The organism is Candidatus Binataceae bacterium, assembly GCA_036495685.1.
Classification (GTDB): Bacteria; Desulfobacterota; Binatia; order Binatales; family Binataceae; genus JAFAHS01.
The window spans coordinates 1-46720 of the sequence record DASXMJ010000214.1 but is presented as its reverse complement, the minus strand read 5'-3'; the positions used below and the strand labels follow the sequence as shown (position 1 = coordinate 46720).

At 59.3% G+C, this 46720-nt stretch carries 38 protein-coding genes; 20 read left to right on the top strand and 18 right to left on the bottom strand.

Annotated elements, in window-relative coordinates; all coding sequences use genetic code 11:
- From VGI36_19970 to VGI36_19940, 7 genes are all read right to left on the bottom strand, one after another.
- On the bottom strand, positions 1 to 980 hold a 980-nt coding region (locus VGI36_19970), incomplete at its 3' end, for a CoA transferase (GenBank protein ID HEY2487428.1).
- A 55-nt stretch (positions 981 to 1035) separates the two neighbouring features.
- The gene (locus VGI36_19965; GenBank protein ID HEY2487427.1) at positions 1036 to 2175 is read right to left on the bottom strand and encodes an amidohydrolase family protein; all 1140 of its coding nucleotides are present in this window, start codon (positions 2173 to 2175) and stop codon (positions 1036 to 1038) included.
- Positions 2176 to 2285: 110 nt separating this feature from the next.
- A complete protein-coding gene (locus VGI36_19960; GenBank protein ID HEY2487426.1) occupies positions 2286 to 3011 on the bottom strand; it encodes a cytochrome P450 in 726 nt (241 codons plus the stop codon).
- Complete coding sequence (locus VGI36_19955; protein ID HEY2487425.1) at positions 3012 to 3494, bottom strand: hypothetical protein; 483 nt, start codon at positions 3492 to 3494, stop codon at positions 3012 to 3014. It abuts the gene before it with no gap.
- A 389-nt stretch (positions 3495 to 3883) separates the two neighbouring features.
- Entirely contained in the window at positions 3884 to 5527 is a 1644-nt protein-coding gene (locus VGI36_19950) for a tannase/feruloyl esterase family alpha/beta hydrolase (GenBank protein ID HEY2487424.1), read from the bottom strand.
- A 216-nt stretch (positions 5528 to 5743) separates the two neighbouring features.
- Complete coding sequence (locus VGI36_19945) at positions 5744 to 6271, bottom strand: VOC family protein (protein HEY2487423.1); 528 nt, start codon at positions 6269 to 6271, stop codon at positions 5744 to 5746.
- A 336-nt stretch (positions 6272 to 6607) separates the two neighbouring features.
- Positions 6608 to 7924 carry a CoA transferase gene (locus VGI36_19940; GenBank protein HEY2487422.1) on the bottom strand — a complete coding sequence of 439 codons (1317 nt, stop codon included), beginning with the start codon at positions 7922 to 7924 and terminating at the stop codon, positions 6608 to 6610.
- Positions 7925 to 8095: 171 nt separating this feature from the next.
- Here VGI36_19940 and VGI36_19935 point away from each other — a divergent pair, with 171 nt between their 5' ends.
- From VGI36_19935 to VGI36_19920, 4 genes are all read left to right on the top strand, one after another.
- Positions 8096 to 9274 (top strand): CoA transferase, encoded by a 1179-nt coding sequence (locus VGI36_19935; GenBank protein ID HEY2487421.1) that lies wholly within the window; start codon positions 8096 to 8098, stop codon positions 9272 to 9274.
- The gene (locus tag VGI36_19930; GenBank protein HEY2487420.1) at positions 9271 to 10440 is read left to right on the top strand and encodes a CoA transferase; all 1170 of its coding nucleotides are present in this window, start codon (positions 9271 to 9273) and stop codon (positions 10438 to 10440) included. Before VGI36_19935 ends, VGI36_19930 begins: the two co-directional genes overlap by 4 nt.
- Positions 10441 to 10528: 88 nt before the next feature.
- Positions 10529 to 12322, top strand: coding sequence for a CocE/NonD family hydrolase (locus tag VGI36_19925; protein ID HEY2487419.1), 1794 nt, complete (start codon positions 10529 to 10531; stop codon positions 12320 to 12322).
- 251 nt (positions 12323 to 12573) lie between these two features.
- Complete coding sequence (locus VGI36_19920; GenBank protein ID HEY2487418.1) at positions 12574 to 13029, top strand: VOC family protein; 456 nt, start codon at positions 12574 to 12576, stop codon at positions 13027 to 13029.
- A gap of 211 nt (positions 13030 to 13240) precedes the next feature.
- Here the strand turns inward: VGI36_19920 and VGI36_19915 are convergent, their stop codons facing one another.
- Positions 13241 to 14038, bottom strand: coding sequence for an enoyl-CoA hydratase-related protein (locus tag VGI36_19915; GenBank protein HEY2487417.1), 798 nt, complete (start codon positions 14036 to 14038; stop codon positions 13241 to 13243).
- A 321-nt stretch (positions 14039 to 14359) separates the two neighbouring features.
- Positions 14360 to 15172, bottom strand: coding sequence for an enoyl-CoA hydratase/isomerase family protein (locus tag VGI36_19910; GenBank protein ID HEY2487416.1), 813 nt, complete (start codon positions 15170 to 15172; stop codon positions 14360 to 14362).
- A 268-nt stretch (positions 15173 to 15440) separates the two neighbouring features.
- Between VGI36_19910 and VGI36_19905 the strand changes: the two genes are divergently transcribed.
- Positions 15441 to 16565 (top strand): hypothetical protein, encoded by a 1125-nt coding sequence (locus VGI36_19905; protein HEY2487415.1) that lies wholly within the window; start codon positions 15441 to 15443, stop codon positions 16563 to 16565.
- Between the two features lie 175 nt (positions 16566 to 16740).
- Here the strand turns inward: VGI36_19905 and VGI36_19900 are convergent, their stop codons facing one another.
- A complete protein-coding gene (locus tag VGI36_19900; GenBank protein ID HEY2487414.1) occupies positions 16741 to 17856 on the bottom strand; it encodes an amidohydrolase family protein in 1116 nt (371 codons plus the stop codon).
- Positions 17857 to 18246: 390 nt separating this feature from the next.
- On the opposite strand from VGI36_19900, the gene VGI36_19895 reads away from it, so the two are divergent.
- Genes VGI36_19895 through VGI36_19885 form a run of 3 tightly spaced genes read left to right on the top strand, consistent with a single transcriptional unit; the run spans position 18247 to position 21714 of the window.
- The gene (locus tag VGI36_19895) at positions 18247 to 18591 is read left to right on the top strand and encodes an STAS domain-containing protein (protein HEY2487413.1); all 345 of its coding nucleotides are present in this window, start codon (positions 18247 to 18249) and stop codon (positions 18589 to 18591) included.
- 15 nt (positions 18592 to 18606) lie between these two features.
- A complete protein-coding gene (locus VGI36_19890) occupies positions 18607 to 19566 on the top strand; it encodes an MBL fold metallo-hydrolase (GenBank protein ID HEY2487412.1) in 960 nt (319 codons plus the stop codon).
- 48 nt (positions 19567 to 19614) lie between these two features.
- Positions 19615 to 21714 carry a CHASE2 domain-containing protein gene (locus VGI36_19885; GenBank protein HEY2487411.1) on the top strand — a complete coding sequence of 700 codons (2100 nt, stop codon included), beginning with the start codon at positions 19615 to 19617 and terminating at the stop codon, positions 21712 to 21714.
- Here VGI36_19885 and VGI36_19880 read toward each other — a convergent pair.
- Together VGI36_19880 and VGI36_19875 are read right to left on the bottom strand one after the other, a co-directional pair.
- On the bottom strand, positions 21701 to 22300 hold the full coding sequence (locus VGI36_19880) for an OmpA family protein (protein HEY2487410.1): 600 nt from the start codon (positions 22298 to 22300) through the stop codon (positions 21701 to 21703). The genes VGI36_19885 and VGI36_19880 overlap by 14 nt on opposite strands.
- Positions 22297 to 22713 carry a FecR domain-containing protein gene (locus tag VGI36_19875; protein HEY2487409.1) on the bottom strand — a complete coding sequence of 139 codons (417 nt, stop codon included), beginning with the start codon at positions 22711 to 22713 and terminating at the stop codon, positions 22297 to 22299. Before VGI36_19875 ends, VGI36_19880 begins: the two co-directional genes overlap by 4 nt.
- Positions 22714 to 22869: 156 nt before the next feature.
- Between VGI36_19875 and VGI36_19870 the strand changes: the two genes are divergently transcribed.
- Together VGI36_19870 and VGI36_19865 are read left to right on the top strand one after the other, a co-directional pair.
- Complete coding sequence (locus VGI36_19870) at positions 22870 to 23301, top strand: ATP-binding protein (protein ID HEY2487408.1); 432 nt, start codon at positions 22870 to 22872, stop codon at positions 23299 to 23301.
- A 228-nt stretch (positions 23302 to 23529) separates the two neighbouring features.
- Positions 23530 to 25353 (top strand): NAD(P)/FAD-dependent oxidoreductase, encoded by a 1824-nt coding sequence (locus VGI36_19865; GenBank protein ID HEY2487407.1) that lies wholly within the window; start codon positions 23530 to 23532, stop codon positions 25351 to 25353.
- Positions 25354 to 25463: 110 nt separating this feature from the next.
- Here the strand turns inward: VGI36_19865 and VGI36_19860 are convergent, their stop codons facing one another.
- Positions 25464 to 27197 carry an amidohydrolase family protein gene (locus VGI36_19860; protein ID HEY2487406.1) on the bottom strand — a complete coding sequence of 578 codons (1734 nt, stop codon included), beginning with the start codon at positions 27195 to 27197 and terminating at the stop codon, positions 25464 to 25466.
- A gap of 1243 nt (positions 27198 to 28440) precedes the next feature.
- Between VGI36_19860 and VGI36_19855 the strand changes: the two genes are divergently transcribed.
- From VGI36_19855 to VGI36_19840, 4 genes are all read left to right on the top strand, one after another.
- Positions 28441 to 29433 (top strand): hypothetical protein, encoded by a 993-nt coding sequence (locus VGI36_19855; protein HEY2487405.1) that lies wholly within the window; start codon positions 28441 to 28443, stop codon positions 29431 to 29433.
- Between the two features lie 25 nt (positions 29434 to 29458).
- Positions 29459 to 29845: a RidA family protein gene (locus tag VGI36_19850; protein ID HEY2487404.1), complete on the top strand. Its 387-nt coding sequence runs from the start codon at positions 29459 to 29461 to the stop codon at positions 29843 to 29845.
- Between the two features lie 72 nt (positions 29846 to 29917).
- Positions 29918 to 31270 carry a Rieske 2Fe-2S domain-containing protein gene (locus tag VGI36_19845; protein HEY2487403.1) on the top strand — a complete coding sequence of 451 codons (1353 nt, stop codon included), beginning with the start codon at positions 29918 to 29920 and terminating at the stop codon, positions 31268 to 31270.
- A 6-nt stretch (positions 31271 to 31276) separates the two neighbouring features.
- Positions 31277 to 32755, top strand: a complete 1479-nt coding sequence (locus VGI36_19840) for a carboxylesterase family protein (GenBank protein ID HEY2487402.1) — start codon at positions 31277 to 31279, stop codon at positions 32753 to 32755.
- A gap of 13 nt (positions 32756 to 32768) precedes the next feature.
- Here VGI36_19840 and VGI36_19835 read toward each other — a convergent pair whose 3' ends face one another.
- From VGI36_19835 to VGI36_19825, 3 genes are all read right to left on the bottom strand, one after another.
- Positions 32769 to 33713: a DUF1932 domain-containing protein gene (locus VGI36_19835; GenBank protein HEY2487401.1), complete on the bottom strand. Its 945-nt coding sequence runs from the start codon at positions 33711 to 33713 to the stop codon at positions 32769 to 32771.
- Between the two features lie 14 nt (positions 33714 to 33727).
- Positions 33728 to 34309 carry a VOC family protein gene (locus VGI36_19830; protein ID HEY2487400.1) on the bottom strand — a complete coding sequence of 194 codons (582 nt, stop codon included), beginning with the start codon at positions 34307 to 34309 and terminating at the stop codon, positions 33728 to 33730.
- 65 nt (positions 34310 to 34374) lie between these two features.
- Complete coding sequence (locus VGI36_19825; GenBank protein HEY2487399.1) at positions 34375 to 35238, bottom strand: aldolase/citrate lyase family protein; 864 nt, start codon at positions 35236 to 35238, stop codon at positions 34375 to 34377.
- Positions 35239 to 35389: 151 nt separating this feature from the next.
- On the opposite strand from VGI36_19825, the gene VGI36_19820 reads away from it, so the two are divergent.
- Complete coding sequence (locus tag VGI36_19820; GenBank protein HEY2487398.1) at positions 35390 to 36379, top strand: amidohydrolase family protein; 990 nt, start codon at positions 35390 to 35392, stop codon at positions 36377 to 36379.
- A 161-nt stretch (positions 36380 to 36540) separates the two neighbouring features.
- On the opposite strand, the gene VGI36_19815 is transcribed toward VGI36_19820, so the two are convergent.
- The gene (locus tag VGI36_19815) at positions 36541 to 37530 is read right to left on the bottom strand and encodes a hypothetical protein (GenBank protein HEY2487397.1); all 990 of its coding nucleotides are present in this window, start codon (positions 37528 to 37530) and stop codon (positions 36541 to 36543) included.
- Positions 37531 to 38394: 864 nt separating this feature from the next.
- Entirely contained in the window at positions 38395 to 39480 is a 1086-nt protein-coding gene (locus tag VGI36_19810) for a hypothetical protein (GenBank protein ID HEY2487396.1), read from the bottom strand.
- 468 nt (positions 39481 to 39948) lie between these two features.
- On the opposite strand from VGI36_19810, the gene VGI36_19805 reads away from it, so the two are divergent.
- The 5 genes from VGI36_19805 to VGI36_19785 all read left to right on the top strand — a co-directional run bounded on the left by VGI36_19805 (position 39949) and on the right by VGI36_19785 (position 46113).
- Entirely contained in the window at positions 39949 to 40728 is a 780-nt protein-coding gene (locus tag VGI36_19805; GenBank protein HEY2487395.1) for an EthD domain-containing protein, read from the top strand.
- Positions 40729 to 40832: 104 nt separating this feature from the next.
- A complete protein-coding gene (locus tag VGI36_19800; protein ID HEY2487394.1) occupies positions 40833 to 42188 on the top strand; it encodes an aromatic ring-hydroxylating dioxygenase subunit alpha in 1356 nt (451 codons plus the stop codon).
- Positions 42189 to 42195: 7 nt separating this feature from the next.
- Positions 42196 to 42669 (top strand): aromatic-ring-hydroxylating dioxygenase subunit beta, encoded by a 474-nt coding sequence (locus VGI36_19795; GenBank protein HEY2487393.1) that lies wholly within the window; start codon positions 42196 to 42198, stop codon positions 42667 to 42669.
- Positions 42670 to 42722: 53 nt separating this feature from the next.
- Complete coding sequence (locus VGI36_19790) at positions 42723 to 43979, top strand: dienelactone hydrolase family protein (GenBank protein ID HEY2487392.1); 1257 nt, start codon at positions 42723 to 42725, stop codon at positions 43977 to 43979.
- 196 nt (positions 43980 to 44175) lie between these two features.
- The gene (locus VGI36_19785) at positions 44176 to 46113 is read left to right on the top strand and encodes a primary-amine oxidase (GenBank protein ID HEY2487391.1); all 1938 of its coding nucleotides are present in this window, start codon (positions 44176 to 44178) and stop codon (positions 46111 to 46113) included.
- Positions 46114 to 46720: the final 607 nt, after the last annotated feature.

Sequence of the window (46720 nt, the reverse complement as noted above, 5' to 3'; positions counted from 1 at the left end):
AACCCGCGCTCAAGCGCGACGCTGAAAAGATCGGCTTTGGTTCGGCTGGCGAAAAAACCCGCAATCAGACCAACGACTCGCTCATATTCCTGCATCGGCTCTTGCCCGCTCGCGAGCAATGCCCCGTACGCGATCCAGTCTTTGTCGCGGGTTGCGATATCACACAGTCCTTGTTCGTACAGATAGTTCATGAGTCTTTGGGTGAACACGCCGAGCTGGCGCCCGAACAGGAACGTGTGCGTGACGAAGCCATCTTTTGCCTGCCACACCAGCCGAACCCGCATTGCTCCCACTTTCACCCCTCCCGCCATGCGGCGCGCCTCGTCGGCCTCCAGGCGGTATGCCAGGTTGTTGGCTTGGGTCGCGAGCGTAACCGACTGCTGCGCGGACACGTCGACGTGCTGTCCCGTGCCGGAGCGGTTGCACTCATGATTGGCCACCAGGGCGCCGACCGCCGCGTCGCCGCAGGCATGAAGATAAGCCTGAGGCACGCTCAACCGAACCGGCGCCCGGTCTTCATCGCCGTAGAGTAGCAGCGGTCCGCCCATGGCAAGAATTACCAGGTCGCTGTCCGCGTACGCGGCCTTGGGACCATCCTGGCCGAACGGGGTTATCGAAACATGAATCAGCTCGCGGTTGTGGGCTGTCAGATCCGCGTGGCCAAGCCGACGCTCTGTGAGGTAGCCAGGATCGTACGATTCGATTAGAAATCGCGCTCCCGCGGCTAGCTGAAAAAGGAGTTCTCTACCTTCGTCCTTTTCGAGGTTGAGAGTGATGCTTCTTTTATTGCGGTTGTATGCCCACCAGTAAATCGAACGATTGGGATCCGCTCGATCTTGAAAAAAGGGTGCCAGCCGCCGAGCCGGCGAACCGCCCGGTGGCTCAATCTTGATGACGTCCGCGCCCAGATCGCCAAGGATCTGGCCGCACAGGGAACCGCGCTCGGTAGTCAGATCGAGGACTCGGTATGGACTTAGCATGGGGTTGCGATCTTACTCGACTCGGCTTTCGGCTTCGATTGAGAAGGTCTGCGTCCTAGATTTTGTAAAAGTCGCGCGCGTTTTTAGACAGAATTTTCTCCACTGACGCAGCAGGCAAATCCTTCAAATGTTCGCGCAGGCTGGCGACCGGATGAACGAACCCCTCGGCATGGGGGTAATCAGAGCCGATGAAGAACTTATCATCGCCCGCAAATTGGACTACATATTTAAACATCTTTTCTTCGGGGTCCCCGCTTATCCATATATTGCGTGCGAAGTACTCTGATACCGGGCGCTTCATCGCCGAGGTATGGCCCATATACTTGTAGCGGTAGTCAATCCGCTCCAGCCACTCGCCGACCCATCCCGCCATCGCTTCGATAGTACCCACCCGCAAGCGTGGAAAGCGCTCGAAGACTCCGTCTATCACCATGGTCGTGAGCACCTGACGAGGGTCTTGCAACAAATTCATCGTGAAGTACATCAAGCCGGGCTTGGGATCGCGATAAAAGTCGCTGCCCATATAATGATGGTGCGAAACCACGTGCAGCCCTACCGTCAGGTCAAGGTCCTGCGCGGTCGCCCATACTGGATCGAAATCCGAGTGGCCGAAGCTCTTGCCTTTTATCGGCATGGCCGCGACGAATACGCTTCGACACCCCAGTTTTGCCACCCGCTGCAGCTCCTTGACCGCGAGCGCGGGTTCACGGATGGAAACATGCGCCGCGGGAAAAAGACGCTGCCGATGGCTCGCGACCAAATCGAAAGCCCAGCGATTGTAGGCGCGACATAGAGCGTCGGCCAGTTCCGCATCGGCGACCTCACCTTCCCAGATGATTCCAAGGCTCGGATAGATGACCTGACTTGCAATTCCTTCGGCGTCGAGAAAGCGCGTACGCGCAGTCATGTCCTGCCAATCCGAGCTGTAGGCGGAGTAACGGTCGAAGGTGCTGATCGTTCCACCCTCTTCCTTCTGCCCATAACCGCTGAGGATGCCGAGAACTTCCTCGACATCTCGCAGCCTCATTGGCTTGCCGTCCACCACCATCGCGCGCTTGTGGGTCACCGGGTCGGTTGCGATCCTGACGGCGCGCTCACGAAAGTGCGGTTCGACGTGCTCCTCGAACAGATCGAGGGGCTCCATGAAGTGGCTGTCCCCATCAACGACGCCGACCATATTGGGTTCTTCCACCATGCTTATACCTTGTCTCTGTACTCCTGCTGCGGGATCGACGGCAACCGAAGCACCTGTCACCACCCGACTGACGTTCTCTTTCTTTGTTGGAATTCTGTGAGAGGCTTTATTCAGCAGCGCGCGACCCGAAGCGGCAGTTGGGTAAATCCAAATACTAGATTGGTCGCATTCTGACGCGTTCCCGGTCGCGAACCGGGTGCGATCGTCTCGTAGCGATCGAGCATCACGTTGAGCGCGACCGCTGCTTCTACTCTCGCTAGAGGCGCACCCAGGCAATAGTGAATTCCGCCGCCGAAGGCGACGTGGTTGCTCCAGTCGCGTTCGATATTGAATTGCTCCGCTTCAGCAAACACCTCCGGGTCGCGGTTGGCCGCTCCGAAGCCGAGTGCAACTGTGGTGTGTTGAAAGATTTCGCGCCCGCCTATCTCGGTATTGCGCCGCACAAAGCGAAACAATGTTTGTACGGGGCTTTCGTAACGCAGCACCTCCTCGATCGTGGGCTCGACCAAGGAGCGATCTTCCCCCAGGCGCCGCCATAGCTCGGGCCGAGTGGCAAGAAGATTAAGCATATTGCCAACCAGGTTAGTGGTGGTCTCGTTGCCGGCGATTAACAGGAGGACGCAAAAGCCCAGTAGCTCAACCTGCGGCAACCGTTCGCCATCGAGCTCGGCTTCGACCAGTCCAGTTATGAGATCCTCGGCGCCCTGCACTCGTCTCTCCGCTACCACACGCCCGAAATAAGCGGCCATCTCCATAGCATTGCGAGCCCGGCTGCCGGGCTCGAGGTCGCGGGTGTTCATCGACAGAAACGTATCGCTCCAGCGCTTGAAAACCACCTAGTCTTCCCCGGGAATTCCCAGGAGACGGGCAATCACCCTGACCGGCAACGGAACAGCGAGACCGTCCATAACCTCGGCTTCTCCGTCACCCATCGAGTCGAGCAACTCTTCAGCATTCTGGCGAATCCAAGGCTCGAGCTGCGCGATTCTCCGCGCGGTGAATGCCTTGCTAATCAGGCGCCGTAGTACCGAGTGGCGCGGCGGGTCATCCTGGACGAGCGGTAGGCGGGGCACGGACAAGCCGGGGATTTGCGGCGGTTCCGAGGAAAAGGTCTCGTGATCGCGCAATACACTAGAGACCTCCCGGTGCCGCAGCAGCAGCCAGTGGAATGTCTCGATCTCAGACCCGTCGGGCAGAACAAATGGCATTCGCGCGAGCACTGGCGACTGCTCTCGCCATCTAGAATAAACCGGATACGGATCTGCCCAGGTGGCGGACCTTAAGAAATCTTCGAGCAATGCGGGTTCGCCGATGCTCATTTCGCCTCCGAAATTGGCTCGACTCGCAAAGCATTCCTATAATAGCTGCGCTCCACCCCAGCAATACAGGGAGCACATAGAGCATTGCGTTTCCACGGATTGGAGACATGGGAGGACGTTCAACCTGGGGTTACATTCCAGTGCGCCTCCAGGTCGCAAGTCGCCCCCCTGTTGAAAGTCAACGGCCACCAACACCCGGCTCGCGATCTCTCGACGTCCTTCCGTCAGGTAAAAGTAGTTTTAAACACGCGATGCTCGGCATCGCAGTGGTCACAGCGCGAAAGATCGAGCGGAAGTAATCGAGCCTTGGCAGGGCTCAGCGAAAGCACCGTCGCCGTGCCGTCTTTGCCGCCTGGTTACGCGGATGGGGGATGTTGGTCGCGGCCACGCTATGGGGCGGTGCGCTTACATACCCAATTTGCCGCATCATCCACCCTGCCCCCTTGGTAGACTGCCAGGCTGGGGAACGGGCAGAGGGGGAAAGTGCGCCCGGCCTGAGGGCCCGCAGGCACCTCGCCGATTATGCGTTCCGGTGCGGCCCCGGTCTCAACCCATCCGATGAGTGGAGTCAGCGGATCGAAATTGTAGGGTCCTGGACCTCCCGAGCAATGATGCATTCCGGGCACCATGAAGAGCCGTGCGTTATTTTGGAGCTGCGGGAAGCCACCGCCTAGTGTCTTTGCCACGCCACTATAGTAGTCAACGCTCACAAAAGGCGTGAGCGCCGGGTCGCTCCAGCCGTGGTACATAATCAACTTCCCACCGTTGGCGAAAAACGGTGACAAATCGGTATTCTCGCCATTGCCGCCATATTTCGTTACGACCGCCTGCAGTGCGGCCGCATCGCCGCTCTTGAAATTGAAACCCAGTGAATCATAGCTCGGGTCGTTGAAGACAAAGTATTTCAAAAACTGATCCTGAAACGACCATTGAAGCGGCGCGGTGACGAGCGAAGCAGGCGGCTCGCCCCAAGGTTCGCCGTCGATCGGTGGAATTGTCGGGTTTTCGAAACCGGTGATCCAGAGATCCCAGCCGTCTGAGCCACCCGGGTTGCTCAGACTGTAGCCGGGGTAAAGCTGGGTGCCATTCCCGGCGCGAGCGCCGGCCTGAATCGCCTTCACCGTTGCAACCTGCGCGGCGGTCAGACAATTCGAGGTAGCGCCATGCTTGCATTCGATACTGGCTGGATCGAAGTTGCACAACCTCGGATCCTCAATCAAGCCGTCGACCACGCCGTCAGAGCCGTCACATGCGGCGGTCACTGCCGCGTCAAGAGTCGCTACCGCGCTATTGGTTAAATAAGCATCGGAACTCGAAACCAATGCCTCATCGTTCCAGGTAAAACCTGCGATAGGATCGCTAATCGCAGGATCGCCGGCCACGATGCCCTGGTAGTCGCCAGGGAATTTTTGCGCTTCGACCAGGGCTTCGCGTCCGCCGGTCGAACATCCCTCGAAGTACGAGGTCGGCGAACTGCCGTAGTAGCCTGCAGTTAGCGCTTGCGCGACTACGGTGCTTGCATGCACGCCTAGGTAGGAGAAATCCACCTGCGCGGCGGTGTTCGCTCGACCGTCCGGGAGCAGCCCCCAGCTGCCGTCGAGAGCGGAAAGGCCCTCTTCGCCGGCAATGCTGGCGAAAGATGATTCGTGGCCGCTATCGGTATAGGCCGTCGCAAACTGTGCGCCGACACCGCCGTCCACCACGCCTGCGGGAATGTAGCCGTTGAAACCCCCGCCGCCAAGGAACAAAAGGCGCCCGTTGTAAGTCGCTGGTAAACCCAGTTCGAATTCGACCGTATTCGGCGTCGGCACCTCGGTCGTGATGTCCCCTTTCACATCGCAGAAGGTGACGGGGGTGGAGGTCGGGGTCGCCGAGGTAATCGTGACTGCGAAAGAACTAATCTGATCGGCGAGCGTTTGCAGGTTCGTCGAGTTGCAGACCGCCGAGGTGGCAAACACCCGAGGCGAGGTCAGCCCCGCGAGGATAGTTATCCCAAAGGTGATGGCCGTTACCCGCTTCCAATGGCTTTTCATCGCTTTCCCCCAGTGCACGCGCGCTCTATGTGCAGCCCGGCGACCGTCTTTTCGACCGGTTCGCCCCGCCGAGCATCGGCGCCCAAGCGCAGACTCCGTGAGTTGTTCGCCCCCCTCATGTGACCTTCGGAACGCCCAGCAGTCTAGCAAATTGTATGGGAGTGCAATACAGGGAAAACACGCCCATCGAGCTGATCGATTCCAGCCCTAGGCTGGTTATTTTTTCGGCGCGATATCGATCCGGTCGTCGAGGCCCATTCCTTTTATCGACGCCTCGAAGCGATCCTGCATGCGCGCGTCATCCTGGTTGAGCTCCCGCGTATAGCAGCAATACTCGAGCTGCATTCCGTTGGGATCCTTGAAGTAAATGGATTTCGCCCAGTCATGATCGACGATTTCGCTGACCTTGACGCCTTTGGCGAGCAACTCGGCCCGTTTCTGTTCCAGTCCCGGTATGCTCCCGGTTTCGAACGCGAAATGATAGAAGGCGCTCGGCACGCCTAGACCGCGATTGATGCCGGCGTCGTATTCGGCCGGAACGCCTGGAACTTCGCGTGCTTCCATGAAGGCGAGCAACTGATCGCGACCGGTATCGAAGAAGATGTGGCGAATCTTGCCACCCTCCTTCACCGTGATCGTGTCGCAGCGTACTGGTTTGAAGCCGAGCACCCCCTCGTAAAACTCGCGCGTCTTGTCGAGGTCCAGGGTCGAGAGCCCGATGTGAGAAAATCCCTTATGCGACATTAGCTCAGCCTCCTCACCGGATTGTTTCGCTTGTAACATTTGCGCACCGCTTTGGTCGAGATCCAGCGGGACTGGTGGAATTGCCGGAGCCCACACGGCGGTTCATCCCCGAAGCGACCATGGGGGAAGGACTTATTCTCCCGAGAAACCCGGAGCTTCTTGGGCGGAGGGCGACTGGTCAGCGCACGGCACACCAACGTCCCAGGCGAGCACGCATGAGTTTGGACCGTCCCTTCGAGATCCCCAAGGAGCGTCGGCAGGCTCACAGAGCGCGCCTCTACAATCGCGCGTAGGCGCCCTGTGACACGAAACCGGGCTTCGCCGGAGGCGTCGAGCTTATTGACAGAGTACCTTCTGCTCGCGAAGTGACTGGATTTGCAACGGGCTATACCCCAGCCAGGAAAGTATTTCCTCACCGCGAGCACCCACCGGCTCCGCTGGATGCTTAATCCTCATCGGCGTCTTCTCGAACCGTATCGGATGGCCCAGTAGTGTGGTCTTACCGGCGCTTGGATGCTCGTACTCGACGAGATAGCGGTTTTCCAAAAGATGCTGACTATCAAATGTCTCGAGCACGTTGAGAACCGGCGCGCACGCGATGTCCTGACCGTCCAGAAGCTCCAGCATTTCGGCGCTCGAGTGCGCGGCGAATCGCTCCTCGGCCTTTCCTTTCAATTGTCCGAGCCTCAGCCTCGCCTCTTCCGTCTTGATCGACTCACTGGTCGCACCAGAGTCGAACCGCGGGTCGCCAAGCTTAAGTGCTGCGTTCATCCGTCGCTGTTGACGCAGGTTGAGACACCCGACAGTCACATACCCGTCTCTGGTTCTAAAAACGCGATAGTAGACGTCGGTCACGATGTTGCCGCCCGAGAAGGTCGGCGAAAGCTGGCCACCCAATCCGGACACGGTCGCGTTTAATACCTCACTATACGGCGCCTTCGCAGCCACCAGCGTCCGGGCGTGCTCAAGTGCAGCATGTCGATCTTCGCGATCGACCTTGTCAATGGTTATCAGCCTGAGGATATTTTGAAGCAGCGACCCCGCAAGCATCGAGGTGCTGAGCGCCTGACCTTCGCCGGTGAGCTTTCGATGATAGAGCGCCGCGACGATGCCGAGGGCCTCCAAACAAAATGCCGTGACGTCGCCGAGCGGGACGGCGGTGGGACTCGGCATGGAACCATCGGGGCCCGGGACCATCGAGCCACCTCCCGATTGCGCAACAATGTCGAATCCAGGTCGAAACTTCTCGGGGCCGTGATCGCCGTAGGCTGAAACGCAGCTATAAATTAAGTCGGGTTTGATCTTGCGGAACGATTCGCGATCCATCCCCAGTTTTTCTGCTACTCCCGGACGATAGTTCTGGCACACCACGTCAGCGCGGCGCGCGATCGCGTAGACGATTTCCCGCGCTTGCGGTTTGGTGAGATCGAGGGCAATGCTTCGCTTGCTGCGCCCGATGTTGAGATCGACTCGTCGCAAGTACTTTTCCCCGGGCACCATGCCCGAGGGTGCGACGTCCGCAACCACCTGGGCCGGCGGCGGATCTACCCGGATGACCGTGGCACCCATGTCGCCCAACAACATGGTACCGCCGGGACCGGCAAGCTGCTGAGTGAGATCGAGGATAACTACACCTTCGAGTGGTCCCGCCATTGGTCTTGTCCCTTCCATTGGCTTCGTCCGTTACGGACAAACAATCCGCCGAGCAGACAATCGATCGGTTTTCAATCGGGAGCAAGCCCCGTTTTCAATCGCAGGCGAGTCGATCTAACGTTGGCAAAGCCGAGTCGGACACGCGGTCCGAATCACGGGGGAGGAATCGCGGTGGGAAAAATTCTCGACGGCATCCGCGTTTTTGATCTGACCATCGCAGCCGTAGGACCGTGGGCGACCAAGCTCCTTGGAGCACTTGGAGCCGACGTAATCAAGGTGGAAGCTCCCGGCGGCGATCGGCTTTCACACGCGGTGCCACCGTTCATCAAGGGAGAATCGGTCCTCTACATTTCCGCCAATCACAACAAGCGCATGATCGAGCTTGACCTGAAGCGCGAAGCTGATCGTGCAATTGCGTTAAAGATCATCGAGAAGAGCGATGTGCTCGTCCAGAACATGCGTCCGGGCGCGGTCGAGCGTCTCGGGCTCGGCCACCACGTCGTCACCAAGGTTAATCCCCGCCTGATTTATGTGGCTGCCTCAGCATTTGGACGCGTCGGCCCGATGGCGGGTGAGGCCGGAATCGATCCCACCGTGCAAGCGTTCTGTGGCTGGTGCAGCATAACCGGCCCGGAACACGGACGCGGCGAGATGTTCCGTCACTTGGCGCATCTGGATCTCACCACCGCGACCATAATCACGCGGGCGGTACTCCAGGCGCTGATCGCTCGAGAGCGGACCGGGCGCGGCCAACTGATCGAAATCGAAATGTTAACCGCGGCAATGGCACTACAGACCACGCGGCTGGCCGAGTACTTCGCGACCGGCCGACAACCTGACCCGCTCGGCAGCGCCGCTGCCACCACCGCACCGCATGAGGCGTTTGAGTGCGCGGATCGCAGATACCTGGCGATCGGTGTCGAGCGCGACGAGCAATGGCCCGGCTTCTGCCGCGCTCTCGACCTCTCCGAGCTGATTTCGGACCCGCGTTTCGCAACCAATCCGCTCAGGGTCGAGCATCGCGCTGAGCTGATCACGATTCTGGCGGAACGGTTTAAGACCAAACCGGCAGCCTGGTGGACCATCCGCTTGAACAAGGAGAGAGTACCCAACGGACCATTCCTGCGGTTTGACGAGTTGCGCCATCATCCGCAGGTCCTCACCAACGGCCACCTCGTCGAACTCGACACCCCCTACTGGGGCCGCATGCACGTCGATGGTCTGCCCTGGCGCTTCGAGCGCACCCCGGCGGGGCCGATTCAGGCGGGTGGCAGGTCGGGCGAGCACACCGTTGAGTTGCTCAGAGAGCTTGGAATCACCGACGATCGGGGCACTGGAGTAGGGAAATGACCACCGGTGGGAGCTTGGACGGCTTTCGAGTAATCGACTTTACGCAGGGACTATGTGGCCCCTTTTCTAGCATGCAACTCGGCGATGGCGGAGCCGAGGTCATCAAGATTGAACCCCCGGCAGGCGACTTTGCACGTCGTATGGGTCCCCCTTTCGTCGGTGAAGAAAGTGCGGTTTTCCTAAGTCTCAATCGGAACAAAAAGAGCGTCGTGCTCGACCTCGAAACTGCATACGGCCGCCAAGCAGCGGTGCAACTTGCAACGAGTGCCGATGTGCTGGTTCAGGATTTCGGGCCTGACGGCGCGGAGAGAATCGGGCTTGGTTACGCTCAACTGCGTGAAGCAAATCCAAAGTTGATCTATTGCTCGATAACTCCGTTTGGCGAGGACGGTCCCCTTCGTCATGCCACCGCCTCGGAACTGGTCGTGCAGGCGATGGCCGAATACACGGCGTCGTTGGGACGTATCGGGGAGAAGCCCGTGCGGGTTGGGGCAGACGTCGCGAGTCTCAACACCGGGATCTTTGCCGCGCAGGCGATTCTAGCGGCGTTATTTCATCGGCTGAGAACCGGAGATGGGCAGCGGGTGGCGGTCAGCGAGTTCGGATCGCTCCTGCATCTGCGCGGGATCATGTGGCACTCGCTGAGCGATCCCGACGACTGGTATGGATTCCACCTCGACCACTACACCGCCCCACCCAACTACGGTTATCAAGCGAAAGATGGTTCCCTGTACTTTATTCTTCGGCGCGCCAGCAGTGAGGATTGGGATCGGTTGATCCTGGAACTCGGCATGGAACACGTGCTAGCCGATCCACGTTTCGATGATTACGGACGCGCGGCGACCAGTATTGGAAGGTATGCCGCCGAAGTAAAACCGATCTGGGAAAAAGCGTTTCAGAACCGACCCCGCGACGAGATCATGAGCCTGGTTCACAGTATCGGCGGAGACGCAGTACCATTTATGGACTATCCGGTTCTGCTCGCTCATCCGCAAGTGAGCGCACTTGGCGCAATCACGGAGATCGACCATTCCACCGCCGGAAAGTTCACGACGGTGCGTCCGGTCGCCCGCTTTTCCGAGACTCCGGAGTCGATTCGATTGCCGCCCCCCAAGCTTGGACAACACACCACAGAGGTGCTGCACGCGGCCGGCATAGTTGATTGAAATGCTTTACCCAAATCAGAGTGACGGTCGTGCATCACTTACCAAGGCAACAGACATCCGATGACACGGACCTTCCAAGGAGGCTTCTGTGATTGTACCCGCACGCAAGACCTACAAAGTCACTACCGAAAAAAGCATTCCTATGAAGACCCGCGACGGAGTCACCCTCTTCGCCGACGTGATCCGTCCGGAGAGTTCAGGACGTTTTCCGGTTCTGCTCAGCCGCACCCCTTACAACAAAAAAGGGTCCGATGACCCCAACGGTGCCAGCTATCTCTATGCTCGTTACGGTTATGTCACGGTCATGCAAGATTGTCGCGGCCGGTTCGAATCGGAAGGTGAGTACAACACGATTTTCCAGGAGATCGCCGACGGCTACGACGCGGTTGAGTGGGCCGCGCGGCTTCCCTGGTCGAACGGCCGCGTAGGCACGACCGGGCAATCCTATCTCGGACTGACGCAGTACATGATTGCCTGTAACGACCCCATGCCGCCTTCGCTACAGGCGATGGCGCCGGTCTCCGCGTCTTCGGACTATCACGCGAGCTGGATCTACCATACCGGCGGCGTTTCGTTGTGGGGGTGGATGCTTCCCTATGCGATCTTCAAGGGACTCCACACGCTGAGAAGGGTAAAGCGCAATGACCTCTTCGAGAAGGCCAAGGAGTACGTGGAGGGAGGAGAGTTTCCGCTCATTCGGCAAACTCGTTTCGGACAGAACGCTTTCACTCCCCTTACCGAACACTGGTATCGGCACCTTCCAATCAAGGATTGGGTGGAGCTCCTCAAGGAGACTGCGCCGTACCTTGCCGATCATATCGCGCACGCCGACGATGGAGAGTACTGGTATCGGGCCAACGTAAACCGCCATGCGGCGAGCATCAGGGTCCCGATGCTGCACGTTAGCTCGTGGTATGACATTTTCGGCGAAGGAGCCCCGAGTGCATTTTGCAGCATCAAGGCTAACAGTAGCTTCGAAAAGGCGCGCCGCGGCCAGCGCCTGATCATCGGGCCCTGGGGTCACCTGCTCCCTTATAATGTGCCGAGCTCGCGCGGTGCCGGAGATATCGATTTCGGGCCCGCGGCGCTGATCGATCTAAACGAAACTCTTCTGCGCTGGTTCGACTACTGGCTCAAGGATGTAGACAACGGAGTTATGGAGGAGCCGCCGGTCACCATCTTCACGCTGGGCGAAAATCGCTGGCAAAAGTTGTCCGACTGGCCGCCACCCAATATGCAACAGGTGCGTTATTTCCTGCACAGCCAGAAGGGCGCCAACACCCTCGCCGGTGACGGAGCACTTTCGACCGTGCCACCGGATGCCGAACCACCCGATACCTACGTTTACGATCCAGACAATCCGGTCCCATCGTTGGGCGGTAACAACCTGGCTATTGATATCGGCGTTCAGGACCAACGACCGGTTGAACAGCGAGCGGACGTTTTGCTCTATACTTCGGATCCGCTCGAACAGCCGGTCGAGATCACCGGACCGGTCAGCGTAGTCTTGTGGGCAGCCTCTTCGGCGGTCGACACCGACTTTACCGCGAAACTCATCGATGTTCACCCGGACGGCTACGCCCAGAACCTTCTCGATGGGATCATTCGTGCCCGATACCGGGAATCCGCCAGCGAGCCCAAGCTGATGGAGGCCGGAAAACCGTATCTGTTCACCATCGATCTGTGGGCAACAAGTAACGTCTTCCGGCGGGGGCACCGCATCCGGCTCGAGGTCAGCTCGAGCAACTTTCCACGCTTCGACCGCAACCTCAATAGCGGCGAGCCGTTCGGAGCGGGTACAAAGAGCACGCCCGCACGTCAAACGGTATTTCACCAGGATAGTATGCCCTCTTATCTTTTGCTTCCCTTGATTCCGAGATAGGCGCGAAATTGTGCCCGTGAATCTCAAAGGGATACAGACTGATAAGGGGCTTCGGGAGATAGCTCTATAGAAGGTCCATAGGGCCCAAGCCCGGAAACGTCACCAACAACCTGAGGAAGTCGGCCAGGTCGGTGCTTGCCGGCTTTGAAGGCGGCTGATTCAGCCCCTACGATGCCCAGCAACCTAAACTACCTCGTAAAACAGCGTCGCGCTGTTTAAGACCGGCGCCACATTCCACCGGGAGGATTTCAATGATCAAATCTGTGTTCCATGTGAATATCAATGTCACGAATTTCGAGCGATCTCTCGCGTTTTACAAAATGGTCGGGTTCAAACTGGTCACGGACCTGGGCGAGGGACTCAACCGAGGAAATGATAAAGGCCTGAACGTTCCCAACAGTCGCGCAAGAGCGGCGCTGCTCGCGCTAAGCGACGATCCCCGGGCTACGCGAATCGATCTGATCGAGTGGAAGCAGCCGCTCACCGAGACTCCGCCCTACCCCAATCTTTACCATGCGGGGATAGCTCGCATCGCCCTCTTTACCAAGAACATCGAAGCGGAGTACGCGCGCCTGAGCGCAGAGGGTGTTGAGATGGTTTCCGAACCGGTGACCATCCGATTCGCCGGCGGAGCGGGAGCAAAATTCTTCTGCTTCAAGGACCCGGACGGAACTTTTCTTGAGCTGATCGAGCCGTTTAACGGGTAAGGCAAGTCGCTTGCCCGATGAGCGCGGGGCACACCCGAGGCTTCGATCGACGGCCCTGCACCGCGTGGTGCCGTGTGCACGAGTGAAGCAGTCACCGTGAAAAAGCGAGGTGTTGATGTCGTCCACCGTTTGAGCATCGCCAAAGGACTGTGCCCGCGGGCGTTGCGAGTGAAACCACCATCCAAGAGATTGCTCAAGCCCTCTGCGCGCCTCAACGTCCCTTGAAGGGACCTGGCTCTCGCTTCTCCACGAAAGCGCGCGCCGCTTCGGTGAAATCCTGGCTCAGGTAGAGCTTCCAAGGTTGCATCTGCATCGCGATCTCACGGCCCAGCACCTCAAGCTGCCATCGTCGCGTGCGAACGGTGGCCCGAACACTGAGAGGCGGATTTTTGAGAATTTCGCGAGCCAGTTCCCTGGCGACCGAAACGTGTTGACCAGCGGCCGCCACGCGATTGATGATCCCAGCCGCTAGTGCTTCTTCGGCGCTGAAAAAGCGCCCGGTCAGCGCCACTTCGTTGGCGAGTGCGCCACCCCCGCGTAACTGCATCAGACCCCACTGCCTTGCCCCTCCCAGCCCGCGGGACACCTCGGTTATCTGAAAGCGTGTGCCTTCCTCGGCGACGATCAGGTCGCATTCCAGCACTAACCCCAATGCCAGGCCCAAAGCATAGCCATGAACCGCAGCTATCACGGGCTTCCAGTTGACCGCGTGGGTCAGCAGGTCACCCGCATTGGCGCCGGGGGCCTGCGGCCCACCGTAGCGTTCCAACTCTTCACGCTTGCGAAGTTGACGCTGATGCACGTCGGCACCGCTCGAGAATGCGCGACCCGCGCCGGTGATTAATGCAACGTGGGCTGCCTCATCCGCATCCACGCGGCGCAGCGCATCGCGGAGCCGTACCACCTGCTCATCATCGAATGCATTGAGTTTGTCTGGGCGGTTGAGCGTGAGGGTGGCGATGCGGTCCTCGCAGCTGTAGAGGATTCGGTCCGGTGCGGCCTCGGCCATGGTCTTCTAACCTCCGAAGAAAACTAAGTCCGTCGTCACGCTTTCAAACACATCGTACGCCCGACCAAGACCAAATCGAATCGATCGGCGTTGCGGGCACCGCGATCGCAGTACGATGGCGCTCCACACCGTCGCTGGCCAGTCTCATGCGGTGCCGCGAGGTCGAAGAATTGTCTTGCTGCAGGGACAGGACAAGCTCACTCTCGCAAGCCCCTCAGAATCACTAAGAGCTTCGAACTAGAGAAAACAGCGGTGGCCAGCCGAACGCGACGCGCGATCCAAAGGATGATCCACGTGAGCAAGAAGTCAGTCCGCGAATCATCAGCTCCTGCTGCGTGCTCCGGGCCACGATTGCACTGCACCCAGGCCCTCGAGCGCGAGTCCGTACCCGAGGTTTTCGAGCATCAGCTTCTTAAGCTGTTGAGTCAGTGCGACACGTGCGTAGCGCACCGCAAGCGACGGTCTCAATGTTATTTGGCGCGCGAGTTCCCAGGCCCGCGCCAACAACTGCTCCGGTGGCAAAACCTCGCTCACCACGCCCAAATCGAGCGCCTCCCGCGCCGAGAGTTTCTGACCAGTCAGAAGAAAATACCGCCCCCGATTGGGGCCGAGCACCAGAGGCCAAACTATATGGACGCCATCGCCAGGTACTATACCGTTTGGAAAATGTGGCGCGTCCTGAAACGCGGCATTCTCGGATGCCAACACGATGTCGCACAGGACCGCGATCTCCGCGTGGATCAGGGCTGGACCGTTGACCGCGGCGATCATCGGCACCTCGATGTTGAGATGATTCATGAGCAGGTACTTCGCGTCGCTGTAAATGTGGTCCCAGGTCGTGGAGCGGACCCCTGCCGGCTGGGGCGACCCGTCGCCTCGGATCGGAGCGCCGCGTCCAGCACCGGCGTCAATTTCCGAACAAAAGGCATTGCCGGTACCGGTTATGATCACACAGCGGTTATCACGGTCTCGAGCAATATCATTGAACGCGTAAGACAACTCCTCATGCGGGCCCATGCCCCACTTGAGTTCGGTGCCGTTAGTGTGCAGCGTCAGCTGGAGAATACCGTCGCGTCGCTCCATGTTAATATGGTGATACTTGTTGGCATAAGCGTCGAACGTAATTAGAGCCATGGCTTGGGTTCCCTCGCGGCTTGGGCGTTCTACCGCACTCTACTAACCCCACCATCAAAGCCCAAGCCAGCGCGACGCCATCGCTTGGCTCCCGGTCGGCTCGCTAACCGAGAGGTGATGGTTTTTCTGGGTGTACAATTCGAACAGACGAGCATGACGACCCTTAGCTGCCGAAACGACTTTCCCTCTGGCTCGTGCGGTAACTCCGTCGGCGCTTGTTCTCGCTGTCGTGGATCGCATGCCCCACTGAGAGTCTGGAGAGCCAGCGATGGACCATCTCACGTGGAATGATGCGATCTCGCGCATCCGCGCCCGGGTCGAGAATACGGCGCGGTCGGAACACCAGGGATTTCCACATTTCGCCGACCCGCAGACACGACGCTGGACATGGTCGTCGGATGGCGACTGGACGGGGGGTTACTTCAACGCGCTGCTGTGGCTTGGCGCTTATAGCGGACCGATCAGCGATCGCGAGCAATGGCTTGAGTGGGCGCGCAAGTTCACCGAAAGATTGCGTCCTCGGCTTGCTTCCGAGAGCTCATCGCGCGCCCTGCTCTTCTACTACGGCGCGGCGTTGGGCTCGGTCCTAAACGGTGACCTCGAAGCACGCGATCTTGCAGTGGAGGCCGCTCGCGCGCTGGCCGCAATGTATAACCCGCGCGCCAGGGTGCTTCCGCTTGGCCGGGCATTCGAGGAAGTCTCAAATGTGGGCGCGACCGAAGCTGAAATCGACATGGTGCAGGCGGTCGCGCTGCTGATGTGGGCGGGCCGGGAGAGTCGCGATGACGATCAATTCCGGACCATCGCGATAAATCATGCCAGGCGGCATGTCGAGTTTTGCCTCCGCCCCGACGGATCGATTTGCCAGTCCGCTTCCTTCAACCCCGCGACCGGCGCGGTACTGCGGCGGTATACGCACAAGGGAATAACTGACCGCAGTACGTGGGCCCGCGCACAAGCTTGGGGAATGCTGGGATGGGCGCTGAGTGCGCAATGGTGCGAAGATCCTTCCTTTCTGGAGCCCGCCTCCAAAGCAGCGGACTGGTGGCTGGCACATGTGCCGGCAGATCGAATCGCCTACTGGGACTTCGACGATCCTGCGATTCCCAACACCAATCGCGACACCTCGGCAACTGCGATCGCAGCGGCGAGCCTGCTCAAACTGTCCGCGCTTACGCGCGACGAGTTTCAGCGTCAAAGGTGGCGCTCTGCCGCTGAAGCGACCGTCCGCGCACTAATCGAGGGCCACCTTGGACCGGAGGGCGGCTTGTGGGATGGATGTTTTAACAAGCGCATCGGTGTCGCCACTCGACATGAATTGATTTGGGGTACGTACTACCTATTCGAAGCGCTACACGTGCTCGCCGGCCGACTCGACCCGGTGAGCATCTGAAGAGTTGAATCGGATGACAGTTCCTCCATCCGGATTTCAATCACAGGGCGCGAGATGCTTTACGCCGCAGGAGGTCGTCTAATCGTCGCCATCCTCTCGTTTCGGTCCGAGATTTGCCCGGAATGATACTAAAGCTCGGCGTGCGATTCCGAGCCGGCTGACTGAATTCGCCCCTTCAGTTCAATCCATAGCACCGGGCCGCATTCTCGCCCATTATCCGGCGCTGAGAATCCTCGGGCAGTGCAGCGCAATGCGCACGCAGTTCATCGACCGCCCCCGGAAATTCGCAGTCGTAGTGTGGATAGTCGGACGCCCACATCAAGTGCTCGTCGATGCCGAGCACTGCCGCAGTCCTTAGCGCTATGTCGTCTGGTTCGCACGAACAAAAGCATTGACGGCGGAAATACTCACTCGGCTTGATTCGCGCTTTGGGCACCATGTGGCCGATCTTTCCGTAGAATTCGTCCAGCCGCGCAAGCCACCATGGGACCCATCCGCCGCCCGCCTCCAGGAAAGCAAACCGTAGTCGAGGATATTTCTCGAGCACCCCGCCGCAGATGATGTCCATGCAGGCCATCTGTTGCTCAAGCGGGTGGGAGATAATCATACGCTGAAAGAAATCGTGATACCGATCGAATCCTGCCGTCGGCATGTCTCCGCTGACCGCCGCATGCAACGCGATCGTACAATCCAGAGCCTGGGCCTCGGCCCAGAACGGATCGTTGGCAGGATCGCTCAGCAGCCTTCGGTTGTAGGGGTTTGAACGTACCAGGATCGCCTTGACCCCGTGCTGGACTACAACCCGGCGCATCTCCGCGGTGGCGCTACCTATGTCGTGGAGTGGTACCAGGGCAACGCTGCGGAGGCGGTTGGGTGCGGGCGCGCAGAAATCCTTCATCCAATTGTTGTAGGCGCGGCATGCGGCGGTCGCGAGTTCCGGATCGGTGATCGCGACGAACCCTAAGCCAATCGAGGGGAATAACACCGAAACGTCGATGCCTTCCGAATCCATGTCCTTAAGACGGTGGTGAGGATCGAAGCTTCCGGGCCGCAGGTCGTCCCACGAAAGCTTTCGCATCGATTCCGGGCTAGCCAGCCCGCCCGGGATGCACATGGCCGCAGGTGCATAGATACTACTTCGGGCTACCTTGTCACCTACCGCAATTCGCTCGACGCCGTCCGCATCCTTGGTGATTCTCGGCATCCGGTCGAGAAATTTGGCTTCGATGTAGTCCGGCCAGAAAGAACGCGGCTCGACGATATGCCCATCAGCATCGATTATTCCGGTCATGGTCAACACTCCATCGCGCAACTCACCGAATACTAGTATTCCGTCTGCCGAAAACCCAATCCGACTGACCGGTGACTCTCCGACCATGTTTCCGCGGTTACTCAGTACGCTTTAATCTGGATGAGGTGCCGGTGGCTAGGTTCCTACGCCTAAGGTGCAATAAGGTTCACGTAGCGACGCCGAGGCTCGTTGCAAGGACCGAGATGGCGCTGCGGAACTCCGGCACCTGGTAAACTTAGGGCTGGTGGCAAACCCTCGCCAACCGTTGCTGGCGCATAATCGGACCGGTCCGTCCCGCCGAGCGGGAAATCGCTCGCTTGCCAGCGTGCCCCAGAAAAGACAAAAATCAGCGCACATCCGGACGGACTCCCCACCCATGGGGGCAAAAGCGTGGAGATCGGCGAACAACGTGAAGACGGAATCCTGGTGTTGCGACCGGTCGGGCGCATCAACAACGACAGCAGTCCCGATTTTCAGACACGGCTGCTTGCCTGGGTTGATTCAAACGACGCAGTCGTGATCGATCTTGGATCCGTAGAGTACATTTCCAGCGCGGGGCTGCGTGCACTGATGATGGCCTCAAGACGAGCGAAAGCACGGGGCGGACGCATCGCGGTGGCCGCGCTTTCGCCCCTGGTCAATGAAGTCTTCACGATCAGCCGGTTCGACCAGGTGGTGCAGGTCTTCGACACCGCAGCCGACGCCCGCGCCGCGATGCACTCCGCGCGCACCTGAGCGGGGCCAAAGACGATGCTGGTGCGTTTCTGGGGGACTCGGGGTTCGCTGCCCGCGCCGCTCAATTATCTGGCCGTGCGCTCGAAAATCCGTGACGCGCTGGTGGCGGCACGCGGCGAGAACCTCAGTAGCGACCAGGCGATCGAGGCGTTTATCGACCGGCTCCCCTTTCCGACCCGCGGAACTTACGGCGGGAATTCAAGTTGTGTCGAACTTGTGACCGGCGGCGATGAGTACCTCTTGTGCGATCTTGGCTCTGGCGTTCGCGAGTTCGGAAATCGGGTCCTCGGCAAATACGGCCCCGGCCAGCCGCGGCGCTACCACGTGTTCCTGTCTCATTTGCACTGGGATCACATCATGGGCTTCCCCTTTTTTACCCCCGCCTACATTCCCGGCAACGTGATCCGCATCTACGGCAGCCATAAGGTCATGCGTGAGGCACTCGAGCGCCAACAATCGAACCCGACCTTTCCAGTAGATTTTCGAACCCTTGGTGCGACGATTGAATTTGTCGAGCTCGAACCCGGCCGCAGCTACGACATCGTTGGCGGCGTCTCGGTTCGGTCGTTTGTGCAAAATCATGCGGGAAATTCCTACGGCTACCGCTTCTCGCACCAAAACAAGATCGTCGTGTATTCCACCGATTCCGAACACAAGTACGAAACTCTCGACAAGACTTATCCGTTCGTCGAGCACTTCCGCGATGCAGACCTACTCATCTTCGATGCGATGTATTCCCTCGCCGAGCAGATCTCGGTGAAGGAAGACTGGGGTCATTCCAGCAACATCGTCGGTGTCGAATTGGCGCAGTTAGCCGGTGCCAAACACCTGGTGATGTTCCATCATGAACCCATCCATGATGACCACATGCTGGAAAGAATCCTCGCGGAAACGCGACGCTACGCAGAAATCAACGACCCGGGGCGCAAGCTGACGATAACCTCCGCCTACGACGGACTCGAAATCCCCGTTTGAGGACTACCCATTCGAATCTCACCCTTCCTCGACCGTTTGCAGAGTGCATTGGCTAGGCCGGGGTGCGTCGCGGCGCTTGTCTCGCTGCTGCTCTTGGTGATGCTGCGCCTATTGAATCCCTCGCTGGTGGTTGCACTCTCACTACGCAGCTTTGATCTGGAACAGCGGATCGCCCCCCGCTCCTATCAGCCCATGGGAGTGCGCATCGTCGCCATCGACGACCGCAGTCTGGCAAGGTATGGGCAATGGCCGTGGCCGCGAACCCTGATGGCCCGTCTGGTAAGCCAAATCGCGATGCAAGATCCGCGAGTCCTGGGCGTGGATATCATTTTTTCAGAACCCGACCGCTATTCGCCGAAAAACCTTGCCCGCCTCCTGCCGGATCTACCGCCCCCGATCGCGAAGCAACTCGATGGTCTGCCGGATAACGAAGTACTCCTCGCGCAGGCCTTCGAAAAGGTGCCGACCGTGCTGGGAGTAGCGGTTACCGACGATCCCGCCTTGGCCCCGACCTTACCCGTGCGGATCACAATCGTTCGCCAAGCGGGCGGGAGTCCCAAACCCTTCCTTCCCGAGTACCCATATTTGCTTAGCAGTGTGCCCGAACTGAGAAGGGCGGAGCGCGGCGCGGGTTCGCTCGTCGATAACCCGGGTGCCGACGGAATAACCCGGTCGGTTCCGATGTTTATCGTCGTCCAGGGCGACCTCATTCCCACCTTCGCACTCGAGATGCTTCGCGTCGCAGTATCGCTGGGCTCGGTTGGGATCATAACCAGCCGCCACGGCATCGAGGCGGCCACCCTCGGTGACGTGTTGTTCCGGACCGATGTCCGTGGCCGCGCGTATCCGTATTTTTCCAAATCCTATGACTATCGTTACATCTCCGCTGCCGATCTGCTCGATGGCACGCTTGCGGCCACGGAGCTGCGTGGAAACTTCGCGCTCCTGGGCATTACCAGCCAGAACGGGGCCGATTTTCGCCAAACTCCGCTTGGACTAATGGCCGGGGTCGAGATACACGCTCAGCTTCTTGAATCGATGCTGACCCACAGCCTCCTGCTCCGTCCACATTTCTGGGATCAGATGGAGGTCGCGCTGATCATCGTGACCGGTCTGCTGACGATCTTCGCCCTGCCCTATTCGCGCCCTTCGTTGGCCGCCATAGGCTTCGTTGCGATGGCAGCCACGGTTTTGGCCGCCACCTTTGTAAGCTTTGTATGGTTCCAGGTACTGGTCGCCGGGGTCTATGCGATCGTTTCCTCAACGATCATTTTCGGTGTGATGCTGGTTTGGAGCCTCATTTCCACCGAAGCCGGGCGCCACCGGCTAGCAGTTGAACTCGAGCATCGGCGCCAGATCGAAGCTCGCATCGATGGCGAACTAAGCGCCGCCCGCTCGCTTCAGATGGGCCTGCTCCCGCACAAGTTCCTCGGACCGCCCCAGCGCAACGACGTGGATATGTTTGCGACCATTGAACCGGCAAGGATGGTTGGCGGCGACTTCTACGATTTCCTGCTGCTCGACTCAAGACGGCTCTCCTTCGCGATCGCTGACGTCTCGGGCAAGGGGGTTCCCGCCGCACTCTTTATGGCAATGACCAAAGAGATCCTGCGCAGCGCGATCTCGAAACACGGAGACGCGCTCGATCTGGCCTTCGCGGAAGCAAGTACGAAGATTACTGCCGCCAGTGCCGAGATGGCCGACGAGGGGGCGGACATGATGTTCGTAACCGCTTTTGCTGGAATCCTGGACCTCTCTTCCGGACAGCTCGCGTACGTCAACGCGGGCCACGATCCACCGTTCGTGTTGCGGCTTGACGCAGAGCCCAGGGAGCTGTCGGGACGAGGCGGACCGCCGTTGGGAGCGGTCGATCCCCTCGTTTGCCCGGTCGAGCGACTTCGCCTCCAAGCCGGCGATTTGCTGTTACTCTATACCGATGGCGCCACTGAGTCGGAAAATAAAGACCACGTCTTCTACGGGATCACCCGCTTGAAGGCATTGCTCGCGTCTTCCCGCGAGGCGACCGCCCGAGCCCTGGTCGAGTTGGTGCGAGCTGACATTCGCCGATTCGCTACCGGCGCAGACCAAGCCGACGACATAACGCTGGTCGCGTTATCCTGGCACGGCAACAGCCTTAACGGACGGTAATCTCCACTCTGCGATTGCGCAGTTCAGAAACCTGGGGGCCGGTCGGCACTGCCGGATCGAGTTCTCCTCGTCCTGCAATTGTAATCGAATCCGGCTTGAGACCATCGCGTACCAGCTCGTCGCGCAGACTGGCGGCACGCTTGAGGGAAAGCTGCTGATTGTAGGGCTGTTGGCCAAGCGTATCAGTGTATCCGATGACCTCGACCTGGTAGACGGGGCGGTGTTTGATGTCCTCGAAAACGTTCTTGTACTGCCGCTGAGACTCGCCCGTCAGCACGTCGCTGTCTTTCAGAAAATAAAGCCGGAAATGCGCGGGCAGAATCGGTTGGGCGGCAAGGGCAGTGCCAAAGAGCTGCTGCACCTGAGCGGAGTCGCTGGTTGTTGGCTTAAGCTTGTCACCTTTGACCTCCTCGGCGGCGTAAGGATGATCCAGCACGACCGAGTTCTGTCCCTCGCTGACGGTGATCGCACCGGAGGTTCCATCCGGGTTGGGTAATACCACGAACAGTTCATGCTGCTTCTCAGCACAACCGCCGCCCAGCGCTCCAAGTACCAGCAGGAGAGTCACCCAGCGCAGCTTGATCATTGATCACTCGTCGCTTCCGCGACGAACCGGGTGCCCCGCACCCCGAGAGTGGCAGCCGGAGTTCTCACCTTCATCGCTCCGGGAGAGCTGCGCGCAATATCGCCCGAGACCACCGAGAGCGTGCCTTTGCGTAGCTCGGTCAGCATGGAACCGTTGAAATTGCTCGAATCGAACGTGAATTGCTCCAACGAGATCTCGCTATTGGGACCGGCCGACATAACGGTGTTGTCAATGAAGGTGATGCCAATCGAGCCGTCGGCCCCCGTCACGATGGTGTCTTTTTCGAAGAGAAGATCACCCGCTTTTGGGGAGGTTTGGCCACTGTCGCGCTCTACCTTGACCTGCCCCGAGACCGTTTTGATCTGCGCTATCTGGTTCTGCGAGGCTGCGGGTGTCGCTGTTGCAATCGCCATCGTACCGATCATGCACAGAACGATTGCCAACCTTGGCCAAAAGACCTTGAACTGGGTAAGCATCTTGGTTGGCGAGAGTAACCTCTCGGCGAGTCGGAAACCAGCGACAAGGGGTTCTGGAACGATAGAAATTCTGGAACGATATAGAAAGGAGCGATGTCCTCTCACTTGACCGTTCAGGCCGAGCCCGTGGCTATGCAACAGGTAGAGGCGTTTGTGGCCGACTTCGCCGAACACCACGGGATCGGCACCGGTGACCGAAACCGGGTGACGATCCTGCTCGAGGAGCTGGTGACGAACCTCTGTGAGTACGGGTTGGTCGAAGGGTCGGGCGGGTGCACCGCTGAAATTGCGTTGTCGCTCGAGCAGGATCGATTGAGGATCGAATTTTCCGACAATGGCAAACCTTTCGATCCGCTGGCCCAACCACTCCAGGACCTGGATGTGCCAGCGGAGTCACGGGTGCTGGGGAAATTAGGCCTTCGCTTACTGCGCGCGTTTGTGGATGAGGCGAGCTACCGCCGCAGTGGAAATCGTAACGTTCTCCAGATGGTCCGCCGGATCGCCATCACTGCCCCTGCGGAATAGGCGTGCATGTTCTCGTAATTGAAGGGAGTCTCGACGGTTCGCAAGAAGAGCTCGTTGACCCCCGGCATCTCCGGACGGTCTTTCAAATTGAGCGCAATTTCGCGATCCAGGCGTCGGTCCCTGCCGCCTGCGTCTTGAATTTGATTTGTGCTCTACTGTAAGAGTTGGCGATTATGAAGGGCGAGGATCTGACGAAGACCTCCAAACCAGACGCATGGGATAAGAACAATGGATGATGAGACGTTTATCGCTAATTTGAAGCTGGAGTTTGATGCGGATGAGCTGCGCGCAAAATATCGGCAGGAGCGCGACAAGCGGGTTCGCGGCGATGGCAACGCCCAATATGTCGAAGTCACCGGTAAGTTCGCTCACTACTTAGGCGATCCTTATGTCAAGCCGGGGTTCACTCGTGCCCCGCTTACCGACTCGGTGAGCGTGGTAATCATCGGCGGAGGTTTCGGCGGATTGTTGGGCGGCGCACGTTTCCATGAGGCCGGCATCAAGGACGTGCGCATCATCGAGTCGGGCGGAGACTTCGGTGGCACCTGGTACTGGAATCGTTATCCCGGCGCCCAGTGCGACATCGAAAGCTACTGCTACCTGCCCCTAGTCGAGGAGCTCGGCTACATGCCGAAGGAAAAATACTCCTTCGCTCCCGAGATCTACGAGCACTCGCAGCGGATCGCAAAGCACTACAATCTTTACGAGAATGCGTGCTTCCAAACCTGCGTAACGGAACTGCGCTGGGACGAAAACGACGCACGTTGGATCGTCACGACCGATCGCGGAGACGCCATGCGCGCGCGTTTTGTGGTCATGGCCACCGGTCCCCTCAACCGACCCAAATTGCCGGCGATCCCCGGCATCGCCGACTTCGAGGGCCACACCTTCCACACCAGCCGCTGGGACTACGAGTATACCGGCGGCGACCATTCGGGCGGTCTGACCAAGCTCGCCGACAAGCGGGTCGCGGTCATCGGCACGGGCGCTACCGCGATCCAGTGCGTACCGTTTGTCGGCGAATACGCCAAGCTGCTCTATGTCTTTCAACGCACCCCCTCGTCGGTGGATGTGCGAGGCAACAAACCCACCGATCCGGAATGGGCCAAGAGTTTGAGGCCGGGCTGGCAGCGGGAACGGCGCGAGAACTTCAATAACATGGTGATCGGTGTTCCGGTCGAAGAGGACATGGTCAACGACGGCTGGACGGACATCTTCCGCAACCTCGGCATCGCAGCGAAAAAGACCCATCGGGCAGCCGAATTCTCGAAGCGCCAGGCTGCGATGCTCATGGAAATGGCCGACTTTCAGAAGATGAACGGCGTCCGGGCACGAGTCGATCAAACGGTGACCGATTCCGCCACCGCCGAGGCCTTAAAACCCTGGTACCGGCAGTTCTGCAAACGGCCGACGTTCAACGACGGCTACCTGCCGACCTTCAACCGCCCAAACGTGAAGCTGATCGACACCAGCGGCAACCAGGGTGTCGAGCGGATCACCAAGACGGGCGTCGTTGCAAACGGCGTCGAGTACCCGGTCGATTGCATCATCTTCGCGACGGGTTTCGAGGTCGGCACGGCGTGGACTCGACGCGCGGGCTACGAGGTGATCGGCATGGGCGGCGTTACCTTGACCGACTATTGGGCCGACGGGATGAAGACCTACCACGGTTTCTCGAGCCATGGTTTTCCCAACTGCTTCATCCTGGGACCGTCGCAGAACGGCGTCTCGGTCAACCTGACCTCGGTGCTGGACGATCAGGCTCAGCACATCCGCTACATCATCAAACAGGTGATGGACCGCGGCTTTCGCTACTCGCATCCGACCAAGAAAGCGGAGACCGAATGGGTCGCGGAAATCAAGCGCCTAGCCGTCGTTGCAGCGCGCTTCCTCGCAAACTGCACACCGGGTTACTACAACAACGAAGGCCACTTCGAGCCAGGCTCTGATGGCTTTGGCGCCAATGCTTACGCACCAGGTATCAACGCCTTCAACGCGCTAATGGCCAAATGGCGTGAGAAGGACGACCTCGAGGGTCTCGAATTGGGCTAGGACATTGGGCTGGGCGAAATCTCCGGCGCCGACGTCCCTAAAACAACGCGCCGCCTCCTTACGAGGCGGCGCGTCTTGTTTTTAGATCTTTGGTCGCGCTCAGATTCTAATCAGGCGTGACCGTGGCGAAGGAGCTTACCCGGGGTCGCACCCGTGCACTTGCCCTCGTTAAAGGTCTCAATCCCGTTCACTATGATTGAGCGATAGCCGTGCGGGCGCTGCACTCGTCGCCATTCACCGCCCGGGAGGTCGTGGACAATCTCGCCGACCCAGTCCGGCTCAATGCCCAGACGGTTGAGGTCGTACACTACGACGTCGGCGGCGGCACCTTCGCGCAGCACGCCGCGATCACGGAAGCCCGCCGCGTGCGCGGGCAACGCCGACATCCGGTAGTGAGCCTCTTCCAGCGTGATCTTCTGCTCATCGCGTACCAGCCAGCGGAGAAAGTCCGTCGTGAACGCACCGCCGGTGAAGAATTTGGTATGCGCGCCGCCGTCGGAGACCCCGGGGAAGGTGAATTGCGAGTTGTTGATGATCTCAGCCATGTACTCCGGATTGAAGCCACGATTAGGGCCGAGGAACTCCGCCTTGAGACCGCTCGCCACCGCAATATCCAGCATCGCTTCGATCGGATGCTTACTCTCTTCCATGCCGATCTGGCCGAGCGATTTGCCCACGTATTTCTCCAGTGACTCGATATTCTCGACCCACTGCACGATCAAATGTCTCGGATTGCCGCCGACCCCCGCCTGAATCGCTTTGAAGTTGTTGTCGCAGTTGTCGTTGGCGTGGATGACCGCCGTGCGCAGCGCAGGGTCCTTCATCTTGGCGAGCTTCTCTTCCTTGGTGCCAGTGGTCAACACGCGCCACTCGGGAAGCGTGTCGTAGAGGTTCCAGTTCTCAAGCGTGAAAGCGAAGCCACTGCGGACGGTCCCAGCCTGACCAAAGATCTGACGCCCCTTCGCTCGATTGCGCTCGACGAAACGCATACTGCGGCGATGAATCTCAGGATTGTTGCGGGTGGGAATGATTGCCTGCCACAGAATGGGGCGCTGCGATTCATCGGCCAGCTTTTCGACGAATCCCAGGTCGACACGTGCATCGCCCGTGCCCTGGGTAATTTCCATGAAACCTTCGTCGCGCCTGCGGAGCACCCGCGCGAGGTTCAGGATGTCCTCGTCGCACATGGTATCCGTAACCATCGGCGACCCGTCAAAGTCCGCTTGCACGGAGTTCGGTCCCAGGCGCTGGATCGAAAACCCACAAAGGCCTGCGTCCATACCCTCATCGAGTATCCGCGCCATCTCCGCCCGTTCGGATTCGGTCGCGGGACGCGTCTTGGCCGCCTCGAGGCCCATCACATAGGTCATCAGCGAGGCGGTCGGCATGTACTGGATACAGTTGACCCCTTTCGGCGAGCGATCGAGTGAATCCAGATACTGCGGTATCGTCTCCCAATCCCAGTTGATCCCGGCCTTCATTGAGGCATAGGGGATCGCTTCGGTGCGCGTCATCGTGAGCATCGAGCGGTCGCGAAATTCTGGTTTGCAGGGGGCAAAGCCGAATCCGCAGTTGCCGAGTACCAGCGAGGTGACCCCGTGCCATCCCGAGATGGTGCAATAGGGGTCCCAACGGATCTGCGCATCATAGTGCGTGTGCAGATCGACGAAGCCGGGGGCCACGATAAGCCCGTCGGCATCGATCACCTTTTTGGCGAAGCCGGGAGCACGCCCGCCTATCTGGGCAACCTTACCGTCCTTGATCCAGACGTCCCCGCGGTAACGCGGAACCCGGGTACCATCGACGATCGTGCCGCTTTTAATTTGAATGTCGTAGTCAGCCATCCGGTGTTCCCTCCTCAGATTGGTAAGGACGATGGCGTCCTAATTGTGTGAAGTTTGCTAGACCTCAGTAATAACAAAAAACGGCCTGCTTGCGCCAGTACAGCGGACGGTCTTTCCGTGCCCTGCGAAAGGCATACTCGCCCTAAGATGCGCGAATACGACCGAAAGCAGATCCCACCACTCGGACCGGTGGAATCCGACCTCGGAATACGGGGCCAAGGTAGAGCTAGACCCTCTGATTGGCGGTCGTGCGGTAGCGTCTCTGGTGGGTTAGGAACTCAGTATGAGATACGCAGATGCGACGGAGATACGCACTGCGCGGCTGACCCTGTCACACCGTCGTGCTGCACCTGCTTTTCGCATCGCCAGCCCTCTGGGCATTCGAGGTCGTTGCTGCAGGATTCAGCATTACTCCCACGCGAAGCCCGCATTACCGGGTTTGCACCTGGCCACTCGCAGGTCGCGGAACCGTTGGGCCATTGCATGCATATATGATGGGGATCGCAGTCGAAATCGCCCGCGCAGATCTTGCCCTCACAGGCGAAAGTCACATCTGAAATGGAGAGTGCCGCGGCCAGAGCGGTGAATGCTGCGATTGCGGTGATGACTCGCAAAATGGGTCTCTCCTCAGCCCGAGCCAAAGCCCCGCGGGAAATTCGATGCTGCCACAAATGCGCGTCTAGTCTCAATACGATAAAAGGCCCACCGCCCAACCTTGGCCATAAGGAGCCCCTGGAGGTTGAGGTTGGAGCGCCGGTCACGGATGGCATTCATTCTTGCGGTTACTTGCTGGCGACTTTTCAGAAGAGTTCCGGAAGCTTTTGAGGACTTCTCCTTCTGCCCTCGGGCCGCGTTGGCGATCCGCTCTGAGGTGACCGTTGCCTACCCGCGTTGACGAAAACTAATTGAGTAAGGCTGGCACGTCGGCGCAGATTAAGCGTACGCAGCGTTCGGGCTCCTCTGCGAGGCGGCGAGCGATATTTCACGGGCAGAAATCAGGCACTCAGCGGGCGAACCTCGGGTCCGGTTCTAGTCGATGTGTCGGCGGCGCAATTGTTTATAAGACCTTCTGCGAGCTATTAAAGTCGTATGTCCACGGCGAAACCAGCATGTGCGACCTGCATCGTAAGGTGGTGTCGTTTAAGATGATCCGGGCAGCATCCGCTAGTGGCCCGTCGCAGTCTCGAGGTGTCGCACGACATCACGCGGCCACTCACTACGAATCTTCGCGCAGTAGAGGCAGATGGCACAAATAGCAATCGGCCTCGGTACCTCGCACAGCCCGCTGGTGGTGACCGAAGCACGGATGTGGGAGCAGCGCGCGATTAGCGACCGCAGCAACCGCGAGCTGTACGACCGTGACGGCAAGCGGTGCACCTACGAAGACCTCGCACGGTCAGGCAGGCGTTACGAGCGCGAGTCGGCCCTCGAACATCTCACCGGGCAATCCCGCGCGGTGCAGGCCGCCCTCGACCGATTGGCGGCTGAGCTAGCAGCGGCGCGGCCTGAGGTCGTGATGATTGTTGGCGACGATCAGCACGAGCTTTTCGATGCGGGCAACATGCCGGCGGTATCAATCTTCTACGGCGATGAAGCCACTACTCACACCTTCGGGGAGCGCTCGATTGGCGATGCTGAGTTCATGCGCGTGCTTGGCCAAGGATACGCCATGGATCAACATCACCGATTCGCCTGCGACCGCGAACTGGCATGCGATCTGATCAGGCACCTAATCGAAAACGGGATCGACATCGCTGCATCCTCCCGAGTGAGTGCGCCTGACACGCACGGTTTCGGACATGCCTACGGATTCGTCCTGAAGCGTCTGATGGCCAACGTGCGCGCGCCAATGCTGCCGGTGATGCTGAATTGCTACTATCCTCCCAATCAGCCGACCCCCGCGCGCTGCTACGCGATCGGACGCGCGCTGCGCGCCGCCATCGAATCAAGCAAGCTCGACCGGCGGGTCGCCATTGTCGCATCCGGCGGTCTCAGTCACTTCGTCACCAATGAAGAATTGGACAATCGCGTCCTGGATGCGCTCAACACCGGCCACACGAGCGAGCTCTCGCGGCTTCCCGTGGAGCTGCTCAATTCGGGGTCTTCGGAAATTCGCAACTGGATAGCTGTGGCCGCGATGTTCGAGGGCGTAAAGGCGAAGTGGTTCGAATACCTGCCGGTCTATCGCACGGTCGCAGGCACCGGCATCGGGCTGGCGTTTGCGCGGATTTTATGATCGATTCGAATAGGCGGTGGCAATTATGGGCAGACGCAGAAGCATCGAGGTGGAGGGCTTCGGTCACGGCGCTACCCCAATTCCAGCGGCGTCGCGGATCGGGAACCTGATCGCCTCGGGCGGTATCTCGGGTATCGACACGGCTACCGGTAAAATGAGTAGTGATCTGGAGGCACAGGTTGCCGCGATGTTCGCCAACCTTCGACGCATTGTCGAGGCGGGGGGCGGATCGACGGACGACATTGTCAAAGTGACCATTTGGGTGCGCGATCGCGGCGCGCGCGCGGTCATCGATCCCCAATGGACCAAGATGTTTCCCGATCCCCATTCACGGCCCGCGCGCCATACCCTCGTCTACCAGTTGCCCGATCCGATGCTGGTCCAATGCGACTTCCTTGCGATGCTCGAGTGACGTATTGAGGCTCGGTTGACGCGGTTGTAATTAGCGAATCAACGCCGGCTTGCTGCAAAACAGGAGCTCACAATGGCATCTCCACAGGAAAGCGAAATCCTCACGCGAGTTGGACCTGGCACGGCGATGGGCGAGTTGATGCGCCAGTATTGGCTGCCCGCCGCGGCGTCGCGCGAACTGGTCGCCGGCAGCGCCCCCATGCGTTTGATGCTGCTGGGTGAAAAGCTGATCGCGTTTCGCGACGCGGCCGGCAGAGTTGGCGTGATGGACCACCGCTGCCCGCATCGTTGCGCATCTCTGTTTTACGGGCGCAACGAAGAGGGCGGGTTGCGCTGCGCGTATCACGGATGGAAATTCGACGTCGACGGCAACTGCCTGGAGATGCCGAATGTCCCGCCGGAATACGACTACCGGGACAAGGTAAAGGCGAAGTCATACACGGCGACCGAACGCAACGGACTGATCTGGATCTACATGGGCCCGCGCGCCGAGCCGCCGGCGCTGCCCGCACTCGAGCCCGTGCTGCTGCCGGCCAAAGAGATGATGACCTTTCTTTGTCAGCGCGAATGCAACTGGTTGCAGGGCCTGGAAGGCGACATCGATACCTCGCATTTCAGCTTCCTTCACGCCGGGACCATCAACGCAGATGATATTCCTGCCGGCAACATGGCACGCCACGCGCTGGTCAATCGCTCACCGAACCTTTCCGTGGCCAAAACCGAATGGGGAACCGTGTACGGTGCACGAAGAATCTCTGATGGACGCATCTACTGGCGCTTTGCGCCCTTCGCGTTCCCATTCTGGACTATGCCGCCGGAAGGCGATTTCGACAAACACCTGATCGTGCGCGCGTGGGTTCCCATGGACGACAGACACACCATGTTCGTTCATCTGTCGTGGAAGGGAAACGCGCCGCGGCAGCGCGAATTGCGCGATGGTCAGGTTCCGGCGGGCTTCTCAATGGGGATGGAGTTCTTGCCCAATACCACCGACTGGTACGGGCGCTGGCGGCTCGCCCAAAACCAATCAAACGATTACCGGATCGACCGCGAAGTCCAGCGCACGCGCAGTTTTACCGGTATCGAAGGCATTCACGTTCAGGATCAGGCGATCACCGAAAGCATGGGCGAGATTGTCGATCATGGCCACGAGCACCTCGGCCACACCGACCTGATGGTGATCCAGACGCGCCGGCGGCTGATTCAGGCAGCCCTCGATCTCAAGGAACGCGGCGTCGTGCCGCCCGGAGTCGACAATCCCGAGCTCTATCTGCAGGTTCACGCCGGTGACTTTCTCATCGATGAGGAGAAAGACTTCCTCGACGCGTACCGTACCCAACCGCGGACTTCAGTCGATCGGGAAGGCCGGGTTCATCCGCCGAACACACGGGACAGCGCAGATAAACTCGCGGCCGCGGCGAAATAGCCAGCGATGCAGGAACTCGTCGAGACCGGATCGGGCCGTGTCGCCGGTACCCCCGGCGAGATCTCGATCTTCAAAGGAATCCCCTTTGCTGCGCCGCCGATTGGTGAATTTCGGTGGCGCCCGCCGGCTCCCGTAAAGCCGTGGCCGGGTGTTCGGCCTGCTCTCGAGGCCGGTCCCGATCCCATGCAGGTCCCGCTTCCAATGAGTGCCGCGCGCACTCGTCCGATGAGCGAAGATTGCCTCACTTTAAACATCTGGACACCCGCCTCGCGCGGGGGCGAAAACCTGCCGGTGATGGTGTGGATCCCGGGGGGCAGTTTTGTCGCGGGTTCCGGTGCCGACCCCATGTGCGACGGCGAGAACCTGACGCGCAAGGGTGTCGTGCTGGTAACGATCAACTATCGTGTCGGGCTGTTCGGGTTTCTCGCGCATCCTGCACTCACCGCAGAATCGGAACACTACGCATCTGGTAACTATGGGTTGCTGGACCAGATCGCAGCGCTCCAGTGGATCCGCGACAATATCGGGGCGTTCGGCGGCAATCCGGATCGCGTCACTGCGATTGGCGTCTCGGCAGGCAGCGCATCGATTTCGCTGCTGATGACGTCGCCGCTCGGCAGAGCCCTCTTCCATCAGGCTATCCTGGAGAGTCCAGGATCCTTTCGCCCACTTGCCGACCTGGAGGAAGCGTCGCGCGCCGGTCAGATGCTGGGCAAGGACGTGACCGCCATGCGTGCGCTGTCTGCTGATGACATCCTGAGCAGGACGAGCCAATTCGTGCCGAGGGTACGCGGCCTGACCACGCCGCGAGTGCTTCGTCCGATCCGCGACGGATGGGTAATCGATCGGCAGGAGCGCGACGCCTACCTCACCGGCCGTTTCGCGGCGGTGCCCATGGTGGTCGGTAGCAATTTCGACGAAGGCGGCTTGTTCGTCGGAGCCTGGCCGGTCAAGACGGTAGGCGATTTTCACGATCTGGTGGTGCTGAATTTCGGAACGTCATCGGAGCAAGCGCTGAAAGAGTACCCGGTTGGCAGCGACTACGATGTCGGTCAGCAGTGCGCCTTTCTATTTGGCGACACGCAGTTTACCTATGGGGCCCGGGGCATCGCACGCGCCAATTCCGCTCTTCTTCCCGCCACCTATCGTTATCTGTTTACCCGACATCGCTGTGACGGTCCCCAACCGCCCAAGCATGGCGATGAGGTGCCGTACATCTTCGGCAGACTCGCGGCCGCCGGTATGGCTCCTCTGCCTACCAATGCGCGCGACCGGGCTCTCTCGGAAACCATGATGAATGCGTGGGTCCGCTTCGCTGCGACCGGCGATCCAAATGGTGGAAATTTACCTAATTGGCAGCGCTACGATGGGGCCCGTGACAACTATTTCGAGTTGGGCAACGAGCTTAAACCCGGTAGCGCCTGGCGGGCCTCGCAAATGGCTTTTCTGGACGACTTCTTCGACGCCGGATCGACCGCTTCCTAAGCCTAAGCGAATGCTATCTTCTCGCTGTCGGTATTGGCGAGGAGGTCCGGGCCCGTTTCGGGGTCCCGAGCAGATCCAGTACGGTGCGCCAATCGCGATCGGTTGCAGCATGTAACTCCGGCATTTCCGCCACCCTATCTGCCACCCAGTCTTGGACCTCGGCGGCCGCGGGTGCCATTCTCGGCGCGACGCCCGCCTCGAAGACCGTGGTTGCAACCTCGCGCAACTCTGCCGCGCGTCGTCGCCCGTGCTGGAGCACTCGGTTCGTCATGTACGCACCGCGCATCTCCCAGTCGGTGCCGGGAAAGCTGCGGTTCAGCGAATCGACGATGGCATCTTCAATCCCGTAGGCACGCGCGGTCACGAAGCATTCGACGACCAGCGCCTCAATTCCCTTGATCATACTGCTGCGGCACATCTTTATAGCCGATGCTTTTCCAATCGTGTCCGCAATCACTTCGAGGTTCATTCCTGCAGGAGTCAGCAGCGCCGCCAGTTCTCCAGCGCGCGCGCCGGCGACAAGGATTTCCACTGCGATGCCGGATGGTCCCACGGGAGCCATCACTGCACCTTCGACATACGCGGCGCCCGATCGTTCGATCGCGTGCGCGCTCGAGCGCTTGACACTCGGAGAAACCGAATTGATATCGAAGAACAATTGGCCGGGCCCGAGGTAGCGAGACGCTTCGGCGGCAACCTCGCGCGCAGCGGCCGCAGTTACCGCGGAGAAGACCAGGTCGGCCTCACGGCAGGCCTGCTCTAGCGATGGCCATTCAGTGATCCCGATAGAACGGATTTTGGCCCGCACGGCCGGCGCGGCTGCTGGATCTTCCAGAAGCGCATCGTAACCCCCGACGTCGAACATACCCGACGCGATGAGGCCCTTGGCGAACAATCCGCCAGCTTCCCCGAGGCCAATCATCGCGATGCGTCGTCGCACGCGCACCGCCCGTGTCATGGTGTCCTCCCGTGCTAAGGCTTGCGACCCATCAGCGAAGGGTCGGCCAGAACTGGATCCTGCCCGCGCACCGGATTGGCCACCGCTTCTTCGAGGGTCGCCGCGCCTCTCCATTCGTTCGGTGGTCGGACGCGCTGGTCGACGTCGATGCGATCGATACCCCAATAGATCTCCAGATTGTGTCCATCGGGGTCGGTAAACTCCACCGCGATCTGAACACCGGCGCGGCGCCTTCCCTCAAACACTATCGGAACGCCGTGTGCGCGAAGATGATTGCGGACGTGAAACACCTCGTCGAGCGTGGCGACTTCGAACGCGAAATGATGAAGCTCCCCGCCGCCCTTGGCGCTCTCTTGCATGCCGCCTACCAGCGCGACTCCGTGGTGATCGGCGTTGAAGCGTAGAAAAACCATTCCCCCCGGCATCAGGTCTTCGGAATAGACATCGGAAACCTTGAGCCCCAGCATGTTGACGTAAAAATCCGTCGATCGCTGCAGATCGGACACTCGAATCACGACGTGACCCAGCTTTTTTATTTCAAACGGGGGCGCTACGGCGGCCGCACGGAGATTCAATTTCGGAGGGTCGGTCGACATGGTAGGTGTCAGCTGTTCAGTTCACCGATCGGTTCAACGGTGGCGCCGCCCCCGATTGGAATCGCCTAGCTACGTCTCGCCAGCTGCCGCCCTTTCTCCAGCGCAGCAAAGCTCCGCGTCGGCGCGGCGACGAGAAATCGATACCCCTCGCCGAGAATGCGCTCTACATTGTTGGAATCCACGTGAGGGTGACCAACTGGAATGTTGTGCTGCTTACAGGTAGCTACCACTCGGTCCATCGCTTCCCTCACCGACGGATGATCGTATTGTCGCGGATAGCCCAACTCCTGGCTCAGGTCTCCTTCACCGATGAGTATCGCACCGACCCCGGGAACTTTCTTTAGAATGTCGGAGAGGTTTGCGATCCCCTGGGTATCTTCGATCATGAGAATCACAAGGATCTCACCCTCCGGGTTGAGTGGCCACACATCCGCCCTGCCGTAGTATTGCTGCTGAGTTACGCCCCAATATCGCACCGCCCCCGCCGGCCCGTCGCCGCGGATGCCGGCCGGCTCGTACAATGGCGCGCTCCTCAGGCGCGGATAGCGGCACGCCGCGACCGCGTTGTAAGCCTGATCGACGCTGCTGATGTGCGGCCAGACAATCCCATAGGCACCGAGGTCGAGCGCTTGTTTTGCGAACCATTGGTTTTTCTCGTCGCCGTTGGGCGGAATTCTCACCAGCGGCGTGACCGGAGGCGCGAGGGACGCGGCTTGTACGATTTGCGCCCGATTGAGCAGGTACTGCATCGAGTCCCGGAGCGCGCGGACATCCCATGGGTTGTGCTCCATTTCGAAGACGATTCCGTCGTATCTCGAAGTGGCAACCCCTAGCGCAGCCTCTACCTCGGCCTGCACAAAAGTACAAAATACCGCCTGTCCTTGTTCGAGGGCGCGAATGACGCCGTTGAGGCGCGGGATTCCGGCCATCTTCTCTGTTTTCCCCGGCGACGCCCCGATCCTAGCAAAAAGGGCCAGGTACTCACAGTTGAGCGGAACGCAGTGGTCGGTGATTTGACAATGCCGAAAGCGCGTTCGTAGGATCGCGTCGCCAACCGCGCCCGGCTCCTATGAGGGCCTGATGATAATCGATTGCCACGGTCACTATACGACGGCGCCTCGCGCGCTCGAAATCTTCCGCGAGCGACAACTCGCGAGTCCCGATGAACCGATTCCCTTCCCGAACATCGACGATGAGGAAATACGTCGAAGTGTCGAGGGCGCGCAGCTGAAGTTGCAGAAGGAGCGGGGGACCGATCGCACGATATTCTCGCCGCGCGCATCATCGATGGCGCATCACCTCGGCAATGCGGCAACCAGTATCCGCTGGGCGCAAGTATGCAATGATCTGATCCAGCGCGTCTGCCAGACCTTTCCGGACAACTTCGTAGGTGTATGTCAGTTGCCGCAGTCGCCCGGTATATCGCCGGCCAATTGTGTCGCCGAACTTGAACGCTGCGTCAGCGAGTTGGGATTCGTCGGATGCAATCTGAATCCCGATCCTTCAGGCGGATACTGGACCGGCCCGCCCCTCACGGACCGGTGGTGGTACCCTCTTTATGAGAAAATGGAGGAGCTGAAGGTGCCGGCGATGATCCACGTCAGCTCTTCGTGCAATCCGAACTTTCATGCAACCGGCGCGCACTACCTTAATGCAGACACTACCGCCTTCATGCAGTTGCTTACTTCGGAGCTGTTCCGGGATTTCCCTACCCTGAAGTTCGTTCTTCCCCACGGCGGCGGCGCGGTCCCCTATCACTGGGGCCGGTATCGTGGACTAGCGCAGGACATGAAACGTCCGCCACTGGCAGAGTTGTTGCTGAACAATGTCTACTTCGACACCTGCGTGTATCACCTCGCGGGCATCGAACTCCTCACCAAAGTGATTCCGGTCGACAACATTCTCTTCGCTTCCGAAATGGTCGGCGCGGTGCGTGGTATCGATCCTGAGACGGGTTACCACTTTGATGATACGAAACGCTATATCGACGCCGTCACCCGGTTGAGTGATGAGGACCGAAAAAAGATTTTCGAGGGCAATGCGCGCAAGGTTTATCCGCGTATCGACTGACCCGTGTCACATTTGCGCGGATCTTCGGACTCGCCAAGTTTGAGCGAGTCACCAACCAGTGGCGCTTTCCATGCCGAGGGGCCTCACGAGCCGTGAATTCGCGCCGAGATACAGTGAGGGCGATGCATCGGAAGCGCCTCGCCCTCACTCTCAATTTGGGATCAGGCTGCAGCGTCTAGCTGTCCGTTCTTCTGCATCTCTGTAAGGACTGTGCACAGGCTGTGCTGCCATTTGAGGGTTGAAAGCTCGTCCTGTGCGAAGAGCTTTACCATCTCCTTGGTCTGCTGATCTTCTTTGATCAGGTCCGCAAACTCGAACAGCGGACGAATCGTCTCCTCCGGATTGGGATAACGCATCACGGCCTTCTGCAGCTTCGCGAGGTCCGATATTCCGGTATCACGCAAATAGTCGATACTCTCGCGGATTTGCGGGCTCACGTTCTGCGGAACGGTACCGCCAAGCTCCATCAGGCGTTGCGCAAAAGCGCGGCCGTGGTAGGACTCGCGCTCGACGACCATCTTGAGACCGCCTTTGATACAATCGAGCTTGCAGGTCTTCAGCCATTCGCCAACGGCTTCGCCGCCCGCAGCTTCCGCGGGTGCGACTGCCTCGAGAAATTTGATCACCGCCTCACGTTCGGACGCGTAGGTCGTACCGAAGGCCCTGAACCCGGCGTCGGTCGTCCCATTCGTCGCGCCCCCTTCGAGATTCTTCATCTCGCTCTCGAAAGTCTGGTCGCTGATGATGCCCGAGCGATACGCACGAAGCAGCTGTCTAAACTCGAAATCTCTTTTCATAAATTCCTCCGATGAACGTTCATTCCGCCGTGCAACCGTGACCGGACCAAAAGGGCTGGCCAGCAGGTGCTCGCTCAACTTGCCATCGCTTTCAGAGACGCCCTGGAGCAGATCAGGTTCAGAAACATTCTCGAGCGCTGAGCCGGCTTGAGCGGACCGCAGCAGAGTGGCACGCCGTGCGATCTCGGCTCCCAGCGTTCTCGCGCGCTCGTCCATCGCTTCGGGTTCTCCGCCCAGTGTGCGCAGGTACTCGGCGATCTCTCGCGCGCTGCAGGCGTTGGTCAAAAAGTCTTCAGGCCGCAACTCTTCGAGTTTTCCTAGCTTGCTGTGATTTTTCGATGCCTTCCGTGACATGTCTGCTTTCGTTTTGCGAATTTAAACGGAACGCATTTACGTCCAAAATGGCATTCAGGAGCGCACCAAATTCTGGGCGCGACCAACTCCATTCGGCGAGGAGCCTTGGCCTTCAAGTTCCCGACGGACTGCGTCGCGATGCCGCGCCAATCGGCGCCGCGCTTTGTAAATCACCTCGACCGACACCCTCAGTTGTGTAGCCTGCGTCGCGGGCTTAGTAACTCCCCCATTTTCCAGGGATAAGAGTCTTTTCATCAATTCGTCGTCCGCGACCCGTGCTTCGAGCAATCGAAGCGCCTGTTGGCATTCATCGCTCTCCTCTATCTTGTCGCCCGACGCGGTTACCCTTTCCGCTGATCTGAACACCGACGGATCACTCAGCGAACGCTCCATCTTCAAGCGGGCGGACCGGGACTCATTGCTGATGAGTCCGTTCACAGTGCTTCCCAAGTGTCGCAGAAGATTGGGCTCAAGGTTGGGATCCCAAGCGGCATAATCGGAGTCCAACAGGCGGCGAATAGCCTCCGCAGCGATGTCCTCGGCATCGGCGAGCGAGCCGGTTATTCCCCGTACTTGGCGTCTCCTGAACGCAAAAAGAACCAACCGACGGAAAATATCCGCCCAATCTACGCTGTCCCAGTTCACGCGGGTCCTGTCGTTCTACTCGGTAGAGGTAACCAAGGTCCCCTTTTGGACGCTACAGCAGAGCATTAGAGACTTCGACGACGGAAGGACCAGGTCTCTTCGCGTTCTTTAGTCCGAAAGCCCGCTGTCATGCGCCGAAATTGGTTCGATCAGACACCTCTAATGCGAATCTCCGACTGCCTGACCGACCTGAAGGCACGCAAGCCCTTCCTATCGCGCCTAGTTCGATGCCATTGCCCAGTTTCGAGCGTCTTCTCCCGGCGAATAACCCACGATGCTCTGGGAGGGGTTGCGATTGACCAGCGGCCGTAAGTAGAGAGGATGCTTCATGCTGCGAACTTCGTGCTCGATAGTAAACAGCACCTTGCCGCTGTCAGGATCGACGATGTCCTGGAATCGATACTGGTGCTGATCGCTCTCCTGGATGATCAATCCCTTCGCGGCTAGCCCGCGATGTGGGCCGGAGAAGTCGTTGATGTAGATCTGAAGATGATGCCGATCGTAGGGCGGAGTAGGTCTGTCGGATTCGCGGAAGAACAGGTTCTGCCCCGTCCCGACAGTCACGCAGGCAAAAGGTCCGCCCGTGTCCTCGAGCCGTGCTGCCTGCGCGCCCATAATCTGGGAATAAAATCGGGCGATACCCTCGGCCGTTCCCACAGGCACATCGAACTCTACATACGGGATACCGACCGCCATCGGACCGAAGCGCTGGGCTGGAGCAAAGCAATGAATCCGGTTGCCCCATGGGCAGGTCGCCTCGATGTGGCCGTCACGTTCCTGGAATGCGAAGCGACTTCCACTGAGGGCTTCACTTATCCGGCTCAGGCGCCGCGGCAATGCATCGTAATCGGAGACCACTACTCCGACGTGGCCACGCACTACCTGGGGTTTGCTGGTGGGAAGATGGAATTGCTGCCGGCCCGCGTTCACCCACATGTTGGCCGGACCAGTCATCATATATGGGTCGCGTGTCAACCCCAGCCCGTTGACATAGAACAACGCGGCCTTTCCTTGGTCCGGAACTGTCACGTTGACGTGTTCAAGGGCGACGATATTGCCGAGATCCTCGGCGCTCCTGTCGTACGTCTTTTTCTGCATCATCTTGGCTAGGCCGTCTGGTGCGTCAAGGACCGCGTCGCCGGTCACTCCGAGAAGTCCGGGCGGTCGCTTTGAGGCCTTGGGGCCCGGGTTCTCAGTTCCCGGCCCGCACAGCCTATCCATCTCCTGCGCGAATAGTTCCTCCGAGATGATCCCGTTGCGATAAGCTTTGAGCACCTGCCGCACTTCAAAATCTCTGGTTGACATTGTTCGCACTCCTCTAAAGTTTCCGTCGGCCCTGGCGGAGGCCGCCCACCCGGGCGCGGCCTTGTGCAATGATAGACGAGTGCGGGACCAATCGTAAAACTCGCAAAAAAGGCCTTCAGGTCCGGCAAACTGATCGAGACCCTCGCATCGGATTGGACCGAGCAGGCGGTCGGTGAGATTTCTTTGTGGACCGTTCAGTCCGAACTTTGACCGCGGCGGTCCACCAGAGCAGAAAAGACGTCGCTCTTCCTCGCCTTTTGTACAGATGCTGCATTCAGAGGAATGGCGTTTTTTTGACTCCAAACAACAAACTTCAATCCCACCTACCAGGGAATTCTTTTGCCCATGCGGGAGCTTCAGACAGGTCGCTTCCAACTCACCAGCTCGAACGGAAGATTCTCTGCGCGGGCCGGGCTTTGATGCGAGGGGCGTTTGTTGCTAGTGCAGCATGGATCGCGGGAGGAGAGCATGATTCGCCTGATTTTTGTTCTGCGCCGCAAACCGTCACTGTCGCGTGAACAGTTCCAGAAGTACTGGCATGAGGTACACGGACCGCTGGTCGCTAAACACGCCACGGCCTTAAACATTCTTCGTTACGTGCAGGACCACACGCTGGACGATCCGATGAACGAGCAGATGGCTCGTGCACGCGGCGGAATGGAACCGCCTTACGATGGCGTCGCGGAACTCTGGTGGACAACTCGCGAAGCCTTTGCGACAAGTATCGGTAGTCCGGCGGGGCAGACCGCCGCCAAGGAGCTGGTCGAAGACGAAGCTACCTTCATCGACCTGCCGACTTCACCGCTGTGGCTCGCTTACGAATATCCGCAGATTAATCCTTCGGAAGATATTGTTGCGCGTCCCGGCAGCGGCCTGGTGAAGATTTTCTTTCCGCTGCGTCATCCGCCCAACCAGACCTTGGAGCAGGCGCAGCTCTATTGGCGAACCAACCACGGGCCGATTATTAGGGGGCTCGCGGGAGGCTCTCATCTGAAGAAGTACTTTCAGGTCCACCGTTTCGAGGATCCAATAGAGCAACGACTTCGAGCTGAGCGTGGAACCACGGTTGCGCCCTACACCGGTCATGCCGAAGCCTGGATCGATCGTGCCGAATCGGCGGCGGCCGCTGGAACGCCAGAGGCTAGACGCGCCGGAGAGCTCGCGGTCGAGGATGAAACGAATTTTATAGATTTCAGAAATTCCTCCATCTGGATCGCCAAAGAACGCGTGGTCATTGACCGTCGCTGAATTCGGGGAACCGCCCTTCCGCGAGCGGCTTGACAGTTCGGGCGCAACATCCTAGTCGGACTACACTCGGGCGCTTGCCCGCGGCCGCACAAGGGAGATCGAGCATGCTTTCGCGAAATGGCCTGGATTACGAATCGCTGGTCAAAGAAGACCGCGTCCACATCAGCGTTTACACCAATCCCGCCATCTTCACCGATGAAATGGATAAGATTTTCCATCGTGGATGGGTCTACGTTGGGCATCGGGGGGAAATCCCGAACCCGGGCGACTTTCGCCTCAAGCGGATCGGACGTCAGCCGGTGATCATGGTTCGCGACCAGCAAGGGGAAGTGCACTTGTTGTTGAACCGCTGCCGCCATCGCGGCGCCACCGTGTGTCAGCGGGAACAAGGTAATACCCGTTCGTTTCGATGCATGTATCATGGCTGGACATACCTGCTTAACGGCGACCTGGGGGGCGTACCGTCGATGGATGGCTACGGAGAGGGATTTAAGCGAGAAGACCTGGGACTGGTGAAGGTGCCGCGAGTCGGGGAGCATCGCGGTTTCATCTTTGCGAGCCTGAGCCCGGCCGGGATCGCGCTGGATGCGCATCTCGGCAGAGCCAAGGAAGAAATCGATCTGTTTGCCGGAATGTCGAATGCGGACGAAGTGGAAGTGGTCTCCGGCGTCCACAAGTACTCGTACCAGGGCAACTGGAAGCTGGCTGCCGAGAATTCAATGGACGGCTACCATCCGTCCATCGTGCACGCTTCGTTTGCACAGGCGCTGATGGACAAGATCACGCATGTGCCGACACCGGAGCAGCAGCGTGTCGACCGCAACTTCGCGGCATTCCGCGGCAACGCAAAGGATCTGGGTAACGGGCACGTGATGCTCGACTACCGGATGCGAATCTACGACCCGCTCAACGGCGACCCTGCGCCCGAGGTGAGAGCGGTTACTCCTGAGGGAGAGGCGCGGTTGAATAACCTTGACCGGCGATTCGGCGCAGACAGGGCCGCCAACATGTTGCGCGAGGGCGGAACCCACACCTTCATTTTTCCCAACCTGATTCTGATCGGCGTCCAGATGCGGGTCCTCCAGCCATTGAGCGTCGACCGCACGGAAGTGTGCCTCTATCCAACCTTGCTCAAGTGGCTTGCGCCGGAGGTCAACGCGATCAGACTCCGCTCGCACGAAGCGTTCTTTGGATCCGCCAGCTTCGGCGGTCCCGACGATTCGGAAATCTTCGAAAGGGTCCAGGACGGATGCGCGGTCGAGTTGGAGCCGTGGCAACTGATGTCGCGCGGCCTCCATCGCGAGCGTCACGAAGACGGCATGATCGTAGGCGACCTATCGGACGAGACGACCCAGCGCGGCATCTGGCGACAGTGGAAGAAAATTATGATGCAGGGAGAAGTCGCGGCGCGCAGCATGCGCAAGCGCGGTGCCGGCGCGGTGGCGATCAAGCGAGGATGACTCCGAGATGCCGGTCGATCGGGAGCGGGTGGAGCAGTTTCTGTTCCGTGAAGCGCAACTCATGGATGAGCACCGCTTCGACGAGTGGCTCGCGCTGTGGAGTGAGCCCGCGCTGTACTGGGTGCCTAGCAATCGCGACGATCTTGATCCTGCACGCGAGGTATCGCTGATCTATGACGACTGGGTGCGCCTGCAACTGCGAATCGCGCGGCTCAAGAGTGGGTTCGCGCACGCACAGGAACCGCGGTCGCGGATGCGCCGTCTGATATCGAATATCGAAATTGAGGATGTTGGGGACTGGGAGATCGTGACGCATTCCAATTTCCTGCTCGCGGAGTTGCGGCGCGGAAAGCAGGACTTGTTCGCGGGACGCACGACTCATCGGCTGCGTCCTGAAAACGGCAGCTTCAAATTGATTTCCAAGAAGGTGCTGCTGGTCAACAACGACGAGCCGATCGACAACCTGACCTTTCTGATTTGACCGAAACACGCGACTAGTCGGGACCCGCGTCGCGGCACGCCCCGGGAGGACGTATGAACGGAGTAACCATCTCCATTGCGGCCGCGGGCGACGGCGCCTTCCAAGGCTACCTCTCGCTTCCTGCTTCGGGGTCAGGTCCCGGATTGATTTTGTTGCACGAGATCTTCGGCCTGAATCAGCATATCCGCGATCTCGCCGACGCCTACGCCGAGGAGGGCTACGTGGTATTAGTACCCGACCTGTTCTGGCACATCAGGCCCGGTATTGAGCTTGGACATTCAGAAGAGGACTTCAAGACTGCTCTCACCTATCGTGATCGCTTCGACGTCGAGCAGGCAATTCTCGATATCCGCGACACCTTGCAAGCATTGCGCGCAAATCGTGCGTGCACAGGCAAGGTGGGTACCATCGGGTTCTGCATGGGAGGGTTGCTGGCATATCTGGCCGCCTCACGACTGCCGCTCGATGCTGCGGCAGCCTACTCTGGGGTCGGGATCGAGAAGCATCTCGGCGAGACGAAATCGATCCGCTGTCCAATCGCACTCCATTTCGGGTCGGAAGACGAATTCGTTCCGGCCACCGCGCGCGTGGCAATCAAGCAAGCGCAGGCTGAAAACGACGACGCGGAAGTGTATGTCTATCGCGGCGCCCGCCACTCTTTTGATGACCCTGGGCGTAAAACTTTTGACCGGAGCGCTGCGTCGCTGGCGCATTCGCGGACTATAAGTGTTCTCCGCCGCGCGATTGGCCCGCGCTACGACCTCGATGCTCTATGGGAGAAGCATCTGGAGGGCGAATTCGTGACCTGCGACGCCGACGCTACAATCCGCACGATGGTGCCACGCGCCTACGTGAATCATGTCCCGACCATGATTGGCGGTTTTGGCGCGCGCGAATTGCATCGCTACTACAAGTACCACTTCATTCCGCAGAACCAGGGCTCCAGAATGATTCCGATTTCTCGTACGATCGGCGCTGACCGGGTGGTTGACGAATTCATCGCGTGCTTTAAGCACGAGGCTGAGAACGACACGCTGCTGCCGGGGATCAAGCCGACCGGGAAAGAGGTCAGAATTCCAATGGTCGCGATAGTACAGTTCCGCGGCGACAAACTGTGTAGCGAGCATCTTTACTGGGACCAGGCATCCGTACTCGTGCAGCTCGGGCTGCTCGACCCGGCCGAGTTGCCGGTGACCGGCGCCGAAGCCGCGGACCGAGTAATCGACGAGGAACTGCCCCTGAATACCCTGCGCGCGGAGCACTGGTGGAAGAAAAGCGAGGGGAGAGGAAGCGCGAGCGATTCTCGTTGAAACATCCCTGGTGGTCGTGAAATTGTAAGCTAATCCGCCTCACGGAATTGCGACTGCGACAACAAGGACCTCCCAATATCTGCGCTTCCGGTGCGATCGGCCGTCAGTTCGATTGAGCCGCGGCGGTTATCAACACTGATGGCACCCTGCGCGAAGACATCGACTTTTGGAAAAATGAGACTCGAGGAGTTCTCGAATGAACGTGAAAAGTGTTGAACCCGGTTCTCGCGCCGAAGTGACCAGACCACATTCCCTGGCTCCGCTGACTGCGGCGGAGATTTCGAAGGTCGTTAGCATCATCCAGGCGTCACCGCTGTTCGGCGACCAGACCCGCTTCGAGACGATCGAGCTTCTGGAGCCGCCTAAGAGCGCTGTCCGCGCACTTAGGCTGGGTGAAAGACTTCCGCGCCACGCGCGCGCCAACATCTTCACGGTTGGCCGCATTGGGGTCGCCCGCTTGAGGGTATCCCTCGATGAAGAGCGGATTCTCACTTCCGAAGAACTTCCTGATCAGCGCCCCATGATCCAGATCGAGCAATTCCTGATGGTCCAGGAGGTCGTCCGCACCGATCCTCGCTTCCTCCAGGGATGCGCTCGGCGCGGCGTCACCGATATGAGCAAGGTCTGTATCGATCCCTGGACTGCCGGGAGCTTCGAGGTCCCGGAAGAAGAAGGGCGGCATCTGTGTCACGTCTTCGCGTGGCTGCGTCTATACGCGAACGAAAACTTTTACGCGCACCCGATCGAAGGTCTGAACGCGGTCGTCGATCTCAACAGTTGGGAAGTAATCCTCGTCGACGACTACGGGGTCGTGCCGATCCCGATGAATGAGGTGAACTACGACTCGCAGCTTCTGACCAGCAACCGCCCGGCGCTGAAGCCGATCGACGTGGTCCAGCCCGAAGGCGTTAACTTTTCAATCACGGACGGTGTGCTCCGCTGGGACAAATGGCAGCTAGTCGTTGGCTTCAACGGCCGCGAGGGGGTGACGCTCCACGACGTCCGGTACGACGGGCGCCCGATCGTCTACCGGGCATCGATTGTGGAGATGGTGGTTCCTTACGGTTCTCCCGACAACGGCCACTACCGCAAGCACGTCTTCGACATCGGCGAGTATGGCGCCGGCAAGCTTGCGAATTCCCTGACACTCGGCTGCGACTGCCTGGGTACCATCGAGTATCTGGATGCGCACCTGAACACGATGGACGGCTCGGTGATGACGATAAAAAACGCCGTCTGTATCCACGAGGAGGACTCGGGCATCCTGTGGAAGCATACGGATTTCCGCACCGGGCGCGTCGAGGTTCGCCGTGCGCGCCGCCTGGTCATCTCGACCATACTGACCGTCGGGAACTACGAATACGCCTTTTACTGGTATTTGTACCTTGATGGCACAATCGAGCACGAGATCAAGACGACCGGGATCATCAACACTGCCGCTTGTATTCCGGGCAAACCTGGGAAATATGCAACCGAGGTCTCGCCGGGCGTCGCAGGACATATCCATCAGCACATCTTCTGCGCCCGCCTGGACATGGCCGTTGATGGTGACGCCAACAGCATCGTGGAACACAACACTCGCGCGGAGAGCGAAGGCCCGCACAACCGCTATGGCAATGCCTTTTACGACGAGCCGACGCTCCTGAAGACGGAGCGGGAGGCTTGTCGCCGCACCAATCCTGAGACTATGCGCTACTGGAAGATCATGAATCCCAACGTAAAAAACCACGTTGGACAACCGACCGCATATAAGTTGGAAGCAAAGCACACGGTGACCCCATTGGTCCGCGCGGATAGTTTTTCGGGACGTCGCGCCGGCTTCGTCCAGAACCATGTCTGGGTGACCGCGTACGATCCGGAGGAGCGATATCCGGCCGGCGAATATATGAATCACTCGAAGGGCGGCGGGCTCCCGGACTACGTCGCGCAGAACCGCTCGATTGAGAACACCGACATCGTTCTTTGGCACGTGTTCGGAATACACCACACCGTACGAACCGAAGACTTTCCGGTCCAGCCGTGTGTCAAGACCGGGTTCAAACTGATGCCGAGCGGCTTCTTTGATCGCAATCCAGCGATCGACCTGCCACCATCGACGAACGACGCAAGCTGCTGCGCAAAGGCGCACGGCTGACTGCCGCCGTCGTCAATTGAGCCAGCGCGCTAGACAGCACGGTAAACAGCCGGGTACCGACAAGACGAGAGCGGGCTCAATGTTTTTTTACTTTGTGAGGCGCAGGTGATAACTTCTGCGGGAGCAAGCTTTCTGGGGGAACCGTACGCAGTGCCGGGTTCTTCTCGTGGGTTGCTCGATCTTGACTCTCACCCTTGCCGGCGGCGAAGTCGCCACCAGCGACACGATCGACCACAACCCACCCCTCGTCGCCTCCCAGCAACCGCCTGCTGCTACTCACGGTTTGAGTTCTCAATCCGGTGAGTCAACTACGCTCGAAGTTGCGCCTCAAGGCGCGGATTCAAAGACCGGTGAACTCGCCCCGCAACCAGGGATGAGTGCGGAAAATCCGCAATCGTCCAACACAAGCGAGCAGCGCCAATTCAAACCATCAGATGCGGTCGATGTAGACATGCGGGATTTTCGACCACAGGGAGACGAACCGTTTTCGCCTCCATGCTTGGGCGCTGCCTTGGAATACACGACCAAATGCTATCGCGGCATGGAGGAGCACGGACTCGAGGTAGTCAGCGTTGATCCCAGCAGCGGGGCGGCCCGCGCTGGCTTG

What these genes read in the sequence shown, in the direction of transcription:
- VGI36_19915 (HEY2487417.1), bottom strand. Translation starts at nt 14,038, where the DNA reads ATGGCCGAGGCCGCACCGGACCGAATCCTCTACAGCTGCGAGGACCGC.
- VGI36_19860 (HEY2487406.1), bottom strand. Translation starts at nt 27,197, where the DNA reads ATGGCTGACTACGACATTCAAATTAAAAGCGGCACGATCGTCGATGGT.
- VGI36_19910 (HEY2487416.1), bottom strand. Translation starts at nt 15,172, where the DNA reads ATGGCTCTAATTACGTTCGACGCTTATGCCAACAAGTATCACCATATT.
- VGI36_19940 (HEY2487422.1), bottom strand. Translation starts at nt 7,924, where the DNA reads ATGGCGGGACCACTCGAAGGTGTAGTTATCCTCGATCTCACTCAGCAG.
- VGI36_19840 (HEY2487402.1), top strand. Translation starts at nt 31,277, where the DNA reads ATGCAGGAACTCGTCGAGACCGGATCGGGCCGTGTCGCCGGTACCCCC.
- VGI36_19835 (HEY2487401.1), bottom strand. Translation starts at nt 33,713, where the DNA reads ATGACACGGGCGGTGCGCGTGCGACGACGCATCGCGATGATTGGCCTC.
- VGI36_19785 (HEY2487391.1), top strand. Translation starts at nt 44,176, where the DNA reads ATGAACGTGAAAAGTGTTGAACCCGGTTCTCGCGCCGAAGTGACCAGA.
- VGI36_19855 (HEY2487405.1), top strand. Translation starts at nt 28,441, where the DNA reads ATGGCACAAATAGCAATCGGCCTCGGTACCTCGCACAGCCCGCTGGTG.
- VGI36_19870 (HEY2487408.1), top strand. Translation starts at nt 22,870, where the DNA reads ATGTCCTCTCACTTGACCGTTCAGGCCGAGCCCGTGGCTATGCAACAG.
- VGI36_19965 (HEY2487427.1), bottom strand. Translation starts at nt 2,175, where the DNA reads ATGGTGGAAGAACCCAATATGGTCGGCGTCGTTGATGGGGACAGCCAC.
- VGI36_19880 (HEY2487410.1), bottom strand. Translation starts at nt 22,300, where the DNA reads ATGATCAAGCTGCGCTGGGTGACTCTCCTGCTGGTACTTGGAGCGCTG.
- VGI36_19955 (HEY2487425.1), bottom strand. Translation starts at nt 3,494, where the DNA reads ATGAGCATCGGCGAACCCGCATTGCTCGAAGATTTCTTAAGGTCCGCC.
- VGI36_19920 (HEY2487418.1), top strand. Translation starts at nt 12,574, where the DNA reads ATGATCAAATCTGTGTTCCATGTGAATATCAATGTCACGAATTTCGAG.
- VGI36_19845 (HEY2487403.1), top strand. Translation starts at nt 29,918, where the DNA reads ATGGCATCTCCACAGGAAAGCGAAATCCTCACGCGAGTTGGACCTGGC.
- VGI36_19930 (HEY2487420.1), top strand. Translation starts at nt 9,271, where the DNA reads ATGACCACCGGTGGGAGCTTGGACGGCTTTCGAGTAATCGACTTTACG.
- VGI36_19825 (HEY2487399.1), bottom strand. Translation starts at nt 35,238, where the DNA reads ATGGCCGGAATCCCGCGCCTCAACGGCGTCATTCGCGCCCTCGAACAA.
- VGI36_19905 (HEY2487415.1), top strand. Translation starts at nt 15,441, where the DNA reads ATGGACCATCTCACGTGGAATGATGCGATCTCGCGCATCCGCGCCCGG.
- VGI36_19875 (HEY2487409.1), bottom strand. Translation starts at nt 22,713, where the DNA reads ATGGCGATTGCAACAGCGACACCCGCAGCCTCGCAGAACCAGATAGCG.
- VGI36_19790 (HEY2487392.1), top strand. Translation starts at nt 42,723, where the DNA reads ATGAACGGAGTAACCATCTCCATTGCGGCCGCGGGCGACGGCGCCTTC.
- VGI36_19795 (HEY2487393.1), top strand. Translation starts at nt 42,196, where the DNA reads ATGCCGGTCGATCGGGAGCGGGTGGAGCAGTTTCTGTTCCGTGAAGCG.
- VGI36_19815 (HEY2487397.1), bottom strand. Translation starts at nt 37,530, where the DNA reads ATGTCACGGAAGGCATCGAAAAATCACAGCAAGCTAGGAAAACTCGAA.
- VGI36_19820 (HEY2487398.1), top strand. Translation starts at nt 35,390, where the DNA reads ATGATAATCGATTGCCACGGTCACTATACGACGGCGCCTCGCGCGCTC.
- VGI36_19850 (HEY2487404.1), top strand. Translation starts at nt 29,459, where the DNA reads ATGGGCAGACGCAGAAGCATCGAGGTGGAGGGCTTCGGTCACGGCGCT.
- VGI36_19830 (HEY2487400.1), bottom strand. Translation starts at nt 34,309, where the DNA reads ATGTCGACCGACCCTCCGAAATTGAATCTCCGTGCGGCCGCCGTAGCG.
- VGI36_19800 (HEY2487394.1), top strand. Translation starts at nt 40,833, where the DNA reads ATGCTTTCGCGAAATGGCCTGGATTACGAATCGCTGGTCAAAGAAGAC.
- VGI36_19900 (HEY2487414.1), bottom strand. Translation starts at nt 17,856, where the DNA reads ATGACCGGAATAATCGATGCTGATGGGCATATCGTCGAGCCGCGTTCT.
- VGI36_19810 (HEY2487396.1), bottom strand. Translation starts at nt 39,480, where the DNA reads ATGTCAACCAGAGATTTTGAAGTGCGGCAGGTGCTCAAAGCTTATCGC.
- VGI36_19950 (HEY2487424.1), bottom strand. Translation starts at nt 5,527, where the DNA reads ATGAAAAGCCATTGGAAGCGGGTAACGGCCATCACCTTTGGGATAACT.
- VGI36_19805 (HEY2487395.1), top strand. Translation starts at nt 39,949, where the DNA reads ATGATTCGCCTGATTTTTGTTCTGCGCCGCAAACCGTCACTGTCGCGT.
- VGI36_19865 (HEY2487407.1), top strand. Translation starts at nt 23,530, where the DNA reads ATGGATGATGAGACGTTTATCGCTAATTTGAAGCTGGAGTTTGATGCG.
- VGI36_19945 (HEY2487423.1), bottom strand. Translation starts at nt 6,271, where the DNA reads ATGTCGCATAAGGGATTTTCTCACATCGGGCTCTCGACCCTGGACCTC.
- VGI36_19890 (HEY2487412.1), top strand. Translation starts at nt 18,607, where the DNA reads ATGCTGGTGCGTTTCTGGGGGACTCGGGGTTCGCTGCCCGCGCCGCTC.